Raw genomic sequence first — 57,671 nt, forward strand, 5'->3', positions numbered from 1 at the left:
AATTAAATCTCTTCTCACTTGATTATAGATTTCTTTCCGTCTATACTTCGGGGTGAACACAATATGGTATTTGCACATCCATTTTGTGTGAGCTAGGCTGTAGCTCTTGGTTGCCATTGATGACCATTCCTCTCTTTTGAGCCTGAACATCTCAATTTTATTGGAATGGTCATGGTGGTCAAACCCTCAATCCCTCCACCCGCATAGCGGGTGGTTTTTTGTTTCGCGCGCTTCACGCACTCAACTGGCTAAAGCCATAAAAAAAGCCCACACCTGGTATCCCAGGAATGGGCCTGCTGTACATATTCGATTATAGCAGCGGATGCTCGTGCTTAGCCTTCAGAATATCCCATCTGCGCTCGACTTCTCGTTCGAATTCATCCAGAATTCCCTTGTTTTCTTCCTTGAGAAGGTGCTTGGTTTTGCCCATATACTTGAGCCATTCTGTGAGAGGCACCTTTTTGTTACGAGCTTCCGGGTTGTACGTAATCGTCGTCTGCCCGCGTTCTACCTCGTACAATGGGAAGAAGCAGGAATTTACTGCCGCTCCAACAATACTTTCTCCATCACGATCATTGGACTTCCAATTCAGTGGGCAGGCGATGAGCAGCTTGCCGTAGGCCATACCTTCATGCGTTGCATACCATTGGGCCTTCGCTGCTTTCTTGACCAGATCCTGTCCAAAGGCCTCGGTACCTGTGAACACATACGGAATATGGGTAGCCGCCATGATCTGTGCTGTATCCTTATGATGGTAGGGCTTGCCCTGCTGAGCTTTACCCACACCGGACGTGCTCGTCATATGACCTAATGGAGTGGAATAGGACAGCTGGGCCCCCGTATTCATGTAGCCTTCGTTATCATACTCCAGAATGATCATACGGTGGTTACGCAATGCGGTCCCGATCGCTGACCCCATACCAATGTCCATACCGCCGTCTCCTGTCACCATCACGAACGTGAAGTCATCAGGAACGTCAATCTCACCCCGCCGTTTTTTCTCCCAAAAAGCCTCCAGCGTACCAGACAAGGTAGCCGCACCGTTCTGGAACAGATTGTGAATGAAGCTCTGCTTGTGAGAGTTATAAGGGTAGCCTGTTGTTGTAATATAAGCACAACCTGTCTGGAATAGTGTAACGATATTGCCTTCAATACCCTTGAAGAACAGCTCTAGACCAGGGAAAATACCACAGCCCGGACACGCTCCATGACCGGCGGCAATTCGCTTAGGCTTGCCAGTGAGAGACCGAAGGGGTGGGACGCGTACTGACAGCTTGGAGGTCTCTTCATCAACCTTGACTGTGATCAATCCTGAGTTGTAAGCATCTGCTCCCGGCAGCTCTACGGACGATTGCAGCCGATCCTTTTCCAAACCTGGCGTATGCCCGTAATAATCAAAAGGCTTGTCTGCATATCCTTGTGCTGCTGCCTCTATTGCAAGCTCATAGAATGCCTCTGCATCCTCTGCATAGAAGTCCTTGCCTCCAAGGCCGAAGATACGGGACAGCACAATCGGCTGCTCGTCACGCAGGTCCTGTAAGGCTGATTTGACCTCATGCGTCAGGTTACCGCCTTTAGCCCCGTAGGAGTCCGCCCGCTCGCCTACCAGTAGCGCCTTGACACCCGATAGTGCCTTCCGTATAGCCTCTGCCGGGAATGGCCGAATAACATTCGGACTAATGACCCCAGCCTTGATGCCGCGACTGCGCAACTGATCTGCCACATCCTTGGCAGATTCGGCAGCAGAATTAAGCAGGAACAAGGCTACCTCTGCATCCTCCATCTTGTACAAATCAAGCGTCTCATACGTTCTGCCTGACAATGCAGCATACTCTTGTGCTACCTCTTCGAATACACGCCCGGCATGCTCCATCGCAACAGATTGCTGGTAATGGTTATTCATTAGATCATCACCATTCATGTAAGCACCCACTACAATAGGATGCTCTGCATCCAGTACATGGGGTGCCTCAGGAGCTTCACCGACGAATGCTCTCACCACATCGCGTTCTTCGAATATTTGAACTCTGCGCTTCTGATGTGAAGTGAAGAACCCGTCATACGCCACGATGACTGGCAATCGAACATCACTATGCTCTGCGACACGCAGCGCTATGATATTCATATCGTATACCGCCTGTGGAGAACGAGCCGTCAGGATGACCCATCCGGTATTCAGTCCGTAATACAGGTCCGAGTGATCCCCGCGAATATCCAGCGGTCCGCTTACAGCACGTGTGACCAGATTCATGACCATTGGGAAGCGTGTTCCCGCCTGCACAGGAAGCTGCTCGATCATATAGAGGAATCCGTTCGCGCTCGTCGCATTGAAGACGCGTGCTCCAGCTGCCGCTGCTCCATAGCAGATACCAGCGGAGCCATGCTCTCCATCGGCCGGGATCAGCTTGATATCATGCTCACCGCGGGTCCTCATCACATCGAGATATTGGGCAATCTCAGTCGATGGAGTAATAGGGAAGTATCCCATAATATGATAGTTAATCTGAGCTGCAGCCATCGCAGCCATCTCATTGCCGGATTCAAATACAGTAGTCTGGACAGGCATTTCTGTCCGCTCAGCTGTCTCGGTATGGGTAATCATTGCACGGTCTCCTCCTTCATACGAAATGCAGTACGCTGTGGCACTCGGTGTTGATCAGCAAAGCCGGCATCGTCCAAACGCTCTGTGAGTGCTGCACTTGGGCATACCTCTACGCATTTCAGGCAGCCTTTACAGTATTGATAGTCAATGCCCTGCAGGAACATTTGCAGATTCCCCCGCTTGTCAGACTGACGATCCCATACGAAGCAAAAGTCAGGACATGCCGTGTCACAAGCTGCGCAGTTGATGCACAGATCCTTATGGAATTCTGGCAGCACGCCTTGTCTTGACCCGCTAAGATCCTTCGTTATGCTATTCGCTATAACATTCAAAATACCGCCAGGCTCTTGCGTCTTATAGCCCAACAATGGCTCAGGGCGAGTATACTCTGCCGTCTCATGCTCTGCTGACCCGATCGTCACGAAGCTGACCTCCTCATAGCCTCGATCGAAAGTACGCAAGTTGGGCTCGACCAGATGTGGCAGCTTCTTCTCGAACGTACGCGTGATAACCGCTCGCATGTCATCCGGATTCAGGAAGCTGCAGATCCGGAACAGTGCACCCAGCATCGCTGTATTGACCTTGGTCCGCTCCTGCATCGCAATGCTGAGTGCATCTACTATAGCCAGCGTACCATGTGCCATCTTCAGATCACGAGCCACCTCTGCTGAGTCACGTGCAGAATTGACCAATACGACACCACCTGGACGCAGTCCATTCGTCACATCGACTGTCTTGTACAATGCTTCGTGAAAGATACCTACGACATTAGGCCGTTCAATAGGGCTATGATCTCTGATCTCTACCTCAGGTGCGCAAAAGCGTACAAAGCTTTTGACTGGAGAACCTTTCTTCTCGGAGCCATAGCTGGAAAAGTTAGAGCCGTTCAGACCTGCTCCGTTCACCCCGGCTTCCGCTAGCATTTTACCAGCCAGATTTGCCCCCAATCCCCCGATGGATTCCAGTCGGATTTCATAAAATCCAAGCTCGTTCGTCTGCGGTAACATTGTCACTACGCGTTCCTCCTGTTCTGTTCTAGTTCCATCCATCTCTTGTGTCAAAGTGTATCACACCCACAATAGAATAATGTGATTGCGGTCACATAACTGAAATGCATATAAGAGCCCCAATCCTCGCCTAAGGAATTGGAGCTCCGACCATGGTATGAGTGACACTGTAAGTGCCTGAAACATTGCAATTCTCGCTTACGTTACTACCCGGTTGATAGATCAAGCAAGGAATTCCTCACTGTCTGTTTATGCAAAATATGGATTAGGGCTTGTCCTCGTTACTCATCTATATCATCTCAATATCATTTGTATGACAAATATATGAGCAAATACTAAGGCATATACGTCGTCAAGCTAGGGCCGCTGCAATACAAAAGCTCGCACTGGTCTAACACCGTACGTACTTAATACTTCTAGAAGACCGATATTAGAAGGCTGGCATCAGCCCCCAATATAGGACATCCCGATCTTGCTACGAGCAGACGTAATCTCTGAGCGTAGATCGGAATAACGATCTGTTCGTTGCTGCCAGACAGCAGCTATGGTATCGCTTAATTGCTCGTCTGTAGCTCCATTCCGCAGCATAGTCTTCACATCAAAGCCAGCCGAAGCGAACAGACAGGTATAGAGCTGTCCATCAGACGACAAACGTGCCCGGGTACAAGAGGAGCAGAAGGAAGCTGACACTGACGGGATAAAGCCGATCTCTCCTTCACCATCAGCATACCTGTAGCGATTGGCTACCTCTCCAAAATACGCTGGCTCAACCGGAACGAGGTCATAGACAGCGCTGAGCTGGTCCAGCATTTGCTGCTTGGTAACCACACTGTCCATACTCCAGCCGTTATCATTGCCGACATCCATGAACTCTATCAGCCGCAAGGGGACTCCCAAGGCTTTGAAATAGGCGGCCATTGGTAGTATCTGAGCGTCATTTACACCCTTTTGCACGACCATGTTCACCTTAATCTCAAAGCCGATAGCTCTTGCAATTTCGATATTTCGCAGAATAACAGCAGGTTCGATTCCACGTCCGTTAATCCGACCGAACAAGACAGGGTCCAGCGCATCGAGACTAACGTTCAGGCGCCGCAGGCCTGCATCATAGAGTGGCTCTGCCAGTCTGCCCAGCAGAACACCATTAGTCGTCAAGCCCATATCCTCGACTCCTGAAATAGACAACAGATCTGCCACAAGCTCGGGAAGTCCCCCTCGCAGCAGTGGCTCTCCGCCTGTAAGTCGAATCTTGCTCACGCCCAGCGCTACGAACAGCCTGGCTAACCGTACCAGCTCATCGTTGCTCAGCTGCTGCTCTGGCGGGAGAAAGCTGTGCTTAAGACCATATTTCTCTATAGGCATACAATACGTGCAACGAAAATTGCAGCGGTCCGTCACCGAAATACGCAAATCATGTAAAGGACGCTGCAGACCGTCCCGAAGCCGATGCCTGTCCATGTCCGCTCCCCCTTGATGTCAGCGGCTGGTTGCCGCCTTTAATGTAATATCACTGAATGTACCAACGTAACGTACATCCTGCCCAGCTTCGTCCTTGACAGAGCTGATCGTCAGCCACTGGAGGTATTCCTCACCATTTTTACGACGATTCCAAATCTCCCCGTGCCAGGTACCGTGACTACGGATTTCGTTCCACATGCTGCCATAGAATTCGGCATTCTGCCTGCCAGACTTCAGAATACTAGGCTTGGAGCCCAGCACCTCAGACTCGCTATAGCCCGTCAGCTGCACAAATGCAGGGTTAACGGCAACGATCTTGCCATCTGCATCTGTGACCAGCATCCCTTGCCCCGTCGAATTGAACACCTCGGATGCCACGTGCAGTCGATCCTGATAATGCAACCACAAGACCAGCAGCAGACTGACTAGCGCTACCTGGGAGAGCAGCATAAAGCCAATAGAATATTGTCCTGTGATCCCGTGAATCGCAGCAAGCATAATCGGTGGGAAGAAGCCGCCTAGACCACCCATCATGGACACGATCCCGTTCACGATGCCTGCCTGCTTATCGAAGACCATAGGTACTAGCTTGAAGATGACACCATTGCCTGTGCCTGCACAGACAGCGATTATGATGCAGCCCACCGAATATAGCAGCAGTGAGGGTGAGAATGCCAGCACAAGCGCGGCAATAGTATAGATAGCAAAGGTGCCCATTAACAGGAACAACGGACGATATCGGTCAGCCAGCCAGCCGCCAATAGGACGGAACACGGTCGCTACCGCAATGAAGCCTGCGGTGCGCATACCGGCATCTACCTTTCCAAGTTCAAAATTATTCACCAGAAAGCTTGGAAGATAGACCGTAAAAGCAACAAAAGAACCAAATGTAATAAAGTAAAAGAGCGAGAACATCCACAGCTTCTCATTTTTGTATACGCCACGAATCTGTTCCATAATCGGTGTCTTGATCTTCTTCTCTTGACGATCACCAAAGAAGAAATTCAGCAAAATGAACACGAGCAATAACCCAAGGTAGAGCTTGACTGTGAGTGACCAGCCGACCTGGGAAGCAATGAGGGGCGCAGCGAAGGTACTGATGGCTGTACCCATGTTACCCACACCGTAGATACCGTTCACCAGACCCAGCTTCTCACGCGGATAGTACTTGGGCAATGAGGTGACACCGACTGAGAAGACGGCTCCGCCTATACCAAGGAACAGACCACCAATGATTAGATCCGTTACTGTGGTAGCCTCACTTAGATAGTAGACAGGGAATAACAGCAAAATAAAGCTGATTAGAAAGACTAGCCGAGCTCCGATGAGATTGGCATAATAGCCAAGCGGAATGCGAAGCACCGACCCAAGAATGACAGGAATAGCCGTAATCATGGACAGCTGTCCGGCAGGAATGGTAATGTCCTCTGCAATATAAGGCATCAATGAGGAGATAATCACCCATACCATAAAGCCTGTAACCAGATTCATCGTTTGTAGGGGCAGTTGAATTTTTCTGATCAATTCATTCACCTTTTCTTATGTTTAAGTTTGGATTTGTGGTACTGCTGCCCCTATTGTATGCTCTGCGCCCTTCCCCCATATATAGGGGAGTCCCCTCTCTATCCCAAGGGAATACCCGAAAAAAGAAGCCTCTATCTATATGGAACTACGGGTCAGCGCTGCAGCTCTTCAAGTCTCATTTAAGGCGCTGGCACGTTTGTATACATTGTATTTTCATAGGTTTGTCATGAAAAATCTTAAAAATAATAGTTACCCTATATATTTTGGAAATATTTTGAACTAGTATAAGGAATATTCAGGATCAAGAAACGAAGGAACACTGATTGATTCTAATTCATCTTATGTGAGTGAGAATTATACCAAAATCCCTTTCTAAATTGATAATTCACAAACATATTTTATTAGTCAAAAACAGCTCGTCCAATCGGAAGGACAAAGAACTACTACTTCTCAGTCTCAATAACCTGAGTAAACAAAAAGAAGACATCTACTCTCCATATGAGAGAGCGGAAATCTTCTTTTTCGGATCATTTTCACATATCTAAGCGAATAATTTGAATCCGCTAACTTCAGTATTCGCTTGAACCCAAGGCAAATATAGCCACTGCGCCTGCGCTTCCATATCAAGTAGAAACGAGGATGTAGCCACATCCTACCCGTGTCTGTTCGGTTTGCGCCAACGCCTTACTTGCATTGCTGAACTTTGCGAATCGCAAGGTGACCCGTCAAACATACGTACATACCAATATCTTTGCTGAACAAAAATTCGACCTTTTTTACGCGCTCCCTGCGTAATGAGTGGATTGGGCTTTGCAATCAGTTTCATCTTATTTTTCTTTTTACGAGATGTTGTCTTTTTCGGAGTAGGCCTTATCACTAATGAGATTTTAATCATCATTTCCATTGTTTTACTTTTTCGATAAGCGTCTGCAATTGTTTACCATCGTCAATGGCCTTCCCAATCGGTAACTATTTTTGGAATTATGTAAAATTAAATTAGTTAACATATTTGAAACATTTTAACAGAAATCAAGCATTTACTCATGGTTATTTATGGTATAATAGTAAATGTTATAGATATTAACTATATTTATAGAAAAGGATGATGGACTTTGACTATCAAGAAAAAAGTTATTGGATTAGCATCTTTGACTCTAGTTTTAGCTCTACCGTTGAGTGCATCCGCATTTAACAATGGTCAAACAACTTCTCTAAATGATAAGATTTCCACACCAGCTATTGGGACACCAGCAACAGAAACGCCTGAAGAAGGCGGAGGCTATTCCCTCCAAGTAAGACATGATGATACATTCGATACCGTACTTAGCGGGTCTTCTAAGAAACTAAACTTTAACGTAGAGCCTGGGTACGGGTATGTGAAAGTATCTGTTAAAAACACAGGTAACAAGCCCTTGAGATTTACTGTACAACATTATGTTAAAGGTATTATCGGTAAAGAGGTTACTGTTCCAGCTAATAGTTCAGTAGACTGGCTCAGCACTAACGTGAGTGACTACGCCAACAAAGGAGTTCCAGGTGGTAACTACACCGTGCAGTTCGTTCCGACATCAGGGTATTACTTGAGTGGCCAAGCTTGGGCTATCACTGCAACACAAAAGACAGATCTTTAATCTGGTAATCTTACAAAAGCGCGCTAGGGTGATGCCTAGTGCGTTTTGTTTTTTATAAATTTTCTCACAAACCACATATATATTCTCAATAGCGTTGTATAGAATTCTAATGCATAAAAAAACAGTTTCGTTCCAGAACATCCTTAAGATGAATGTTCACTCAACAAAAAAATATCCATGGGCGGTATTTAAGATCGCTTTTGCTCCTTGAATACTACAATGAAAAATATGAACTATATTTCACACCGTTCAAATATAGTGGAACTACACAAGCATCTTCTCTACAAGGGCGACACGATTACGGAACCTAGATGGCCCTATATTCAAAATTACGACATATCGTAAGAAGCGCCGAGGATGAAAAAGCCTTTGATCGTAAATTAATCCGAACTGGAGTCAGGACATAAAACTCCAGAGCATGAGTCGCTATACAAGAAATAATTTGAGGTGAAGAGGATTCTTAAACGCGGAATTCTTGTTATCATAAAAATGGAAAAAACAGCGATTGTCCATCGTGGTACAAACGCTGCTATATCCAGTAATGCCAAGGTGTGACTCTATATTCAAAAATACTATCGGCTTATATGCCATCAGAATTGCGCGTGGGGTAATTCTATATCTAATCTGATTGTATTTCTGCTTCTATCATGTAAAAGCTCAGAATTCCAGCAGCTTCTTCTTCAGAACATACTCCAGTAGCTCAGGCCGACTCTTCACATTCAACTTCTCCATGATTCGTGCCTTGTGCGCTTCCACTGTCTTGACGGAGATAAATACCTTCTCGGCAATCTCCTTATTGCCATAGCCCTTGGCAATCAAGGGCAATAGCTCGAGCTCGCGATTTGAGAGCAGATCGAACGGGTCCTCTGGTCCAGCAGGTGACTTATCCTTATTGAAGAACTCCCTTACAAGGGAAGTAGCCATTTTCGGATGAATGTAGGTACCACCTTTGTGAATCGTACGGATTGCCAGCAGCAGCTCTTCATCCGGGGCATTCTTCAGGACGTAGCCTGACGCACCGTTCTTTAATACATGGAAAAGATAATCCTCATCATCATGCATGGTCAGAATAAGGATCTTCGTCTCAGGAAAATCCTCCTTGATCTTCCCCGTAGCAATGAGTCCGCTCTCCCCTGGAGGCATGCTGAGGTCCATAATCAGAATGTCCGGCTTGAACTTGGCGGTGATCTGATAAGCCTCCAGGCCATCTGCCGCCGTTCCGATGACCTCCATGTCCTCCTGGAAGTTCAGTATCATGGAGAAGCCACTACGCACAATAGCGTGATCATCGGCAATGACAATACGAATCATGCTTCACTCTCCTCATGTCGCTCTCGGGTGGGAATACTTAACAGTACCCTTGTGCCCAATCCTTCTCTCGACTGTAGGCTAAAGCTCCCACCAGCCAGTTCGGCACGCTCCTGCATACCATACAGTCCCATTCCTGTGCCGAGTGGATCAGCAGTTGGATTGAACCCAACTCCGCGGTCCTCCACAATAAGCTGAAGCAGCTCTCCAGAATCCGTAAGCGTAACTTCAACGTTATCCACTTGAGCATACTTCAAGGCATTGAGCAAAGCCTCCTGGCCTACTCGATATATGACCGTCTCGACCTCACTGCGATACCGCTTCTGGGAGATATCCGATGTAAATTGCACCAATAGTCCGTAGCTCTGCTCCAGACGCTTGATATGCGAGCGAAAGGCTGCCTCCAGCCCCAGATCATCCAGCGCAGGAGGACGCAATTCCACCGACAGGTTCCGGATATCATCCAGCAATCGAGTCATCGAGGCTTCCGTCTGCTTCACCTTCTTGAGCAGCTGGTCATCCTCCGTCATATATTTCAGCACTCGCAGATCAACTACAGCGCTCATCAGCTCCTGAGCCACGCTGTCGTGTAGCTCCCTAGATATGCGCCTGCGCTCGTTCTCCTGTGCTTCAATGACATGCTTCATCATCTTGTTCTGATACAGCTTCTCTTGCGTCTGGTACTGGGTCGCTAGGTCACGAAGCATGAACACCCGAATACCTGCTTCAGAATCTATGGTATGAAAAGATGCAGCGTAGGGGACGACTCCTCTACCGCGGGTCTCCAGATAGACCTGGAATGATGGTAGCTCCTCAGACTCTGGCACTTGAAAATAACAATCCAGACAGGTCCGGAATTCCGTATCGCTCATGTACCCCCGACATGTAGAACATAGCGCACGATGCTGACCCTCATACAGACGCTCCTGGACATCGTCGCCCACAATCGCTTCAGCAGCCGGATTCATGGCGAGTGTTCTGCCACTACGATCGAAGAGCAGAATGGCTTCGGTTGTATTTTCGAACAGCTTGGTAATGATTGGGGTGAGGTCTGCTAATTGGGTCGGTGTCGTCACGGGGATACCTCCTCTATGCCATGGATGTTCTGAAATCCGTGCTGAGCCTGTCTTGTCAACTGCTGTAGCATTATTTCTGTCACGCATCTGTCGTCTCTGAATGCTCCCAAGAGCACACCTTCAACGCGTCCTTCTCTCCATAAAGGAACAGCCACTACACTCCTTAGCTGTTCGGATTGTACAATAGGATAATTGAACAGACTGTCTGCTTCGGCATATTGCTCCATCGACGGAATTAGAAGAGGCTTCCCCGTCTTGAAGACGATTCCGGCGATGCCTTTACCCGACCGCAAGACAATTCTGCGATACCGTTCATTCCGGTTACCGGATACATAGACCCACCGGATTACATAATGATATTCCGCTGGCTGAACCATCGCAAGCCCCATGAAATCATAGCCACACTGGGCTCGCGCCTCATCAAGCTCCAACTGGAATGCGGACTTGTTATTCATCGCTCATCTCCTGTGAAAACGGGAAAAGAAGGCTGTGCCTTCTCCCTAGCTTGATTTATGTCTCCTATACAGGATATAACTTCTGCCTACATAATTCAACGGTACGCTCCATACATGCACAAGGCGTGTAAACGGCCAGAATGCCAGAATACCGAAGCCCATGAGCACGTGCAACTTAAAGGATAAAGGTACATCCGTCATCAAGGATGCATCTGGCTGCAAGTAGAATAGCCCACGGAACCAGATCGAGATCGTCTCCCGATAGTCAAATTCAGGCTGTACTGCGTTCGTAACAAGCGTAGCGAACATTCCCATACATACAATCGTCAGTAGCATAACATTTACAGCCATATCAGAAGCTGAGCTCAGGCGCCGAACATTACGTACAGTGAAGCGTCGAGCAGTTAGCAGCAGCATTCCCAGCAGCGTGATCGCACCGAACAATCCCCCAATATATACGGCTCCGATATGATACATATGGTCATTGACACCCAGTGCGTGCATCCAAGATTTTGGAATACCAAGACCGGATACGTGACCAAAAAATACTGGAATGATTCCGATGTGGAACAGCATGCTGCCCGCTCTTAGATGCTTTTTCTCAATAAATTCGCTGGATTTAGCCGTCCAATTGAACTGATCCTGCCGATAACGATAGATGTGACCAATTACAAACACGGCCAGACAGAGATAGGGGAAAATTACCCATAGTAACTGATTCAACATGGTCATTGTGCAGAAGCCTCCTGTCGAGTACACGCCTTGAGCGTCTCACGCAGCCCCTTGATCAAGGAAGCATATGGGCTATCTTGTTTCACCAGCTCCTGATGCATGGTATACGTCCCATCCTCTATAATGGCTAGCGGCATACGGAAATTGTCCGCTGCATTCGCATCTCCTCGCCAATCGGCCGCATAAAAGAATTCACACATGAGCGGCAGGAAATCCGGCAGCTCTTCATCAGGCATTTCTAGTCCGAACATTTCGTATAGCATCTTGAGCTTAGCCAGCATCTGCCCGCGCTCTTTGCCGTCCTCATAATGAGAATAGGTCATGTACAATGTGCATTTCTTATCAAAATCAAAGGTCTCTGAGTAGTGCTCCCTTACTTCATCCAGACTCAATTGACGTATGCGCGCTGCATAGGCCTTAATGTGGTCAGCAGCGGGGTGATCCGCTGCTACCGCCTCCTCCGGCAGGTCACCGAGAAAGTCTTGTGCCTCCGGGTACATCAGTTGTCTGGAGAAAAAAGCGAGCACAGGCTTGTATTGATACAACAAATCAAGATCAATCACGCCAAATCCCTCCAAAGAAGTTCTCGTCGAATACGCCTTTCTCCGGCTCCTTCGGCGCTGTCTGTGTCTGGAACAGGCCTGCCGTACCGATGCTGCAGCCTGTGCATCCGCCACAGTCCGTACTACTGGAAGCTGTGCCCCCCATAACGGAATTGAAGCCTGTAGACCCCTGATCACGATAAGGGTCCTCCACATACTGCTCACGGTGAGAAGTAGGAATCACGAAGCGATCCTCGTACTTGGCAATCGCCAGCAAGCGATACATCCGTTCAGTCTGACCAGCGGTCAGGCCGACACGAGTCAGACGCTCCACATCGTAATCAGCACCCGTGTTCAATGCTCTCATATAAGATCGCATCATCGCCATCCGTTGCAATGCCCCCTTCACCGGCTCGACATCCCCAGCGGTCAGCATGTTAGCCAGGTACTGGATCGGTGTCCGCATCTCGTCAATCGCCGGGAAGATGAGGTCTGGATTCGCGATCGAATCCTTACCCTCGAAATAGTTCATGATCGGGCTCAGCGGCGGTACATACCAGACCATAGGCATGGTGCGGTACTCTGGATGAAGCGGGAAGGCCAGTCGATGCTCAATCGCTAGCTGATAGACTGGCGAGTTCTGCGCTGCTTCAATCCAGTCCTCGGAGATGCCGTCTTTACGAGCCTGAGCGATAACTTCAGGATCATTCGGGTTCAAGAACAGATCACATTGTGCTTCATACAGGTCTTTCTCGTCTTCCATGGAGGCAGCTTCCAGTACACGGTCAGCATCGTAGAGCAGTACACCCAGATAACGAATCCGTCCAGTACATGTCTCGGAGCAGACCGTTGGCAGTCCAGCTTCAATTCTTGGGAAGCAGAATGTACATTTTTCGGCTTTATTTGTCTTCCAGTTGAAGTACACTTTCTTGTATGGGCACCCTGTCATGCAATAGCGCCAGCCGCGGCATGCTTCCTGATCCACCAGAACAATGCCGTCCTCATCCCGTTTATACATCGCTCCTGAAGGGCAGGAGGCTACACAACTCGGATTCAGGCAGTGCTCACACAGTCGAGGCAGATACATCATGAAAGATTGCTCAAAGTTCATTCGAATCTCTTCTTCAATCTTTTGGATGTTCGGGTCCAGCGGGCCCGTCACATGGGCACCAGCCAGATCATCCTCCCAGTTCGGTCCCCACTCCAGGTTCATCTTGTCGCCTGATACGGCAGAATGCGGTCTTGCTGTAGGAAAATGCTTTTGTTCCTTCGCATTGGTCAAGTGCTCATAATTGTATGTCCATGGCTCATAGTAGTCTTTCATCTCAGGCATATCCGGATTGTGGAAGATTTTACCGAGGGCGATCTTAGACAGCTTACTGCCCGACTTGAGCTCCAGCTTGCCTTTGCGCAGCTGCCAGCCCCCTTTATAGACCTCCTGATCCTCCCAGCGCTTCGGATAGCCGATACCAGGCTTGGTTTCTACATTGTTGAACCAGATGTATTCCGCGCCTTCACGGTTCGTCCAGGTCGTCTTGCAGGTAACACTGCACGTATGGCAGCCGATGCATTTATCCAGATTCAGGACCATGCCGATTTGTGCTTTAATCTTCAAGCCAGTTGACCTCCTTCATTTTGCGGACCGCTACATATACATCCCGTTGGTTACCGATCGGGCCGTAATAGTTGAATCCATAGCTGAGTTGTGCGTATCCACCTACCATTTGTGTAGGCTTGAGATGAATCCGGGTCGGTGCATTGTGGCTACCACCGCGTGTTTCTGTAATCTCGGAGCCCGGCACATTGATGTGCTTATCCTGGGCATGGTACATGAACATCGTACCGCGCGGCATCCGTGGACTGACTACCGCACGAGCCGTTACTACCCCGTTACGGTTATATACTTCGAGCCAATCATTGTCTGCAATCTGATGCTCTGCGGCATCCTCATCGCTGATCCAGACGGTTGGACCTCCACGGAACAGCGTAAGCATATGCTGGTTATCCTGATAGGTGGAGTGAATATTCCATTTCCCGTGTGGTGTCAGATAACGAAGCACCAGCGTATCCTGTCCACCTTTGACCTCGCGATCTCGTGTACCGAATACCATTGGCGGCAATGTTGGCTTGAACACCGGCAACGACTCACCATATTGCAAGAAAATCTCATGATCTATATAGAAGTGCTGTCTTCCCGTCAATGTTCGGAAAGGAACGAGCCGTTCAATGTTGGTCGTGAATGGCGAATACCGACGTCCCGACTTGTTGGAGCCTGTGAACACAGGCGTTGGTATAACCTCTCGCGGCTGAGCCGTGATTCCTTGGAACGTAATCTTCTCCGCAGCCCGATCAGCCGAAATATCGCGCAGCGGCACACCATGTTCCTTCTCGGCTTCAATATAAGCCTTCTGCGATACTCGACCATTCGTTGCTGAAGACAGATGCAGGATAGCATCAGCTACTTGACGAGCGTTACGGATACGAGGAAGTCCGTTCTTGATGGAGTCATCTGAATATACTCCGTTAAGCTGCTTCAATTCCTCGTACTCATCAGCCACCGAGAAGCTTACTCCGTGTGCCCCAGCCTTGCCCGTCGTCAGCTTCGGACCGAGGGATATGAATTTGTCATAGACCCGGGTGTAGTCGCGCTCTACAATGCTGAAATTCGGCATTGTGCGTCCTACTACCGCTTCAGTCTCACCTTTGGCCCAATCTTTCACAAGCCCCATTGGCTGCGAAATTTCACTAATCGAATCATGACCCAGCGGTGTTGTGACAACATCTTTGTACACACCTGGCAGAGAGGTCTTCGCCATCTCCGAGAATACCTCAGCCAGACGACGATAGATATCCCAGTCCGACTTCGATTCCCACAGGGGATTAATCGCCGGGTTAAATGGATGCACGAATGGATGCATATCCGTCGAGGACAGATCCGTCTTCTCATACCATGTAGCTGCTGGCAGGACGATGTCGGCGTACAATGGAGTTGCTGTCATCCGGAAGTCAAGGGCTACCATTAGATCGAGCTTTCCTTCCACATCCTCACGCCACACAATCTCTTCTGGCTTCTCTTCTTCATTCGGGCGTGCCAGCAGAGCATCAGATGCGCCAAGCAGATGCTTCAGGAAGTATTCCTGTCCCTTGGCGGAGCTGGAGATCAGATTAGAACGCCACACGAAGAGTGAGCGCGGGAAGTTCTCTGGCGCACCAGGGTCTTCCACTGCAAAGCGAGTTCGACGTGAGCGCACTTCCTCTGCTGCATAATCCACAATGTCCTGATCGGTTTTGGCACCTTGCTTCGCAGCTTCCTCAGCGAACAGCAGACTGTTCTTATTGAATTGAGGGTAGGAAGGCAACCAGCCAAGTCGCGCCGCAAGCACGTTGTAATCAGCAGGGTGATTATATGTGAGCTCGCCTCCAGTAGGCGATTTCAATGAATCCGTTCCACTTTCCTCATATCGCCATTGCTCTGTAGCAAAATAGTAGAAGGAGGTTGCGTTCTGCAAGCGTGGCGGAGCCTGCCAATCTCTCGCAAAGGCAATCGTAGACCATCCTTCAATCGGACGTAATTTCTCCTGACCGACATAATGCGCCCAGCCGCCGCCGTTCACACCCTGCGAGGCAGTCAGTACCACCAGGTTCAGTACGGAACGATAAATGGTATCGCTGTTGAACCAGTGATTAATACCAGCTCCCATGATGATCATGGAACGACCTGAGGTATCCAGAGAATTTTGAGCGAATTCACGAGCAATCTGAACAACTACAGATGCCTTCACACTGGTGATTTTTTCTTGCCAAGCCGGTGTGTAATGACTCGTAGCATCATCATAGCCCTTCGCATTCGTCTCATGAGGAATACGTTCTACACCATATTGGCTCATCATCAGGTCATAGACTGTAGCTACATAACGCTCGCTTCCATCCGCTAGTTGGATACGGCGTGCAGGAATGACTCTTCTGAACGTGCCATTACCCTGATTATCAAAATACGGGAATACGATATCCTCCCAGGTCTCACCGTGTCCGGCTACTGTCAGTGCTGGCTTCACAGGAGTGCCATCCTCACGCTCCAGAATGAGATTCCACGCCTTCCCTGGTTCCCAGCGCTGTCCCATAGTTCCATTAGGGACCATGACTTCTCCGATATGCTCGTCATAAATGACTGGCTTCCAATCCGCATGAGGAGACGTTTCTCCCAGATCACTTGCCCGTAAGAAGCGGCCACCTTTCCATGCATCCTCGTGGGTATCTAGCAAGATCAGGAACGGCATATCTGTGAATTGTTTGGCGTAATCAAGGAAGAAGGGTTCCTGGCGTTCCTTGTAAAATTCATTCAAAATAACATGTGTCATCGCTTGGGCCACGGCTGCGTCCGTACCTGGATGCGGTGCCAGCCAGTTATCTGCGAACTTCACGTTCTCAGCTTGGTCAGGCGCGATGGATACGACCTTCGTCCCCTTGTACCGTACCTCAGTCATGAAGTGGGCATCTGGCGTACGAGTCAGAGGTACGTTGGAGCCCCACATAATCAGGTAACCGGCATTGTACCAGTCCGAGGACTCCGGTACATCCGTCTGCTCGCCCCAGATTTGCGGAGAGGCAGGTGGTAGATCCGCATACCAGTCATAGAAGCTAAGCATTTCTCCACCCAGAAGCGAGATAAAACGTGCACCGGAAGCATAGCTGATCATGGACATGGCTGGAATAGGTGTGAAGCCTGCAATACGGTCAGGTCCATAGGTTCGAATGGTATAAATTAATTGTGCCGCAATAAGCTGCAGGGCGTCGTCCCATTGGACCCGAATGTGCCCGCCTTTACCTCTCGCCTTTTTATATATTTGAGCTTGCTCAGGATTCTCTACAATGCTCGCCCATGCCTCTACAGGATTACTATGCTTGGAGAGCGCATTTTGCCATAGACGCCACAACTTCCCACGCATATAAGGGAATTTCACCCGTAGCGGACTATATTCATACCAGGAGAATGAGGCTCCGCGTGGGCATCCACGAGGCTCAAATTCTGGCATATCCGGTCCACAGGAGGGATAATCAATCTGTTGATTCTCCCAAGTAATGATTCCGTTCTTGACGAATACCTTCCAGCTACAGGAGCCGGTACAGTTGACTCCATGTGTGGTGCGGACGACCTTATCATGAGACCAGCGCTGACGATAGACGTTCTCCCACGCTCTGTCTTTCTCTTCAAGAATGGACCAGTTGTCGGAATAACCTTCGATCGGTCTGAAGAAGTTCAGTTTTCCTTTTCTTTTCATCGGGAAGGACGCTCCTTTGGGCAAAAATGATGAAGTAATATAAGATAGAAGCAATAAATAGAAGCAAAACAACGCACTTTCAACTGCAAGCCATATCTTGCAGCAGGTGAATACCTTCATTATGCGTGAGCGTAGCCTCTGTTCCCATTAGGGAATATCCTATTGCCAGCAGGGAATTCCCCCATTGTGATCAAAATCTGTTGAATATGCTCGACAAATGACACCGATTCACCCATATGGCAGTATCAATGCTATGATGGAGAGAACATCTTATGGATTAATTTTGGAGTTGAAGGTAGGGTGGCTGCCACGGCAGATATAAAGGAGGATTCTGTTGTACATAATCGCATTTATTATCATGGGGATTACTGGCATAATATCTTTGATTCATATTGTATTTGGCCTCAGGCAACATGGCGAAGGAATGAATTGGCTGCTACAAATCTCGGAGCTTCTATTCTTCGCATCACTCCTATTTATTGTTGTTCGGCGTCCTGACAAGAAAAGTAAATAATATTATGAATTACAAAAAGACTCCGCTCCTTATGCTGCAGGTGCGAAGTCTTATTATTTTCACTGTATAGGATAATCCAAACTGTCGTCACACCGGGTAGAACAACACTACGGCGGCAAGCATCATCAGAGTGAAGCACAGTTCTGTAACTCCCGTCATCTTGACGGACAGGCCACGTTTAGGGAACACAGCAGCCCTAATGAGCAGCAGTAGCGCTGGAATGGCCAGCAATGGCGTAATCCAGGCCACACCTAGTATGAACAAGGCATGATACAGCAGTGATACTTTATAGTAGCTAGTGTTATTTTTCTCACGGATCATTGTCTTAACATAGATCGCGGTACCTACGAAATAACCTGCAGAGAGAAGGAATAATTCATTCGCCGTATGCCACTCCATGATTCCGCCCAGATAAGCAACTGGATAAATGAAGGAGCAGAACATCAGAATGGCAATGATATCGTTCAGCAGCGCTCGCTCATTCTTCGTCTTGGCAAAATAAATATTGGGTATAAAAAACAGCATTAGCAACGCGCCGTAGCCGATCAATCTCCATTCATGCCATAGCAATATGGCGGCTAGCGGTAGTATGGCCAAGCTGTAGACTAAGACAGGGCCTGCATAGCGTTGGCGCTTGCCCGTCTTCACCCATTGCAGTACTGGATAGCTGCACAGATAGACGATAACCCAGCATATCAGCAAGGGAATATGTACAAGTCTCACATCGGAGACGTACAGCCCCAGCAGAAAAGGCAGAAATAGCATCGCCCACGCTCCGTGCTGCTTGGGAAGATAACGATTCATCGGTATCCCCTTTCGTGTCGTTAATTATATATTTTGTGCATATTTAGGGCTTGGGATATGGCTTAGTACTACATACAGGCTAGCAGGCTTGTCCCCAGTATTGCGGAACAGAAAATTCTCCTCCCCTGATAGCTGCAGTGCGTCTCCTTTACTGACTTCAACAGCTACATCATCAGCTACAACCTGCCCTTCACCTTCCAGAACGAGAATGCTGACCTCCGCCCCAGGATGTCGATGAGCAGGAAGCTCCTGTCCAGGCAAGAAGTTCAGCACGAAGACAAGTTGATCCCCTTGATGCAATACTCTTTTGGTAAAACGGTCCTCCCGATACTCTAATACATCAGCAAGTGCTGTTTTGTTCATCACGATAACCTCCAAGTCATAGGATTGTACAAACCGAGTATATCGAGAGAAGGTACTGATTTTTGTGATTTCAATCACATTTGACAATGCAATAAGTCGGCTAGTCGAAAAAACTATTCTATGTATTCCAGTGGTTACAATCTGTCCAAATAAATCATGAACAAAGAACGAAGCGGCCCAGATCAAGCAGGCCGCTTCGTGAAGAGATGATGCTATTTAGATCCGATGATGCATGCTGGCTCCCGTTAAGGTCAGTTCTTATTTCTTAGTCCAGTGCATCATTTCACGCAATTGTCCGCCTACTACTTCAAGCGGGTGGTTCGCTTCGTTACGGCGAGTAGCTGTCAGGAAAGCACGACCGGATTGATTTTCAAGGATGAAGTCACGTGCAAATTTACCCTGTTGGATATCGGAGAGCACTTCTTTCATCGCTTTCTTCGTATCTTCAGTTACTACGCGAGGACCAGTTACATAGTCACCGTACTCTGCTGTATTACTGATGGAATCACGCATTCCAGCCAGACCACCTTCATACATCAGGTCTACAATCAGCTTCAGCTCATGCAGACACTCGAAGTATGCCATTTCTGGAGCGTAGCCAGCTTCAGTCAGCGTTTCGAATCCGGCTTTAACCAGAGCACTCACGCCACCGCACAGTACAGCTTGCTCACCGAACAGATCCGTCTCTGTTTCTTCACGGAAGGAAGTCTCGATAACCCCTGCACGTGTACAGCCGATACCTTTAGCATAAGCAAGACCAAGCTCTTTGGCAGTGCCTGTAGCATCCTGCTCAATTGCGATCAGACCTGGTACGCCGAAGCCTTCAACATAAGTACGACGAACCATATGACCTGGGGATTTAGGAGCAACGAGCAACACGTCGCTGTCTTTAGGTGCTACGATTTGACCAAAGTGTATGTTGAAGCCGTGGGAGAACATGAGCGCAGCGCCTTTTTTCAGGTTAGGCTCAATTTCGTTTTTGTACACGGACGCTTGAGTCTCATCCGGCATCAGGATTTGTACTACATCTGCTTTGCTAGTAGCGTCTGCAACAGACAATACTTCAAAGCCATCGTTCTTCGCTGCTTCAAAGGACTTCCCTTCACGCAGGCCGATGACAACGTTCAGACCGCTGTCTCGCAGATTTTGCGCCTGTGCATGGCCTTGGCTACCGTAACCGATGACGGCAATTGTTTTTCCTTTAAGTACGCTAAGCTCTGCATCTTTTTCATAATACGTTGTCACTGGCATGATTTAATTCCTCCTTATATTTGGGAACCCTTCATAATGAGCGGGTGCTCTGGAAGCTCAGCTGAATGACATTAGAATCACGTTCAGCTTCCCGAGCCCCCGCTCATTACGGGGTCAATCTTACTTGTTTAATCTTTGACTTTTTAGTCATTTAGCTATTTAATACTGCACTGCTCTTTAAGCGTTGATTCGCTAAAGCTGCACTGTCCCAAATGGCTACAGATTGCCGCGAACCATCGCGGTGACACCTGTTCTGGACAGCTCGCGAATTCCGTAAGGCTTCACCAGTTCAATCATAGCATCAATCTTGCTGGTATCTCCAACTACCTGAACCGTCAGACTTGAGCTTCCAATATCAACAACTGATGCTCTAAAGGTGTCGACGACACCCATAATCTCAGGACGCTGCGGCGGTTCTGCCTTTACCTTGATCAGGGCCAGCTCTCTGGCCACCATTGGCTTGGAGCTAAGATCAATAACCTTGATGACATCAATCAACTTGTACAGCTGCTTCTCAATCTGCTCCAGTGTATGCTCATCCCCTGGTGTGACGATGACCATTCTGGAAAGACCCGCTTCCTCCGACTGACCTACCGTAATACTCTCAATGTTAAACCCGCGGCGTCCGAACAATCCCGCGACACGCTGCAGAACACCGGGCTGGTCGTTCACCAGCACTGCAATCGTATGCTTCATCATGTTACTCTTCCCCCATCAGCATTTGATCAATCGCCGACCCTTGCGTCACCATTGGATATACGTTTTCTTCCTTGCTAACGACGAAATCAATCAGAACCGGGCCTGGTGTATTCATAGCCTCTTGCCATGCTTGCTCTGCTTCGGCCTTCGTCGTCGCACGCAATCCTTTCACGCCATAAGCTTCAGCCAGCTTCACAAAATCCGGACTGCCTGCCAGGTCGATATGACTATAGCGATTATCATAGATCAATTCCTGCCATTGCCTTACCATGCCGAGCACCTGATTGTTAATAACGACAATCTTGACCGGAATGTTGTTGATCGCACAGATCGCAAGTTCCTGAGAACACATCTGCATCCCACCATCACCGTTAATGGAAATGACGAGTCTGTCTGGATGTGCCATCTGAGCACCGATCGCTGACGGGAAGCCGAAGCCCATCGTTCCGAGTCCACCTGAGGTCACCCATGAACGTGGCTGATTGAATTTGTAGTACTGGGCAGCCCACATCTGATGTTGACCTACGTCAGTAGTGACGATGGCTTCGCCCTTCGTTGTATCGTTCAGCAGTTCGATGACCCATTGCGGCTTGAGGACCTCATCAGAATCCTTGTATGCAAATGGCTTCGCCTGCTTCCATTCCTGAATTTGCTTACGCCATGCGTCTGCCTTGTCCGCCCGCTTCACTTCCTCGTTCGCTTGCGCCAATACAGTCTTCACATCTCCCACAATCGGGATGTCTGTTGGTACATTCTTACCGATCTCTGCCGGATCAATGTCGATATGAACAATCTTGGCATGTGGTGCGAATTCTGATAGCTTACCTGTCACACGGTCATCGAAGCGTGCACCGATGTTAATGAGCAAATCCGCCTTCTGAATCGCATTGTTCGAAGTGTAAGTACCATGCATACCAGGCATGCCTGTCCACAGCTCATGTCCACTTGGGAATCCGCCCAAGCCAAGCAATGTCGTGGTAATCGGAATTTGTGTCTTATTCACGAATTCGTAGAGTTCCTCATGTGCACCCGAGTAGACTACTCCACCACCTGCAAGGATGAATGGGCGTTCTGCTTCGCCGATTGCCTGAACCAGTTTATCCAATTGCAGCTTATTAGGCGTAACCTTCGGATTGTAGCCTCTCATGGCTACTGGCTCAGTCTGTGGTACGAAGAGTGTCTTCGCTGCGGATACATCCTTCGGAATGTCTATTAGCACCGGTCCCTTACGTCCGGAATTCGCAATATGGAAAGCCTCGTGAATGACTTTGGACAGGTCAGCCACATCACGAACCAAGTAGCTGTGCTTCGTAATTGGCATCGTAATGCCCGTAATGTCTGCTTCCTGGAAGGCATCTGTTCCGATCAGGGATGACATGACATTACCTGTAATGACCACCATTGGAACAGAATCCATATACGCAGTGGCAATCCCTGTCACCAGATTCGTGGCTCCTGGCCCTGAGGTTGCAATACATACCCCGACCTTGCCGCTTGCACGTGCATAGCCGTCAGCCGCATGAATGGCTCCTTGCTCGTGCCGTGTAAGTACATGCTTGAAGTCCTCGAATCCGTACATTGCATCATAAATGTAAAGCACCGCGCCTCCGGGATAACCGAATACGCAATCTACACCCTCCAGCAGCAAGCTCCGCAGCAGGATTTCTGAGCCAGTAATGACTTCAGGCCGCATCCATTTCTCACGTAATTCTTCAGTTGACCGCACTTCAGGGATTTGAGCGCTCATGGGTCATCCTCCTTCACAAAGATTACATACATCTTACATACAACAGCAACAAAGAAAACAAAAAAACCTTCCATCCCAGAAAGCAGATTATTCCGCTTTACGAGGGACGAAAGGTTGTTCTTCCGTGGTACCACCCATATTTGTTCGCTACCTCACAGTATCGAACCTTGGCAGGTATAAAAAATCATCGACGATAAATAGGCTAGGCCTTTTTTATACACTGTCGTCTGTAACGTAGACTGTACGATTCCCCCTAATAAGTACAGCTCTCGCTGAATACCTTTCAGGAAAATAGCTCCGAGGTGAGCTCGTATATAAGGGGTATTGGCGGAACTTGCAGCAACATCATTCCACTCTCTGGACAACAGGGCCCTTAAAACTTCGTCCTCATCATTGCTGATTGCATCTGTAGTTCAATCAAATGTTTAGACACATTATATGACCCCTATGTAGGGATAGTCAATACCTTTCACGTAACAAAAAAATGTTTATTTCGATGTTTTGTGTTCCATTGCCTTTCCTGCCTCGGTGTAAACGTTCTCGAAAAGCCAACCTAGCACTAGTATCCCATTCGTGCATATGATACAGCAAAGCCAAGATTCCAGAGTTGATCTTTCCTTCTCAGGTATCGAGGTATCGGCTCTCGACTCGCACGTACAGGAGGATGCTCACATGATCCGACACCGCAAATCTGCCCAAGATGACGCAGCCATTCGGTGGCTGATTGATCAGGAGCTAGTACCATTATCTCACTTGTCTCCTCAGGATATTCAACAAGTTAAGAAGGATCTGCCCCGGAGACTTCGCCGGGGCGTCACCTTTGTTAGCTGTGAGGATCATGATGCTCAGGCGGTTGGTTTTGTTCACCTTTTCGTGTACGGTGCTCTCTTGAACATTGATATGCTGGCCATAGATACCTCCAAGCAAAGAAAGGGGCATGGAAGTAGCTTGCTTCGTGCTGCTGAGCAATATGGCCGTCTCAAGCAATGTAGTAAGGCTAAGCTGCTAGTCGATGAGGGTAATCAGCGGGCCATACGCTTTTATTTAAGACATGGGTACCACATTGCTCGCTATATCTCTGCAAGTCGTTGCTATGAGCTGGATAGGCTACTTTAATTTAGAAGAATCCTCCACCATAGGGTCCGTACGGGCCAGGACCATACGAATACGGCACAGGTTTGGGCGTATCGCAGCCATCTCCACACCCTGGATACCCACCACCTGGGTAACCCCCGCCTGGATAGCCACCATAGACATAAGGTGCCGTTCCAATTGCCAAGAGATCGAATAATACCAGCGGGATGATTGCTTTCGTGTGCACTTTTTTACCTTTGTTTCTCTGCAGGATCAGCTTGTTCCCGGAGATACGCAGTAGCTTGCCTGTTACACGCGAGCCGTCTTTTTTCATAGCAACAATCTGCTTACCTACCAGTTGCTTCGCTTGTGTTCTGGTCACAGATGATTTCAATGCTAGAACCTCCTTCCCCATGCAGGGACAATGTTGCGATTGGTTGTACCAACCTGCATAACTCACATTATTCAACGGTGGAACTATCGGATTGTTCGTATGTCCCATGCAGCAGAAGTTAGGTGAACGAAGAGCATCCCAGCAACAAAAAAAACAGCAACCCTCCACTATGGAGAATTGCTGTTCGCCTGTATATTTGTTTTTTTTACCGTTTGCCCGGATCATAAGGCTGTCCAAGTGCCGCAGGGGCATGTGAGCGTCCTACAGCGGCTACCAGCACAATAATCGTGAGCAAATAAGGCATCATATAGATAATTTCCTGGGGAATACTCTTGGACCAATCGAACAAGGTAACATAGTTACGAATGGCCTGGGAGAACCCGAAGAACACTGCGGCCCAGAATGCTCCGACAGGGTTCCATTTCCCGAAGATCATGGCAGCAATTGCGATAAAGCCCTGACCTGAAATCGTATTGTGAGAGAACGTATTGGTCGTCGTCAATGTAATCGTAGCCCCACCGATCCCAGCGAGCGCACCACTGATCATTACACCCAGGTAGCGCAAACGATTAACCTTGACCCCAACCGTATCCGCTGCACTTGGATGCTCACCGACAGCGCGTAGACGAAGACCAAAAGGCGTCTTGTTCAGCACATAGTAGCTTGCGAATACCAGAATTACGGCCAAATAGGTTGTCGGATAAGCGTTGAAGAAGACACTTCCGATGAATGGAATGTTCGTCAACCCATCAATATTCAGCTTGGCGAAGCCTTGCACCAAGTCCGTCTCACCTGAGCCGTTAAAGAGCAGCTTCACAAGATATAGTGTGCTTCCTGCTGCCAGGAAGTTAATGACGATACCACTGATAATCTGATCCGCCTTGAAGGTGATGGACGCAACAGCGTGAATCAGGGATACGATAATCCCGAAGACAGCAGCTGCCAGTACTCCTACGCAGGCGGCAGCAAAGCCACTCAGTCCAGCAGACTCCGCATAGTAAGCCCCAATGCCCGCAGCAAAGGCGCCGAATACCATTAGACCCTCGATCCCCAGATTGGTGACACCAGAACGTTCTGAGAAGATGCCGCCGAGTGAGGCGAATATGAGCGCTGTAGCAAACACAAGCGTCGTATTGATGAGCTGACCCAAGGTTACTAAATCCATATTACAACACCTTCTCTTTCTTGCGCTTCATGTAGAACGGCTTCAGGACCCAACGTACGATCCCTTGTGCCGCAATGAAGAAGATAATGGACCCGATTACGATACGTGTAATCTCTGGCGGCACATCTGCTGTAAAGCTCATCCCTGCAGAGCCATAAGTCAGTGTACCGAAGAGCACCGAGCCCAGCAAAATACCAAATGGATTATTCATTCCAATCAGAGCGACGGCGATGCCGTCAAAGCCTGTTCCTGGTGAACCAGCCATAACAGATTGATAATGGAACACGCCGAGCACCTCGAAGGCACCAGCAAGTCCAGCAAAGGTTCCACTGATGAACATCGCCTTCACCACATTGCGATTCACATTCATCCCTGCGTAGCGTGATGCATCCTGATTGAAGCCTACTGCACGTAGCTCAAAGCCTTGCTTTGTCTTCCAGAGGAAAATGTAGAAGAAGATCGCTGCCAATACAGCTATCAATGTTCCCCAGTGAACACGAGCATTGTCCATCATTTGAGCCAGCCAATCAATGGAGATCGAAGCGGTCGGCTCAATATCGAGCGATCTGTTCTGTCCTTCCAGCAGCATGGTCCGATTTACCACAAGGTTCGCAGTAAATAATCCGATCCAGTTCAACATGATACAGGTGATAACCTCGTTGACGCCCCGTGTTGATTTAAGGATACCCGCTATGGAAGCCCACAGGCCACCAAATACGGCACCAGCGATGATAGCCAGAGGTGCATGAATGAATGCTGGCAAGCCCTTAAACTGGATCGCGACTACAGAAGCTGCCGTCATGCCGATCAGGAATTGTCCCTCACCACCGATATTGAACAAGCCTGCACGCGCAGCAAAAGCGAACGCCAGACCCGTCATAATAAGCGGAGTCATCTCACGAATGGCTTCCCCGAAGTTGTAAGCATTTCCGTATACACGCGTGAACAGTGCCCCATAGGCCGTAATTGGATTATAACCACCGACCATCATAACAAGAGCTCCCAATATAAAGCCCATAATAATGGCAACTATAACGAGGATGAAGGAATCCTTCGTAAAAAATTTAAGAATGTTAGCCATGCTCCGCACCTCTCTTCGCCGTGCTGCCTGCCATCATCATACCAAGCTCTTGGTCATTGGTATGCTCCGGAAGCACTTCACCTACAATATGACCTTCATAAATGACTGCGATGCGGTCCGACACATTCATAATTTCATCCAGTTCAAAAGAAATCAAAAGAACAGCCTTACCCTGATCTCGCTGTGCAATAAGCTGCTGCTGCACGAACTCGATGGCCCCTACGTCAAGTCCGCGTGTAGGCTGGGCAGCAATCAGTACATCAGGATTCTTGTCAATCTCCCGCGCAATGATGGCTTTCTGCTGGTTACCTCCGGACAGGGAGCGTGCTTTGGTACTAATACTTGGTGTACGCACGTCAAACCGCTCAATCAGCCGCTTCGCTTGGGCATAGATCGCCTCGAAATTCAAGAAGCCCTTATTGTTGTATGGCTTCTGGTAATACGTCTCCAGAACCATGTTCTCGCTCATATCAAAATCGAGCACCAGACCATGCTTGTGACGATCCTCAGGGATGTGAGCAACCCCTGCCTCAGAGATGTGACGCGGGGACTGATTCGTGATTTCCTTGCCCAGAAGCATTACATTCCCGCTATCCACCTTCCGCAGTCCTGTCAAAGCCTCAATCAGTTCACTCTGCCCGTTGCCATCGACGCCAGCAATCCCTAGAATTTCACCAGCCTTCACCTGCAGGCTAAGCTTGTCCAGCACAGAGATGCCATCTTTATTCTTGGAGACCAAATCCTTGATGTCCATAACGACTTGACCCGGCTCGGCCGCTTTCTTGTCTACCTTGAAGGAGACACGACGTCCCACCATTTTTTCGGCAAGCTCATTCGGAGAGGTCTCCGAAGTGGTAACTGTATCAATAACCTTCCCGCGGCGAATAATCGTTACCGTATCGGAAATGTGCATAATTTCCTTCAGTTTGTGCGTGATTAGGATGATGGACTTGCCTTCAGCTACGAGGCGCTTCATAATGTCCATCAGCTCGCTGATTTCTTGGGGTGTCAGAACGGCTGTAGGCTCATCAAATATGAGAATGTCCGCTCCGCGGTACAATGTCTTGATAATTTCTACCCGCTGTTGCATACCTACTGAAATATCCTGAATCTTGGCATTCGGGTCCACACTAAGTCCATATTGCTCAGACAATCTGCGCACCTCGGCAGCAGCTTGCTTGTAGTCAATATTAACCCCCTTGCGCGGCTCCGAGCCAAGAATTATATTCTCGGTTACAGTGAATGGCTGTACAAGCTTGAAATGCTGGTGCACCATACCAATGCCCAATTCAATAGCCTTATTGGGTGTATCAATGGTTACCGTTTTGCCATTCATTTCGATGGTGCCTTCTTCCGGCTGATACAAGCCGAATAGAATGTTCATCAGCGTAGACTTACCCGCTCCATTCTCTCCAAGCAGTGCATGAATCTCACCTTTAAACAGCTTCAAGCTAATGGAGTCGTTGGCAACGATGCCGGGGAATCGCTTTGTAATTTGCTTTAACTCAACGACTGGAGTCGCTGCATCCATGAGATCACCCTTACATTAAGATTGTTGGCTTGAATATTTACATGCTGTAGACGTAAGAACAAGGCTAGTCTTGGGAACCAGCCTTGTCATTTTACAATCCTGTTGTACCTTTTCCTTGTTCTGATCGAACTCAGTTATTATTCAGCAGGAACCGTAATTTCACCATTTACGATCTTTTGTTTGTACTCCTCAACTTTATCCAGTACATCCTGGCTGAGGTTCTTGTTAGTCTCAGGAAGACCTACACCGTTCTCCTTCAGCGTCAGTGTCTCGATGCCGCCTTTGAACGTACCATCAACAACTTCTTGAGATACTCTCTTCACCGCTTCATCTACACGCTTGATCATGGAAGTCAGTGTAACTTCGTCACCGAATTCAAGAGACTGGTCTTTATCAACACCAATAACCCATACTTGTTGACCTGCTTTCACACGGGACAGAGCTTCATTGAACACCCCGTTACCTGTAGCGCCAGCTGCGTGGAAGATAATATCTGCGCCATCATTGTACAATGTTGCAGCAGCAGCTTTACCTTGGTCAGGCTTGTCAAAAGCACCTGTGTAGTTCGAGATCAGCTTAGCATCTGGATTAGCAGCCTCGATACCCGCTTTGAAGCCAATTTCAAAACGCTTGATCAGTGGGCTGTCTTGTCCACCTACGAAACCAATTTTGTTTGTTTTTGTTGTCAGACCAGCAACAACACCTACGAGGAAGGAACCTTCATTCTCAGCAAAAGTCACCGATTTAACATTAGGAAGATCTACAACGCTATCGATGATACCCAAGTTACTGTCCGGGTTCTCTTTAGCAGCTTTCTCGATGGCGTTAGCCAGGTTGAAGCCGATACCCCAAGTCAGAGCGTAACCATCCTTAATGAACTGGTTCAGGTTCGGATCATAGTCTTGGTCGTTTTTACTTTGCAAGTATTTAACGGTTGCACCGCCTTCTGCTTGAACAGCCTCAAGAGCTTCCCATGCAGATTGGTTAAAGGATTTGTCGTTTACCCCACCAACGTCAGTTACCATACCGATCTTCAATTCGGATTTCGGAGCTTCGCCGCCGGAAGCGTTGCCGCCACCTTCATTGCTTGCGCCTTGACCGTTGTTACCGCAACCAGCCAGAATTACGGAGATAGCCAGAAGCATTACCAAAGACATACTGAATAGTTTCTTCATTCTGAATATGTTCCCCCTTAATGTTAAATCCTTAACTGCCTGACTCACTTTGACATATCCTGTCTATATCTGTTGAGAAAGCTGTTATGGACGCTTACTGTAGAGATTATACAATTAAGCCCGTACAAAATCCAGTTGAAACGTGACCTTTGGTCAATTTTTTTTAAGCACTGCACAATGAAAGCGTTATAATTTGGCGAAAAACAAACAATATTACACGTAATGGAATATTCATTCGTGTTTCAATGATATTTTAACAATTTCCCCGTGTATATTTGTAGTTTTCACTTGAACTTCATTTAACATACCTAAGAACCTTTTTGCTCCATATGTATATTATTGGAATTAATATAGTGGGCACAAGAAAGCCCCCATCATGAACTCCAAAAACGGTCACGTTATAGAGGCATTTGTTCTTAAGATTAGTAGTCATAGAAAAACCGCCGGAGACCGGCGGCTTATTCGATTGCATGACTTATGCGTTGATTTTTTCTTTTGCTACACCAGCCAGCGAGTTGAACGCGTTGATATCGTTCACTGCCAGGTCAGCCAGCATTTTGCGGTTCATGTCGATACCAGCCAGCTTCAGACCATGGATCAGCTTGCTGTAGGACAGACCGTTCATACGAGCAGCTGCATTGATACGTACGATCCACAGCTTACGGAAGTTACGCTTAGTTTGACGACGGTCACGGTAAGCGTATACCAGGGATTTCATTACCTGCTCATTAGCAGTTTTGAAAATGCGGTGTTTGGAACCAAAATAACCTTTAGCAAGCTTCAATACTTTTTTATGACGACGACGAACAACGAATCCGCCTTTTACTCTAGCCATATTCAAAGACCTCCCAAATAATGTTTATGCTTGTTGTACTTCCAAATAATCCGTCCGATACTATTTCAGGTTAGCCAATCCTTGCTTCAGGCGTCTTACATCACCTGGAGCCATAACAGGATTAGTGCCCAATACGCGCTTAGCACGCTTCGATTTGTGGGAAAGCAAGTGGTTCTTGTAAGCTTTGTAACGAGTCACTTTACCGGATCCGGTAATTTTGAAGCGGCCTTTGAGGCTGCTGTGAGTTTTCATTTTAGGCATTGTTACTTCCTCCTCAATTTTCCTTAAGCTTTGGAGCCAATATCATAATCATGCTGCGCCCTTCCAGCTTAGGCTGGCGCTCCACGGTGCAAATGTCTGCAACTTCAACCTTTACACGTTCCAGAATTCGCTGGCCGACATTGGCATGTGCAATCTCACGACCGCGGAAGCGGACAGAGCATTTCACCTTGTCGCCGGCTTTCAGGAATTTCACAACATTGCGGAATTTGGTCTGATAGTCATTTTCCTCAATGTTGGAACGGAACCATACTTCTTTCACATCAACGATTTTCTGGTTTTTACGGGCTTCCTTGTCTTTCTTCTGCTGCTCGTAACGGAATTTGCCGTAATCCATAATGCGACATACCGGCGGCTTCGCCTGAGGTGCCACATTTACCAGATCCAAGTTCAGATCAATCGCCATCTGCAGTGCCTCTCGGGTCGGCTTGATGCCGATTTGTTCCCCATTGGCACCAACCAAACGAACTTCACGTACCCGAATCTCGTCATTGATCATATGTTCCTTACTAATAACCTTCCACCTCCAGAAACTGAATGGATATAATCAAAAAAAGGGATGCAGGCTCGACAGCCGACATCCCTTCTAAATCACAATTCTTCATGAAGATAAAGCATCTCATAAATGATTGGATGAAGACCAGCCGATAGGATTATCGGTCAGGTGAGAAGTCGACCTTCTACTTGATCAATCCATGCTCAATAGCATACTCGATTATTATATATCATGATCTTGTACAGAGTCAAGTCTTTTCACAAGAAAAAAAATTGAAGCCATGCGAGCAATTATCCTCAGCATGACTTCGAGCCTTGCACTAATCGCACTAGAAAATGGGACACACTACATCAGCGCGCCAAGTGCTTACCTAGCGATGATTAGCCTTGCTTGCTTTGAACCTCTTCCAGTCGTACTACACGGGTATGCTGTGTATGGCTCCATTGCTTGTTGTTCTGCGTGAAGAACGCATAGAACGTAATCGGATACCAAGAGATCAGATACACCGGGAATAGGAGCAGATACAGATACACTTTTTTGTAGGTCACCTTTTCCAGTGCCATGGCTGTCAGGAAGGTAACGATATTCAAGCCAATAGCAACTACACCGATCCATAACGGGAAGTGCTGATAGATATTTGCGATATTTGGTCCTTTGAAAAACACGTTATCCACCCACATTGCTGCGGTCATGAGGAAGGTGAACAAGACGATATACACATTCAGCCCGTAGAGAGCCATATCGAACTTGGTCAGACTCCGTTCTTTAAGCGCCTGCCAGAACAATGGGAAGAAATAACGACGGGCCACCGTAAAGTGTCCCTGCATCCAGCGCAGTCTTTGTCTCGATGAAGCCTTGAATGTCAGCGGCTTCTCGTCATATACCTTGGCTTCGTAGTTGAATCTCGGATATACGTTACGCTGCGTACAACGCATTGTGAACTCAAGATCCTCTACCAGACTGGTCGCGCCCCAGCCCATTTCCTTCAGCAGGTTGGTCTCAAAGCACATTCCTGTACCACCAAGGAAATTCGCCATTTTCAAATTACTACGGGACAACTGCCACAGGCGATTGATATACCAGTAGGAAATGCCGTAGGCAGCTGTAATCCAGGAATCCTCAGGATTCTTCGTATCAATGTATCCCTGAATGACACGTGCACCGTCGCACAGGTCATTATTCATTTCCTTCAGGAAGTCAGGATGGGCAAGATTATCAGCATCGAACATAACGATGGCGTCATATTGACGCGGCATCTTCCACAGCTCCTTGAGCATCCATTCAATAGCGTAGCCTTTACCTCTCAGATTCGGGTTCGTACGTACACATGCATTCATGCCATGACTACGGACAATGTCCGGAGTGCGATCCGTGCAGTTGTCGCAGATGACGAACACATCGTACAGCTCTTTCGGGTAATTCAATTGCTTGAGATTCTCCATGAGAGCCCCGACTACCTGTTCTTCATTGTGTGCCGCTACCAGTACGGCAAAAGTTTTGACTGGCTCCGCATGCTTCTTTTTCTTCTTGCGATACAAGCCAAATAGTGAGAAACCAAACTGATAGACTGCGATTAGCGCAAGCAGAAGCTGCACCGTAATAAATATTGCGTCCAGCATGTTCTCCTAGAACCCCCTTTTTATACCCTTCCAATCATCATGGAACTGTCTGTCTGTTTCTTTCTCTTGTTTCTGTTTCTTTTTTATCTTTGTGTTCAAGCTTTCATGACAGGTTCCCCTGCCAAAGACCCCTGTGTTTCATTTTACTGGATGTTGAAGAATGCTGCTGAACCTCCCATCGGAATGCCATCTCGATTTTCCTTGGTTTTCATTCTTTTGTCAAAACCTTTAATTTGCTTCTTATGGCAGAAAAACCGTCTGGAATCTCCGATTATGGGGATGTTAAGCCTTCACTCTTTCAATCGTGCCTGTTATTGCTTATTCTCATCCATTTGCTTACTTTTTATTTCTTTGGTCCCTCCCTTCGACAAACTACAGTAGACCTGATGCCTATCTGAAGGAAGATTGGACAAAGTTGGTGCGTGAACAGTTATTTCCGATTTCATTAGTTTATATAACTTAATTCACCTATCTTGAATCACTCGCTGCATGAGTCCCAGGTATGATTCTTGTCTTATTCAAGACGAAGTGATCGAGGAATTTGTTGCCATTCATTATGATTTTGCACGGTTTTAACATTTACCTGCCATTATGTTTCTTGAAAAAGTGCACAATAGAAAATATGATGAATGAGTACCTAATCTCTCCCTATAAAAGGATACGGCACAGCAAAAAGAGCACAGCGAATTTTGTTGAATCAGTGTACTTCATAGGGAATTTTCCCTTCGTAGCTTAGAAGCGTGTATAATATGTATTCTTGGTATATATTCCACAAGTCCACGACTGACTGGCTAACTTGTACGAGTTGCAAACCAATTCATTGGCTAAAAATGATCTGTGACGCAGCACCAGAAATCATAGTATGTAAATGTTGGAGAAAGGGCCCGATAAGCTGGCCATAATTATAAGCTTAAATAAACTACCGCGTCGCCAAGCGAAGCGGTTGCCGGAGGAACGCCATGAATCGCTTAGTTATCAAATTGCTCCAATGGGAGCATGGAGTATTCAAGTTCATAAACGGAAGGCTGCACAACCGTTTCCTGAACTTCTGGCTGTACTATCTCACCCACCTGGGAGGGGCTACGTTTACGATTTCTTGTTCCTTATTATTATGGTTCGCAGCACCAGCTCCTTGGGGAAATGTAGCTTTCAAGTCGCTTGTAGCACTGGCCGTCAGCCATATTCCTGTAGCGATTGCCAAAAAGCTGTATCCTAGAGTCAGACCTTACATCAAGCTGCCTGGTACTAACACCTTTCGCAATCCTTTGACCGATCATTCTTTTCCGTCAGGGCATACTACAGCTATCTTTTCAGTAACCGTGCCATTCATGGCACAGGCCCCGATTCTCATGGTCGTGCTTCTGCCCATTGCCATGATCGTAGGGGTTTCCCGAATCTATCTCGGATTGCATTATCCATCTGATGTACTGGCAGGCGCCACACTCGGCTCCTCGGCTGCGCTGGGTACAGTTGCATTCTGGCCATAAACCTTATATGTTAAGACTGAGTAAATCCTGCAGGAACAGGTGAACAGATGTGACAAAAAAACGTGTCTTGTTGTTATCAGAGGGCTTCGGGGCTGGGCACACGCAGGCTGCCCATGCACTCTCAAGTAGTCTGCGCAGGCTGTCACCACATGTCCAGACCAAGGTAATGGAGCTGGGCACCTTTCTAAATCCCAGGATGGCTCCATGGATCATTACAGCCTATAAGAAAACACTTACCTCTCAGCCTCGTCTGGTCGGCATGGTGTATCGTCATCAGTATAAGAAGTCACTTAATCGGTTAACAACCATGGCTCTTCATCGATTGTTCTATACCCATACAAGAAGCATCATTCGCCAGCTTAGACCGGATATGATTGTATGTACCCATCCCATCCCTAGTGCAGTAATCTCAAGACTGAAGCGGCTGGGATTAAACGTGCCGCTCTGTACAGTCATCACCGACTATGATGCACACGGTACCTGGATCACACCGGAGGTAGACAAATATTTTGTCTCGACGCCAGAGGTCATGCGCAAGCTTCGCACCAGAGGAGTTCCGTTCATGAAGATACAGGTGACCGGAATCCCCGTACACCCGGACTTCTGGGAGCATCCCAGTCACGAGGAGATTCGGGAACAGTTCGGACTTAAGGCCATCCCTACGGTGCTTGTGATGGGAGGCGGCTGGGGGATGCTGAATGATACGCAGCTTCATGAGTTCATTTCCCGTTGGAAGAAGGATATCCAGATTATCTTTTGCCTTGGTAACAATCATAAAATGCTACAGAAGCTACAGCAGGACAGCCGCTACAAGCATCCTCATATCCACCTGCTCGGCTTCACCCGCGAGATTGATAAGCTGATGGAAGTGTCGGACCTTCTGATTACCAAGCCTGGGGGAATGACTTGCTCTGAAGGTCTGGCCAAAGGAATTCCGATGCTGTTCCATAACCCATTGCCAGGACAAGAGGAAGAGAACAGCCAATATTTCACTGCGTTAGGCTTGGGGGAGACGATCTCATCCACAGATGTCATCGTCAAATGGATGAATCGGATGGTTCACCATTATCCAGAGGTGCAGCAAAAGCGTAAGGCTCAAGCCGCCCGCATCGCCATGTATCACCCACTGCAAAGCGCACAAAGCATTATCGACATGCTGGAGCGTAGCCAGCAAGGAGTCATACAATAGAACATTTCTGACAGTCGGCTCACGCAGAGCCACGATCATCAGGACTTATAACTAACATACCGCCTCCGAAGTGTAAGAAGAGTCTTCCACTTCGGAGGCGGTTTTCTTTATCCGATATTATTGACGGAGCTCTCTACACGCACAGCTCACATCAAAAAGGTGCCGATGACGATGGACACACCAAGAATGATTGAGCGCAGCAGCTGTGCTACTGCCATATTGCCCTGAGCAATCTGGTCACATACACGCATCTTAGGAGTCAGGAAGTCAAACACAATATAGACCAGACATAATACCGCGATGCCCACGACGGACCACAGCAGCATTTCCAGCCACGAATGGCTTGAGAAGGACACCATCCCCACGATAATGCACAACCCAAGCATTTTACTACCCATATACATCCCTGCAGCCTCATTGCCCTTGGCTATCTCTTCACTATCGTTATAGCGGGTCAATTTGCTGAACACAAAGTAGCTACACACAAGCACAACCAGCAGAATGCCTAAGCCTGTCAAGACATTAAGCAGGTTCACTCCCAAATTATTCATTTGTTCTCCTCCTGTTCTCTATCCATCACCGATGCTGCACAATAATAAGCCATATCTCCAGTAACCTTTTCCCCAATACGAGGCAAAACGCCAGCAAAGCGGCCTCCGATCACGAATACACCTGTCAGCAAATAACCGCAGTATGGGCCTTCCTCTGTCTCGATCCGAACCTCCTGCATGGGGGCCAGCTCCTGATAAATCTTAGGTTGCTGATGATAATAGGCCATAAGCTCTTCATCTTCATCTTCATCCTTATCCTCTGTAGGCAGCAGTTCCCTATTCCCCTCAAACAACTCCGTGCCCCGACCTTCTCGTCCCCAATAGCTCTTCGCAACGTAAGGTATGGATTGCAGCTCAAACGGACCAGCTTCGAAATACGTAGGCAGCAAATATCGTGAAATCAACTCAAGCTCGTTATCCTGGAACAAACGGAAGCCGCAATACTCCGGGGTCTGCTCATTACGCTCATAAAGGGACCAGATCGTGGCCATGAAGCCTTTACTCTGCATCAGGACATGCTGTCCGGGATTCATCAGACCAAGCCGACCTTCCTTCACCAGTTCCAGCAACGCAACACCAATATCTACACCTGTCTTCTCATCTCGATCATCCACCAGGTATTCCAATGGATAGAGGCGGTATAAAAGATTGATCTTATGTCCCGCATGATATAGCGCATCGCCCGGAATGATCTCCAGCTCTTCGAGCGGCGCATAGCGAACGTCGAATCCAGCCTCACGACAGCGTTGCATCAGGTACTCCGTATTCGTGCGGTCCTCCAGGTGCTCACCGAACGAAGTGAACGTAACAGTCCCTTGCAAGCCCTGCTGTGCATAAGCTTCCAGCCACATGCGAAAGCAGGCACGAATGCATTCGTCCATAGCTACAGACGGCGACGATAACCCTGCTCCTGCAGCTAGTTCGATAAGAGTGGATTCCAGCGCTGCTGCCTCGGGAATACCTGTAGGTGTATCCGTGTTGTTCTCGATACATTTAAGTCCGGTCTCTCCGATGATCCAATCCTGACGCGTAATGCCTCCTGTCACCATCTCCTGACGTACAACGGGTAATAGAGCAGGATGAAGACCAAGCTGCTGAATCAAAAAGCTGTCAGGTAGATAACGCTGGACGAAACGCATGACCTTGCAATAGATATCATCAATAGCCTCTGCGGCAGAACACAGCTCCTGCATTTCGATCTTTGTATACACGGTCAAGGCCGGGACACAATACTGCTTGCCGTACATTCGGTGATAAGGGACATGTCGCCCTGCCTTCCCCTCGAACACCTCTTCATGGCTAAGGGGCAAAGTATGTACTGCTCTCACACTCTTCAACCTCCCGAGCCACTGAAGAAGCTTCCAAAGCCGCTTGACTTAGAGCTGGACGAGCCTGAGGAGCTGTAGGAGCTTTTATCCTTACTTCCGTTATAAAAGGAGCTCCCTCCGCGGTAAGAGCTGTGACTGGAGCTACGTTCGCAGGAATTGTCATCATATTTTGGGTCACAATCGTCATTCGTGGTCGTACCACAGCCAGACAAGACTGCCGGGACGGCCAGCATTAGAGAGAAGGCAGCCAGCTTCGCACGCGAGCCGGGACTAGATTTGCTTTTGCGCTCTTCTTCAGACATTTACAAATTCACCTCTTTCATGAACAGCAGCACCTTCTTGGCCTCCGTATCCAAGACGGAGTATACGAATTCGTAGGTAGCCCCATTATGAACCATATAATGGTCCAGCAAGCGTTCAGCGAGTTCCATCGTATATGCGTTGATACCTGCCAGCTCCTTATCCTCGAATGATCTGCCATTCCATAGTCTATACTCCGCCATGAACATCAGAGATACCGAGCGTGGTGACTTTACAGCATCGATAATAGCTGAGCCATACTCAGCTGGCAGTTGGCGCTGCATGTCTGTCACATACACTGCATGATCCCGCCCATCACTCTCATTGGATAGATGGAGCCATAGCTTGCCTGTTATCACAGTGGCGTCTACCAGCTTGCGCATGAACAGTTCATCACGGGGAACAGACATCTCGTCAAGTATCCCCGTTTCGGACTGACGCTCATCTGACCAGCTTCGATAAGTCATGAAGTAATAAATAACGATTCCCTTCCTTTCCTTCCTCTGCAGAAGCTGCATATATTGAATATTGAAACTGCATAACAAACGTATATAACGCACGACAAGGAAAAAAGTTACATATACATTTTCATATAATGACTCTTCATCCTAATTCTACGAGAAAAAGACACAAGCTCCAGACTATTGCAGCCTGAGCTTGCGCCCTCTTGTGGACCTTCTTGTCCACTACCGAACCAAGTTGCCGAGCGCACGTACGCCATAACATGGATCGCAATTAGTACTTGTCCAGCCTGATCTTGTTATATTCTGCGTAAATTTTCTCGCCAATGACAACCTCCACCCGGTGGATGTTCATCCCTTTACCCATGAATTTCTGCTCGTATTCTGTCATGACATGCTCCTCATTAATCCCGTCTCTATGCAGGTTCAATGAGATATTAGTCATTTGCAGACCACTATCAGCGAACGAATTCAGAGAGAATTCGAATAATGTCTCGGAATCCGTCTTAAAATGAATCTGACCGTCGCTATTCAGAATATGGCGGTATTTCGTAAGGAACCGAGGATGAGTCAAGCGACGGCGTGCATGCTTTGACTTGGGCCAAGGATCACTAAAGTTCAGATAGACCCGCTCAACCTCTCCTTCTTCGAAGACATTTTCGATGGTCTCAATGTTAGCCAGTGCCAGCTTCAGGTTGGGCGGTGTATCCACCTCGCGTTCACTCCAGGCATTTCTTGCCTTGTCGCTTGCTCTGCGGACCAGCTCATCATACATGTCGAAGCCTATATAATTGATGTCGGGGTTGCGGAAGCTCATCTGACTGATGAATTGTCCCTTCCCCATACCGAATTCCACATGAATCGGGCGGTCGTTACCGAACAGTTTTGCCCATTTCCCCTTATGCTCTCCTGGCTCCAGCACGACCAGCTCAGGCTGCTGCTCCAGATTTTCACGTATTCCTTTTCTACCGCGTAGACGCATCTTATTCCTCCATTAAATAAGTTCCTGTGTATTGCTTGCTCCCTGCAATATTGTGCCGAACTTCAGCTTAAAAGTAAACGGCTATTTTAGACAAAATACGGATTTTTCATATTTCTTGTGTATTAAGCTTGTACTTTCATCCCAAATTACTTACGCAGTTCAGGTCAATGAGACTCGTTACGCATACTGTATTGCTAATCCTGGTCACTGCTGAAAAAGGAAAAAGGAATCCACATGACCTTCCGAAATGGATGATCAAGGAATTCCTTCTTCAATATATTTGGATTGGGGTCCAACTAAGTCAGTAGTTCATAGTCTACCTTATCTGTAGGGGGTAAATCAAATGTCTTTTCGCAGGCTGCCCGAATTTTTTGTCTTGCTGTCGTGCCGACCTGCTGATTTTGAGGAAAACGAACTCCCGTCAAAGCAAGCGCCTCATCAAATGTCAGTTCCACAAACACTTTATCTGGACGCAGCTGAGAAGCTTTTTCCATAACAAGATCACCTCAAGTTTTATTAGGAACCGGATATGCGATATTGCATATTACAACTGTGGGGTGGCTTATAAGAGATTATCTGGTACCGCTATCAATATAACATATTGTGTTAACTTTTTCAAGCTCATCCCCTTGATTTCCGCAAGAATACACCTTTCGTTCAATTCCCCTTTTGCTATCAATAGTGATACAATAAATACGATTCAGGACTGCTTGTGCGGCATGACGCTATGCGCCAAGCATTCACATGATAAAAATACAGATCAGGGTCCAACTAAGCTGGTTCCAATCCGATAAGGAGCTTCTTCATGAATTCAAATCTGATCACTCCTCCCCGCTTGTGGAGAGAAAAGAGATTCCATACCTGGAATTATGAGATGCATGAGCAATTTCAGGATAAAGTATTCAAGGTCATGCTCGATGCCGGGTTCACGTGCCCGAATCGCGACGGGTCCATAGCCAAGGGTGGCTGTACCTTCTGCAGTGCAAGAGGCTCAGGAGATTTCGCTGGACGGAGACGCGATGACCTGGTTACACAATTCAACACCATCCGTGACAGACAGCACTTGAAATGGCCTAACGCAAAATATATCGGTTACTTCCAAGCCTACACGAACACCTATGCCCCGGTAGAGGAATTGCGGGAATACTATGAGGTCATTTTGCAGCAGCCTGGGGTCGTAGGTCTTTCTATAGCTACCCGTCCAGATTGCCTGCCAGACGATGTTCTCGACTATTTGGAAGAGCTGAATGAGCGTACATATCTGTGGCTTGAGATGGGACTGCAGACGGTTCATGAGTCTACCTCCGAATTGATTAATCGTGCCCATGACACTGAATGCTATCTAGAAGCCGTCGAGAAGCTGCGCAAGCGTAATATCAGGGTATGTGCCCATATTATTTATGGACTGCCCCAGGAAAGTCATGAGATGATGCTGGAGACTGGCAGAGCTGTCTCCCAAATGGATGTTCAGGGCATCAAGATCCACCTGCTGCACCTGATGCGCAAGACACCTATGGTGAAGCAGTATGAGGCAGGATTGCTTCGCTTCCTTGAGCAGGATGAGTATGTGAAGCTGATCGTCGATACGCTGGAGTTCCTGCCACCGGAGATGATCGTTCATCGCCTGACGGGAGATGCTCCGCGGGATCTGCTGATCGGTCCAACCTGGTCACTTAACAAGTGGGAAGTGCTGAATGCTATCGATGCGGAGCTGAAGAATCGTGATACGTGGCAGGGTAAATTCTGGAGGAAGCTCTGATGGGCTTCCTGTCGGTACTCAGCTATGCCCATCAGCTCATATCGGCCCGCATACAGCCAGGTGACTGTGCCATTGATGCTACGGCTGGAACTGGAGCTGATACGTTGTTACTGGCTCAGGCTGCGGGGAGACGGGGGCACGTCTTCAGCTTCGATATTCAGGAGCAAGCACTTGCCCTGACCAGAGAACGGCTGACACGTGCTGAGGGCGCCATAGCACAGGTGACATTGCTGCAGCATAGTCATGATGAAATGCTACTGCATATTCCGGCAGAGCTCCATGGCAAAGTAGCAGCAGTAATGTTCAATCTCGGCTATTTGCCAACGGATGGGGCTGATCATGCGATTATCACTCATACCCCTTCCACTCTGCGTGCGCTGGAGGCTGCTTTACAGCTGCTTCGACCACGTGGGATTATCACCACGGTCCTGTATCCAGGCCATGCGGGTGGAGACGAAGAAGCACAAGCCGTGCTGGATTGGGCATCAGCTCTCCCTGTGTCCGAGGGGCAAAGCATCATTTACCGCCAGCTACAACGGCCTGCTTCTCCTTTCGTAGTAGCGATCGAGAGAAAATAAAAGGTTCCTGTTGTTACACAGTCGCGTTGTTACACAGTCACTGTTATTACAGAATGACTATTGTCCCACAGTGCGTGTCGTCAATGAAGTCTATGGTATTCCATTCCTAATTATAACTGCTTTGATTTGTGTTCTGGAGGAGGAGCAAGAATGGCTGTTGTCAAAATGGAGCATGTAGGTATTATGGTATCCTCGATCGAAAGGTCGATCGAGTTCTATGTCAAAGTGGTCGGCCTTCGTCACTTGGAGACCGTTCAGCATCTGAACCCCGAGATCCGCCTCGCCTTTCTGGCCTTTCCTGGTCAAGAATCCGTAGAGTTGGAGCTAATTCAGGGGTATTCCGATACATTACCGAGTGAAGGACGTGTTCACCATGTAGCCTTCTCCGTCGATCATATCGACGTGGAATTCCATCGTATACGCACACTGGGCGTACATGGACTGGATACAGAGATCACCACTCTGCCCAATGGAAGTCAGTACTTCTTCTTCGACGGGCCGGATGGTGAACGTCTGGAGTTCTTCCAATCTACACGTAGTTCCATCTAATATTACATATATAAAATCAATTTTATAATACCTTTAGCTGCTTCAATCAGGACTAGATATAGATCAAAACGGTTCAATTTGTCTATGTCTAGTTACAAAAATCAATCTTAATTAAATTATGAAATTGATTATTACACAAATGGAGGAGAGACACCGCTATGCTAACACCTTATCCGCTGCAATTCCAACCTGAATTCAAAGAAAGAGTGTGGGGAGGCCGTGCCCTTGAATCATTCGGGCTGACCCCTCCGCCAGGACACATTGGTGAAGGCTGGATGATTGCCGATCATCCGAACGGGACCACAACTGTACTGAACGGTCCACTCGCTGGTCAAGGGCTCGATGCGATCCGTGAACAGCTTGGCAAGGATTGGCTCGGCAGCAAGGGCGTATCCGAACAGGGAGGGCGTTTTCCGCTCCTGATCAAGCTATTGGATTGCAATGATGATTTGTCCGTACAGGTACACCCAACAGATAGCTACGAAGGACTTCCTCCAGGGGAGCTTGGCAAGACCGAGATGTGGTACGTGCTGGATGCCAAGCCTGATGCGAAGATCATCTACGGTCTGCGGGAAGGTGTGACCCGGGACAGCATGCGAGAGGCGCTTGAGTCAGGCACCATTATGGAGGATCTGAACCAGGTATCAGTTAAGGCAGGAGATACGTTCTTCATCCCCGCAGGAACTGTACACGCACTCTGTGCTGGAGTCGTGGTGGCCGAGATCCAGCAAAACTCCGATACGACTTACCGCTTATATGATTACAATCGCCCTGGGCTGGATGGTCAGCCTCGTGAATTGCATATCGAGGATTCGCTGAATGTGACTTCCTATGATAGCGCAGGGGCTACGATGATGGAGACTTCAGAAGCTGTGGCAGGTCAATGGCTCACTCTTGCTTCCTGTGATTATTTTGTAGTGGAGAAGGGTATTGTAAAAGAGAACTGGGCATTGACTACACATGCTGACAGCTTCACAATCCTCGTGGTCTGTGACGGAGAAGGTACCCTGACCTGGGATAATGGAGCAGGCTCCTTACCTTACAAAGCCGGAGATTGCTTCTTGCTGCCAGCAAATCTGGGGTCCTACGAGCTGAACGGCTCCAATACCGTGCTCAGATCCTATCTGCCTTAAATTTTACCGCCCAAGAGGGAGAAATACATGCGAGCATGGCTGTATACAGCAATCGCTTCTCTGATGAGACTATAGCTGGGTACAAGGACGTGAATGACTGATGCAAAATGATACATTTGTAATGTACGATCATGAAGGAATTGATATTTTCGTATATCGGTGGATGCCAGATGGAGATGTTCCACTGCGGGGGATTGTGCAGATTGCCCACGGAATGTGCGAGACTGCGCTTCGCTACAAGGGGTTGGCTGAACAGCTGACCGCACATGGCTATGGCGTGTACGCGAATGATCATATTGGTCATGGCCGTACGGCCAAGGATGCGAATGCGCTCGGTAATCCTGGGCCTGATGCTTTTAACCGTATGGCACACAACATGATTGAGCTGGGACAGGTGGCTGCCAAGGAGCATCCCGGACAGGAAATATTTTTGTTGGGTCACAGCATGGGCTCCTTCCTCACCCAAAAGGTCATGTACGAACGGCATGAGAGCTACAAGGGCTTTATATTATCGGGGACCAACGGCAAACGCAGTCTTGTGAGACTAGGTGAACAGCTTGCTCTCATGCAAGGAAAGCTTCAAGGAGCCAACCACCGTAGCATGCTGCTCAATGCCATTGTCTTTGGCGGCTTTAACCGTAGCTTCCGTCCGGTGCGGACTGCCTTTGATTGGCTATCAAGAGATTCTGCTGAGGTGGACTCCTTCATCAATGACCCGCTGTGTGGAGCGATCTGTACTACAGACTTCTTCCAGTCGTTCTTTCACCTATTGCAGGAAATCCATCTACCTGAGAATACAAGACGGATTGACCGCACAAAGCCTGTCTACATCTTTGGCGGGCAGCGAGACCCCGTCGGACTATTCGGCAAAGGGATCATGAATCTGGTCAATATGTACACAGCGTTAGGGATGGAGCAGGTCGATTATAAGCTTTATCCCGAGGGGCGCCATGAGATGCTTCATGAGATCAACCGCAACGAGGTCTACCATGATATTCTACACTGGCTGGAGCATCACGGCTCTCCGCAGTATGCCCTTTCATCTCGTATTGATGACAATGAGACAGGAATCTCTATGTAGACTTCGGGGTGGTACCCCAAATTAAAACGTAAATTAACACAGGTATGATTGAAGCTTGAATCCTAACGGATTCAAGCTTTTTTGGGCCTGACAAGAGTAAGAAAGACATCAGGTAAAATACGATTACAAACAGGTATATCACCAATTCATTCGCTCACGCAATGAGGTAATATGAGCCGTATGATGTCTGCTATGCCAGGAGTACAGGTACAGGTTCTCCTCTAACCTCAGGGTCTCGCCAGAGGCCGGGTGAATGAACGTCTTAGCGAACTGTTCCTCATTTAGAGAACGCAGTAGTGTCACCCAGCGATCATGTACTCCCTCCAGAATGTGAAAGGACGGCTCCAGACGAGTAACACGTGCATCCGGCAGCTCCGCCCAGCGTCCCTCATCATATGGCTTAATTACTGGAACCTCCTCTGTTAGCGCCAGCCGAAAGCGAACGTAGCTGTTCAGATGACTATCCGCCAAATGATGCACAACCTGGCACACCGTCCAGCCTCCATGACGATACGGCGTGCTTAGCTGCTCGTCAGTCAAGCTCTGAACCGCAGTACGCAGACGACGAGGCAGCTCTTCTATGTCCTGAATCCATGCCTGACGTAGCTCCTCTGTCACTTCATGCGGCATATTGGCCTTTCCAATCGGGTACCTCAAATCCTGTTCCATGCTCATACTCCTCCCACATCTATAATCTCGAATCCTGTACATCCTCTCCTATAGCACAAAGAATAGTACAAAGAACAGCAAAGCTACTATTGTTCTGTCATCCTGATTCTGCTCTGCTGGCGTTGAGCTATGCTACAAAGCAAGGCAGACCGCAATATCGGCCTGCCTTGGTGTCATTCGTTCTATATTCAAGATTATCCTTCGAGCAGCAGGGATTCCGGATCTTCCAGAAGCTCCTTGACAGCCACGAGGAAGCGTACAGCTTCGCTTCCATCAATGATACGGTGATCATAGGACAACGCGATATACATCATTGGACGGTTCTCCATCCGCTCTTCATCAATGGCGACAGGGCGAATTTGAATTTTATGCATACCCAGGATACCTACCTGTGGCGCATTCAGAATCGGCGTCGAGAGCAGGGAGCCGAACACGCCTCCGTTCGTAATTGTGAACGTTCCTCCCTGTAGATCGGACAGTGCCAACGAATTGTTGCGTGCCTTGGCAGCGAGCTCGGCAATATTCTTCTCGATCTCTGCGAAGCCCAGACGGTCTGCATCACGTACAACCGGAACCACAAGACCTTCTTTGGCAGATACGGCAATCCCGATATCGTAGAATTTCTTCACGACTACATCATCGCCATCAATCTCGGCATTGACCATCGGGTATTGCTTCAAGGCACCTACGACTGCCTTCGTAAAGAAGGACATGAATCCGAGGCCTACATCATGCTTCTCTTTAAATTTGTCCTTGCGACGCTTACGCACATCAAGAATCGCTGTCATATCCACTTCATTGAAGGTAGTCAGCATGGCAGCTGTCTGCTGTGCTTCAACCAGTCTCTTCGCAATCGTTGCTCTGCGGCGGCTCATGCGCTGGCGTTCCACTGGCTTGGAGAAGCCTCCCTCAGTTGCCGGCGCAGATGCAGCTGGCTTGCTAGCAGGTGCAGAGGATGCTGGCGTTGCTGCTCCCTGCTTCGCTGGAGCATGCCCCTTTACGTCATCCTGATAAATGCGGCCCATAGGGTCCTTACCCTGCACCTGATCCAGTTCGATCCCGCGTTCACGAGCAAGCTTGCGTGCAGCAGGCGAAGCCGTATGTTGTCCATTCTCTGGTGCTGGTGGCGTTACAGCTACTGCTGCTGGCTTGCTCTCGCTACTAGCTGGAGCCGCAGCTTCAGCTGGCGGAGCTTGAGGTGCAGGAGCTTCAGCAGCAGCAGCTCCTGCTGCTGACCCGGAGCCAGCACCAATCGTACCAAGTGCCTCGCCGATCTCTACAGTATCTCCCTCCTGCCGCAAAATTTTCTCAATAACGCCTGCTTCTTCAGCACTGATCTCCAGATTAACCTTGTCTGTCTCCAGCTCAAGCAGCACGTCTCCCTGAGATACGCTATCTCCTTCTTTGACATGCCATTTGGATATTGTTCCTTCAGTAATGGATTCCCCCATAGCAGGGACTAAAATCTCGCTCACAGCTGTCTACCTCCCCAACGGAATATTGTTCGTGGTATTTAGTGGCTTCAACGCATTCTGAATAATTTGCTGTTGCTCTATGCTGTGTACATGTTGATATCCGCTGGCCGGGCTTGAACGCTCCGGTCTGCCTGTATAGCGTACCTCAACCTGCTGAGGAGCGACAGCACGTAGACGAGACTCCATAAACGTCCAGGCCCCCATATTCTTAGGCTCTTCCTGTACCCATACCAATTCCTTCAAATGGGACATTCCCTCAAGCGCCTTGCGAATCTCGGCTTCCGGGAACGGATAGAGCTGCTCAACACGGATAATGTGAACCCAATCCCGATCTTCTCCAGCTTCCTTGTCCAGCGCCTCCTCCAGATCCACTGCGATCTTGCCACTGCACAGAATGACGCGTTCCACACGCTCTGGACGGGCACCAAGACCCTCCTGTTGCAGGATCGGATGGAACTCACCCTCACTCAGCTCGGTGGCTGGAGAAGCTACACGATTGTTCCGGATGAGGCTCTTCGGTGACATCATAATCAGCGGACGAGCCTGATCTGTGTTACCGAGTGCCGCTTGGTTACGCAGCAGGTGGAAGTATTGAGCTGCACTCGTCACATTTGCTACGACCCAGTTATCATTAGCTGCCAATTGCAGGAATCGTTCCAGACGCGCACTGGTATGCTCAGGCCCCTGTCCTTCGGCACCATGTGGAAGCAGCATAACCAGATTCGATTTCTGCTTCCACTTCGCTCTTCCAGCCGAGATGAACTGGTCGAAAATCACCTGTGCACAGTTGGCAAAATCACCGAACTGAGCTTCCCAAATAACCATGGTCTCAGGCGAATATACATTATATCCATACTCGAATCCAAGTACGCCTGCCTCGGACAATGGACTGTTGTAGACAGCGAATGATGCTTTGGCCTGTGGCAGATGATGCAATGGGCAGAAAGTCTTGCCATTCTCTACATCATGCAGCACCAGGTTACGATGTGCAAATGTGGCTCGTTCGGCATCCTGTCCAGTCAGTCGAATCGGGCGGCCATCTGCCAGTATGCTCGCAAATGCCAGTGTCTCCGCAAGGCTCCAATCAATCTTCTCGCCTTCCTTGAAGGCATTCTGACGACGCTGCAGAATTCTGGCCAGCTTCGGATAGGCCTTGAATTCCTCTGGCCACTTGAGCAAGCTTTCATTCAGCTTCTTCAGCTTGTTCAGCGGTACTGCCGTCTTCTGCTTGAGCTTATCCTGTTCAGCCGCTCGCAGCTCTACTACAGGCTTCTCCTGAGGCTGTGTCTTGGCCTCCTCATAGGCTTGCTTCAGCCGATTCTGAACTTCCTCAATGCGTTGCTCGCTATATTCCTCGCTGATAACTCCCTCAGCAGCCAGCTTCGTGCTGTATAGCTTGCGGGAGGTTGGATGGCTACGAACCTTCCGATATACCAGCGGTTGCGTTGTCTCCGGATCATCAGATTCATTGTGACCATAGCGACGGTAGCCGATCAGATCAATCAGGAAATCCTTCTTAAAGAGATTCCGGTACTCGCTAGCAATTCTCGCCGCAGCCAGACAAGCTTCCGGGTGATCTGCATTGACATGAATAATCGGAATCTCATATCCCTTGGCCAGATCGCTGGCATAGTGGGTCGAGCGTGAATCACTACTGTCTGTTGTGAAGCCAAGTCGGTTGTTCACAATGATGTGTAATGTGCCTCCGTTACTGAAGCCAGTCAGATTCTTGAAATTCAGTGTCTCCGCAACAATCCCCTCACCAGGGAATGCAGCATCACCATGCATAAGAATGGTAGCCGCGCGGTTCACATCCTGCTTCGGATAGCCAGGCTCACTGCGATCCTCCTGTGCTGCGCGTGCAAAGCCCTGTACCACTGGATTGACATATTCCAGATGGCTTGGATTGTTAGCTAGTGTAATCTTGGCCTGAACAGATTCCCCAGCCTTGACGAAACGATCAGCACCGAGATGGTACTTCACATCCCCCGTCCAGCCAAAGTTGATCCCCATCGAGCCCTCCGAAGGAATCAGATCCTTGTTCGGGGAATGATGGAATTCAGCAAAAATTTTGCTATATGGTTTGCCGAGTACATGAGCCAGCACATTCAAACGGCCACGGTGTGCCATCCCAATTAGAATGTCACTGGCCCCGCCACGGGTCATTTGACTAACGATCTCATCAAGAATCGGCACAAGCGCATCATTGCCTTCAATGGAGAAACGCTTCTGCCCCACGAAGGTCTTATGCAAGAACTCCTCGAACTGCTCTACTTCAACAAGTCGATTCAGGAGCTCTTTACGCTCTTCGTTCGTCAATGAGGTAGATGACCAGCCCTCTTCAGCCTTGCGGTTCAGCCACTCGCGTTCCTTCTCGTTATGGACGTGTGAAAACTCAAAGGCCAGAGGCCCTGTATAGGCTGTGCGTAGCCGTTCAATTGCTTCCCAGCCGTTCAGGGTATCCGAGGATGCCCCATCCCAGATCAGAGAAGCAGGGAATTCCATCAAATCTTCCTTGGTCAAGCCATAATATTCCGGCTCCAGCAGGCCTTTATCTGCCTCTGGGCTCAGTCCAAGCGGATCAATGTCGGCTGCCAGATGGCCATATGAACGGATGTTGGATACCAGCCGTCCAGCTGTAACCGCTTTCTTCAATAAGTTGGGATTCAGTGCCTGTGAAGTCGCTGGCCCTGGGGCTACAGCCACTGGCCCAATTCCTATTGCTGATTGAGGCGGCTCTCCCCATTGCTCAAAGAGCTGACGGTCTGCCGGATCTACGGATTCCGGGTCCTGCACATACTTGTCATATTGTTCCTGCACATAGCCTAGATTTGGTCCGTAATACGTTTGCCATGGCACCGGTCTGCTACTGTCTGCCATCGTCATCTCGTTCCCTTCGTCATGTTTTGGGATTCATCGCTGGACGGAATCAACTCATATGGCTTGCCAATCAACCTATTCCTATGATAACTCCGACCATTGTGTCATTTTCGAGTATGTTTTCCGCTCACTCACTATTGCCCTATTCATACTTTATATAGTGCGCGTATCGTATCTTATATACGCCTCTTCAGGAAGTAATCTAATGTTTTTATAAGCGCTTTCCTTCCTCACCTTACATTGTATTAATTTTTCACCGCGATAACATTTCCTATTTTTCAACATATTAATGCGAATTTGAGATGAATTCGGCTGTTTCAAATATACAGAGCTCGTAACCCTTGCCCCATATGAAAAAAAGCCGACCTGAGATTATCTCTCAAATCGGCTTGCTGGTGAATCAGGTACCAAATTGGGCGGTATGCAGACGGTGATATACACCACCGGCCTCAATGAGCTCCTGATGACTTCCTTGCTCAGTAATGCCCTGCTCGGTTACGACTATAATACGGTCAGCATTCTTGATCGTGGCAAGACGGTGCGCAATGACCAATGTCGTGCGCCCAACAGACAGTTCCGCAAGTGATTCCTGAATTGCTGCTTCCGTCTCGGTATCCAGTGCCGAGGTCGCCTCGTCCAGGATCAGGATCGGCGGATTCTTCAGGAACATGCGGGCAATAGCCAGCCGCTGCTTCTGTCCACCAGACAGCTTCACGCCGCGCTCACCGATCATCGTCTCCATGCCATCAGGCTGGGAATGGATGAATTCGGTTAGCTGAGCACGTCTGGCCGCCTCCCAGATTTCCTTTTCGCTGGCATCGAGCTTCCCGTAGGCAATGTTATCACGAATCGTACCCGCGAACAGGAATACCTCCTGCTGCACAATCCCAATCTGCCTCCGCAATGAAGATAGGGTCATATCACGGATGTCAGTACCGTCGATGCTAATACTGCCGTCTGTAACATCGTAGAAGCGGGGCAGCAGGCTACAAATCGTCGTCTTGCCCGCACCAGATGGACCTACGAACGCTACCGTCTCTCCTGCGCGAATGTCCAGATCAATCTGGCGAAGTACATTCTCCTTGCCCCCGTAGCCAAAAGAAACTCCACGATAACGAATATCGCCGTGCAGATGATCTACATCTGCAGCTCCAGCACGATCTGCTACCTCCGGGTCTGTATCCATCAGCTCAACATAGCGCTTGAATCCAGCAATCCCCTTGGGATAGCTCTCAATAATTGCGTTAATCTTCTCAATCGGACGGAAGAATACATTGGATAACAGGATAAAACCAATAAATTCACCGTATGTCAGCTCGCCACGAATGACGTAAAATGCACCACTGAGCAAAACGACCAATTGAACCAGGCGTGTTAACATATAGCTTACAGACAAGCCCTTGGACATAATCTTGTAGGCCATCAGCTTGGCTGCCCGGAACCGCCCATTGTCCTTGTCGAAGCGGGATTTCTCATATTCTTCATTGGAGAAGGCTTGAACTACACGAATTCCGCCAATCGTATTTTCAATACGTGAGTTGAAGTCCCCAATGCTGCTGTACAGGCTCTCAAATGCCTTGGTCATCTTCTTGTTGAAATAAATCGACAGCCAGATCAACAGCGGAATCATGATGAAGATAATAATGGCCAGATCCATATGAATGAAGGACATCAGGGTGAACGCCCCGATCAATGTCATCACTGCAATGAACAGATCCTCGGGACCGTGGTGAGCCATCTCTCCGATCTCATTAAGGTCATTCGTGACCCTCGACATCAGACTCCCCGTCTTATTGTTGTCAAAGAATCGAAATGACAGCTTCTGCATATGCTCGAACAGCTTGCGGCGCATATCAGTCTCAATATTAATGCCCAGCATATGTCCCCAATAGTTAATGATGAACTGCAGCGCTGTATTCACGATGTACACAGCCAGCAGCCCGGCACAAGCCAGCAAGATCGGACGCCACTCTCCCAATGGCAGCAGCTTGTCTACCACGTAATTCACCGCCAGCGGGAAGCCAAGCTCCAATAAGGCGACGAAGACTGCACAGGAGAAGTCCAATATGAACAGCGTCTTGTAAGGACGATAAAAATCAAAAAAACGACCTAGCACACACTCACCTTCTTTTTTCAAATAGATATAGTTCGACGACATTCCCAAGTCAAATAACCCGCCAACGCACACCCGTCAGCAGGGTATTCCTGTGATTTCTGTGATCTACTCGATCCATGCGCTGCTTCTGGGCAGAAGCATGCAATACATAAAATAAAGCGAAAATCTACATTGCTATGTAATGACTTAATCTATTTCGATTATAGTAGGTGATTGCAAATGCTGTAAAGAATTAATTGATAATCTTTCTCACTAAAATTTGAAGGGTATCTCGAATCACGATGAGAGCCTTAAGTCTATAGCATCTGTTCCAATATATTCAAAACGTCAGCATCTTTGTCCGAGTCAAATTTCCTTGCAAATAATGCATTTCCTTGCATCATAACTTGGACATCCGCAACGGTTAGATCCATTGCGCCAAAGAAAACATTATCTTGTGAGTAAAACCCTTTAATATAACGTCTATTATCTCTTTCTAGGGTTGGTGCATACTCAGAGTTACCTATCAAGGTTTGAAAAAAACTTTCATCTGGAATGAGTGTATACCGGTAGTAATCTTGCAATGAAAGTGAAAGCTCAGAGCTGAGAACATACTCTATAAATTGTCTACTTAATATCTTCCACTGTGAACCACGATAAGTCTTAATTGACTCATCAAAATAATCCTGAAATTCTGGTCGTGCTCCCAAGATCTCTATTTTCCCCATATCTTCAACATAATACATTTGGCCTGTGAGCTTCGTAATTCTTTGTTCGGTCTCGTAATCTAAAAAATTCAAATAATTTAATCTCGTGTCTATAGCCTCGTACAGATTCTCTTGGCTGACTAGTGGGAAATCTTGTCCACTGAGATTTATGTAGGTCGTCCAAGTTGTATCCGTGATAAGATATCGCATCGCATCAATTTCCGCTTGAACTAGTGACCAACCTCCCCAAGTTGTAGAGCGAGACGGTAAAAAATGAATATTCTTATTCCCCGACAATTGCCTTGCCAAAGTGAACATATTCTTATTGGCCTTGGAGTCAATGTGGATCAAATAAATATTATGTTCTGTATAAATGGCATTAAGCAGTCGAAGTAATTGATTCGGCTTATGATGAGCCATTATAAAATAAGCTACTTTCATGTGGTTACCTTCACTTCCTTGATTAGATGGGTACATAAGGATGTTTAAGTGGATATTCATCGAGCCTATAACCTAAGCCACTCTCGAATATTTCAGTCTTCATTATCATATCGTAGTTTTCGTTAATTGTTCTATGTATTTCTTCAACTTCCCCATAAATTCATCTTTACTGCAAAATCATAATCCTCATCAGATACTCTTGAATACAAAAAAGACCACGCCCTGAAATGTAGTTAATCCATTAGGGAGCAGCCGTCTCTAGCTACAATTGTGTCCCTTGATAGTTACCATGCATCCCATCTTTGAGATGCCTCACATAATGCACAACTACCATGCTGTTAGTTTCATGATCGGAGTAGCGGGATTCGAACCCACGACCTCACCCACCCCAAGGGTGCGCGCTACCTGGCTGCGCTATACCCCGATGTTCAATGCATCTTGCTGGAGTTATTTCTTACGGTTCATTCTCATCAACGAAAATCCAGCACCGGCAAATATGAGACTGCACAACAAATACATGAGTGTGAGCGCACTACTGTTCTGTGCAGCCTGCCGCATCGGCTCCGCTCTGGAGCTTAGATTCTGACCAATTCGTTTATGTTCTACTTGCGGTTCTTCCTCAACTGTTGAACTGGGACCAGTCAACGAGGACTCCAATCCTGAACTAAGCTCAGGCTGTGAATCAAGTCCAAGCTCACTCGCTGCATGCTGTCGCTTCAACTCTCGTGATAGTTCGTGAAACGATGCCACATTCTTCTGCTCCATACTCATAGAGTACGCTTTCAATTTATAATCTAGAACCTGCTCATACAGAACTTCACCTGTTCCAGTCCATAATCCACAGCACAGTAACACACCAATAACTATTGTGCAGCTCACTTGTGCTCCTCCTCCTACAAGACTAATTGTTCAATCTACACAATTCGTGGAGACGATTCTCCAAAAGCAGGTAGCGATCAGCAAGTAAGTCTATCCGAGATCAGGTGGCAAGCTTGAATGCGAGTTGGATACACTTTCCAGTGTAATTAATAAAACGCTTACATGAAGTTACATATATCACATTCCTGCAATATATCTCACTATACCGCACTACATCTAACTTCACCTAACTTCTATATCAAACACTAGTAATACCTAACTCCATCTCTTGGATCTCCATAACCTTCGTTACTACACTGTCAGATGCAGTACACACTCAGGACCATCAAACATCCCTATAATCACCTTACACTGCCCACTGTAGGAAGACGGTTCATCAAATCCAACACGAACTTAAGAACACGAAAAAAAGACCGTCCGAAGACGGTCTCTCTACCCGTGGCGCTAATTATTCATTGATCCGTATCCCGCGCCTCCAGCAAGTCTGTTGATTAGATGATGCTGGACCGGGTAAGGGATACGCTCAACATGTGATTACAAATGTTGACGCACCTCCTTTCCTGATAAGACAACTCTATCACAGCAGCAGGCAAATTACTAGTAGCTAGGCGATAAATTTTTCGCATTTATGTAATAAATTTATATTTTCCTTCCTTTCTCCTTAGAAGTATCAAGCTCATGAGCTGTTTGACTATTTATAGACGTTATTATATATTATCTATATATTAATAAACAATATGTTGAGGTGTTTTTTTATGGAGCATGCCGAACGTTTTTGGAATGCAGATATCGGCGAATTGAAGCAAGGCTATACCAAGCAAGGCGAGCATTATATCTGTCTGCTGTGCGGAAGAACTCATGAGCAGGGAATTATCTACCCTTATGGGGATACGTTACTGGATGCCGAGCGTTATACCCGCCAGCATATCGCAGATGAGCACGGCTCCGTGTTCGAATACTTGATCGGTCTGGATAAGAAGCTCACTGGATTGACAGATCACCAGAATCGACTGCTGGGCTTATTTCATGATGGAAAAAGCGACGCTGAGGTTCAGCAGGAGATGGGGATCGGTAGTGCCTCAACGATTCGTAATCATCGCTTTGCCCTGAAGGAGAAGGAACGACAGGCCAAGGTATTTCTGACCATGATGGAGCTTCTTAAGGAGAAGGATCATCATGCCCCGCGTATGGTATCCATCCCGCCTAAGCCTGGCATGATCGATGATCGTTATAACATTACCGAAGAGGAACGCGCTAATGTACTGGGCAAATACTTTCCAGACGGAACGTCCGGCCGTTTGAAGAAGTTCACCATGCAGGAGAAGCACAAGCTGATCGTACTGCGTGAAATCATCGGACGCTTCGCTCAGGGTCGGCGCTATACAGAGAAGGAAGTCAACACGATACTCAAGGACATCTATGATGACTATGTAACCGTTAGAAGATATTTAATCGAGTATGGCTTCATGCAGCGTGAAGCCGATGGCAGCCAATATTGGCTGACTGAATAGAATTGGGAGTGAGAATAATGAATCGAAGACGAGAATTAATTGAACAATATAAGGAAATTAAGATCGAGGCAGGCGTATACTGCATTCGTAACACTCAGAATGGAAAATGCTTCGTGGGTTCAACACCGAATCTGAAATCCCTCAGTGGCAAGCAATTCTCCCTGAATGCCGGCTCAGATCTAAATCGGAAGCTGCAGCAGGAATGGAAGGAATACGGGGAGGACACCTTCGAGATCGAAGTGCTAGAGCTACTCAAGAAGGAGGATTCACCATACTTCGACGCCAAGGATGCACTCAAGAAACTGGAACAAGTCTGGCTTGAGCGCCTTCAGCCTTTCGGGGATAAGGGCTATAATTAGGCTTCGGACGCCGGCTGTTGATATTATAGCCAAAAGCAGCGAGGCTAGTGTCGTTCACTGACAATAGCCTCGCTGCCTTTTTTTTGACCGCCCATCGTTAATTAAACTCTGCTCTTTATTCACTATGAACGATACCTATTTATATAAACTTCCGAATTGTACTCATAGGTATACCCTATCTACAGTACTTCACAATTTAACTTCATTAGTCCTCACGATAACTTCGTAAATCACAATATGACTTCTATTAGTTCTCAAGATAATTACGTACGCTCATATCTGTTCCCCGAAGACCGAGCCTATCATCTCTACGGCAGCAAGTGCTGTCTTATTCGCCAGATCAAGCGCGGGATTCACCTCTACGAACTCAGCGGAGATGAGCATACCTGATGCCGCCAGCATTTCCATAGCCAAATGACCCTCACGATATGTGATGCCGCCAGGGACAGGCGTCCCGACACCCGGAGATTCGTTGGGGTCAAGGCTATCCATATCATAGCTCAGATGGATACCATCCGTACCAGACAGACGCTCTAATGTCTCCTCCATGATCCGTCCCATCCCTTTGCGGTCCAGATCATGCATCGTAAACACGGTCACCCCCAGCTCACGCAGCAGCAGCCGCTCCCCAGGATCAATTGAGCGTGCTCCTATAATTACGACATTGCCTGGCTGTAGCGTGCGTCCACACTGCCTGATCCCGGTCAAACGTGGATCTCCGTATCCAAGACTGACAGCCAGTGACATACCATGAATATTGCCTGAGGGGGTAGTGTCTGCTGTGTTGGCATCTGCATGTGCATCGAACCAGATGACGCCAGGACGGGGGACGTGCTCCAGCAGTCCCTTGATCGTACCAATCGCAATGCTGTGATCCCCTCCCAGCACCAGAGGCAGCTCTCCTTCACGGATCGTCTGCGATACCAGCGCAGCCAACCGGGTGTTGACTCTACGAATTTCATGCAGATGCTTGAGGCGTTCATCAGTTCTTTCCTCATGCCGAGGCTCACGAACGACCAGATTGCCACGATCCACCACATGATATCCAAGCGACTCCAGCTTCTCCTGTACTCTCGCACAGCGGATGGCACTAGGACCCATATCCACACCACGTCGTCCCGCTCCCAGATCCATAGGTACACCGATGATCGATACAGTTTTTTTGCATACTTCAAGCATGATATCGCCTCGCTCCGAATCACCTGCAGTATACGGTGAAGTATACTCATCCATATGCAGGATATTGTCCAGAAGTTCGGCAACGACGGCTTTATAGAGACAACAACCAGCGCTCCTCCGTCAGCAATCGGCTAGATAAGAGCTGCTCCCGTGTCTCTACCAGTTGAAAGCCACAGGCAGTATACAGCGCCCGTGCTCCGATCAGTTCGGCATTGGTCCACAGGATGACCTTCTCCCACCCTGCCTTCCGGCAAAACTGCAGCGCATGCTCCATCAGAATACGTCCATAGCCGTTACCTCTGGCCTCTGGCTCCACAAGCATCCAGCGCAGCTGAGCGCAGTTGCCCTCGGAAGCTGCCTTGATGATGCCGATACACCCTTGCGGGCGGCCCTCCATCTCCAGCAGCCACATTCCCTCTCGCGCAGGATCATGGTGACGATCAAATTCGGATACCGTCTGCTTGACGAACGCCGTAAAGGTATCATCATAACGGTATTCCTCAGCGTAAATACGTGCGTGTGCTTCGATTACATAATGCAAATCCTCCTCGGACGCATACGCTCTAATCTGCACTTCATGATCTGGAAAATGTCCGTTCTGGACAGACAGATTCACTTGAGCAGGATCATACCCCTTTTGTTCCCTGAGATTCTGCTCCCTTAAATCAATCCAGTATCTGCGCACCAGATTGCCGTTATCCTCTCGGAAATCCGAATCGCGCTGCCCTCCCTGGCCCTCAATGGTATGGAAGGAGGCCGCATTGGTATCATCACAGGTAAGCAAGACCTTCTCCAATCCTAGCTTTGCTCCCTCGATTAACGCCAATCTTAGCATCTCGCTAGCATAGCCCTTGCCACGTGCTGAGGGACAAAGACCATAGCCAATATGGCCACCACGATTCAGCATCCCTGGTCCCAATTCATGTCGAATGTTCACCGCCCCAAGCACATGCTGCTGAGGATTAACAAGCCAGTAGGTGGAGTTACTGACCCGCCCCTCCTGCTCGCCTGCCTGTTCATCTCCGCACAGAAGCGCCAGCATTTCTTCGAAATCTTCTGGATTCCGTGCGATAACCCAAGGTACCATTCGCTCACCACTAGCTACCCAATTCTCGTAAAATCTCAGATACCCTTCCTGCCATTCCAGAGAAGGCCGAACCAACTGCAGCTGCACCCTCTACACCCACTTTCTATATCTGAATCTTCTATTTCGAAATTTCTATTACTTAACTCTCTATCTGAATCGATCAACCAGCTATAACCAAGCTATAGAATCATTCTCCAGCAAAAATATCCTCAGCTTCCCATTCCTGCTCAAATTGCTTGAGAAAACCCTCCATATAAGCATGTCGACGATCTGCAGCCTTGCGAGCGGCCTCAGTGTGCATAAGATTGCGCAGCTTGAGCAGCTTCTCGTCAAAATGCTGAATCGTCGTC

The 57,671-nt window shown here is 48.2% G+C and carries 52 protein-coding genes, 1 tRNA gene and 1 pseudogene (1 of these 54 running past the window's edge); 11 read left to right on the top strand and 43 right to left on the bottom strand.

Features of this window, described 5'->3' with window-relative positions:
* The 6 genes and pseudogenes from D328_RS30745 to D328_RS31590 all read right to left on the bottom strand — a co-directional run.
* A partial coding sequence (locus D328_RS30745) for a transposase (RefSeq protein ID WP_205622135.1) occupies positions 1-117 on the bottom strand: 117 nt, incomplete at its 3' end.
* 193 nt (positions 118-310) lie between these two features.
* Positions 311-2,602 (bottom strand): thiamine pyrophosphate-dependent enzyme, encoded by a 2,292-nt coding sequence (locus tag D328_RS0117980; RefSeq protein WP_018886425.1) that lies wholly within the window; start codon positions 2,600-2,602, stop codon positions 311-313.
* On the bottom strand, positions 2,599-3,615 hold the full coding sequence (locus tag D328_RS0117985; RefSeq protein ID WP_018886426.1) for a 2-oxoacid:acceptor oxidoreductase family protein: 1,017 nt from the start codon (positions 3,613-3,615) through the stop codon (positions 2,599-2,601). The genes D328_RS0117980 and D328_RS0117985 overlap by 4 nt, the downstream gene beginning before the upstream one ends.
* Before the next feature lie 438 nt (positions 3,616-4,053).
* Positions 4,054-5,067 carry a GTP 3',8-cyclase MoaA gene (gene moaA / locus D328_RS0117990; protein WP_018886427.1) on the bottom strand — a complete coding sequence of 338 codons (1,014 nt, stop codon included), beginning with the start codon at positions 5,065-5,067 and terminating at the stop codon, positions 4,054-4,056.
* Between the two features lie 18 nt (positions 5,068-5,085).
* Positions 5,086-6,591, bottom strand: coding sequence for a nitrate/nitrite transporter (locus tag D328_RS0117995; protein ID WP_018886428.1), 1,506 nt, complete (start codon positions 6,589-6,591; stop codon positions 5,086-5,088).
* Between the two features lie 687 nt (positions 6,592-7,278).
* A pseudogene (locus D328_RS31590) lies at positions 7,279-7,536 on the bottom strand (IS5/IS1182 family transposase); the annotation flags it as partial.
* 167 nt (positions 7,537-7,703) lie between these two features.
* Between D328_RS31590 and D328_RS0118000 the strand changes: the two are divergent.
* Entirely contained in the window at positions 7,704-8,222 is a 519-nt protein-coding gene (locus D328_RS0118000) for a hypothetical protein (RefSeq protein WP_018886429.1), read from the top strand.
* A gap of 657 nt (positions 8,223-8,879) precedes the next feature.
* Here D328_RS0118000 and D328_RS0118005 read toward each other — a convergent pair.
* The 12 genes from D328_RS0118005 to ilvB all read right to left on the bottom strand — a co-directional run bounded on the left by D328_RS0118005 (position 8,880) and on the right by ilvB (position 22,992).
* The gene (locus tag D328_RS0118005; protein ID WP_033413230.1) at positions 8,880-9,530 is read right to left on the bottom strand and encodes a response regulator; all 651 of its coding nucleotides are present in this window, start codon (positions 9,528-9,530) and stop codon (positions 8,880-8,882) included.
* Positions 9,530-10,606: a sensor histidine kinase gene (locus D328_RS0118010; RefSeq protein ID WP_018886431.1), complete on the bottom strand. Its 1,077-nt coding sequence runs from the start codon at positions 10,604-10,606 to the stop codon at positions 9,530-9,532. Before D328_RS0118010 ends, D328_RS0118005 begins: the two co-directional genes overlap by 1 nt.
* Positions 10,603-11,061, bottom strand: a complete 459-nt coding sequence (locus tag D328_RS0118015; RefSeq protein ID WP_018886432.1) for a GAF domain-containing protein — start codon at positions 11,059-11,061, stop codon at positions 10,603-10,605. Before D328_RS0118015 ends, D328_RS0118010 begins: the two co-directional genes overlap by 4 nt.
* Before the next feature lie 45 nt (positions 11,062-11,106).
* A complete protein-coding gene (gene narI / locus D328_RS0118020) occupies positions 11,107-11,793 on the bottom strand; it encodes a respiratory nitrate reductase subunit gamma (RefSeq protein ID WP_018886433.1) in 687 nt (228 codons plus the stop codon).
* On the bottom strand, positions 11,790-12,356 hold the full coding sequence (gene narJ / locus D328_RS0118025; RefSeq protein WP_018886434.1) for a nitrate reductase molybdenum cofactor assembly chaperone: 567 nt from the start codon (positions 12,354-12,356) through the stop codon (positions 11,790-11,792). The genes narI and narJ overlap by 4 nt, the downstream gene beginning before the upstream one ends.
* Complete coding sequence (gene narH, locus D328_RS0118030) at positions 12,349-13,950, bottom strand: nitrate reductase subunit beta (protein ID WP_018886435.1); 1,602 nt, start codon at positions 13,948-13,950, stop codon at positions 12,349-12,351. Before narH ends, narJ begins: the two co-directional genes overlap by 8 nt.
* Positions 13,940-17,614, bottom strand: a complete 3,675-nt coding sequence (locus tag D328_RS0118035) for a nitrate reductase subunit alpha (protein WP_018886436.1) — start codon at positions 17,612-17,614, stop codon at positions 13,940-13,942. The genes narH and D328_RS0118035 overlap by 11 nt, the downstream gene beginning before the upstream one ends.
* A 601-nt stretch (positions 17,615-18,215) precedes the next feature.
* The gene (locus tag D328_RS0118045; protein WP_018886438.1) at positions 18,216-18,932 is read right to left on the bottom strand and encodes a YwiC-like family protein; all 717 of its coding nucleotides are present in this window, start codon (positions 18,930-18,932) and stop codon (positions 18,216-18,218) included.
* 24 nt (positions 18,933-18,956) lie between these two features.
* Positions 18,957-19,295, bottom strand: coding sequence for a cupin domain-containing protein (locus D328_RS0118050; protein WP_018886439.1), 339 nt, complete (start codon positions 19,293-19,295; stop codon positions 18,957-18,959).
* A gap of 258 nt (positions 19,296-19,553) precedes the next feature.
* Entirely contained in the window at positions 19,554-20,546 is a 993-nt protein-coding gene (gene ilvC / locus D328_RS0118055; protein ID WP_018886440.1) for a ketol-acid reductoisomerase, read from the bottom strand.
* 216 nt (positions 20,547-20,762) lie between these two features.
* Positions 20,763-21,245, bottom strand: coding sequence for an acetolactate synthase small subunit (gene ilvN, locus D328_RS0118060; RefSeq protein ID WP_018886441.1), 483 nt, complete (start codon positions 21,243-21,245; stop codon positions 20,763-20,765).
* 1 nt (position 21,246) lies between these two features.
* The gene (gene ilvB, locus D328_RS0118065; RefSeq protein WP_018886442.1) at positions 21,247-22,992 is read right to left on the bottom strand and encodes a biosynthetic-type acetolactate synthase large subunit; all 1,746 of its coding nucleotides are present in this window, start codon (positions 22,990-22,992) and stop codon (positions 21,247-21,249) included.
* Positions 22,993-23,664: 672 nt separating this feature from the next.
* Here ilvB and D328_RS0118070 point away from each other — a divergent pair.
* Positions 23,665-24,108: a GNAT family N-acetyltransferase gene (locus D328_RS0118070; protein ID WP_018886443.1), complete on the top strand. Its 444-nt coding sequence runs from the start codon at positions 23,665-23,667 to the stop codon at positions 24,106-24,108.
* A 1-nt stretch (position 24,109) separates the two neighbouring features.
* Here the strand turns inward: D328_RS0118070 and D328_RS0118075 are convergent, their stop codons facing one another.
* From D328_RS0118075 to D328_RS0118115, 9 genes are all read right to left on the bottom strand, one after another.
* Complete coding sequence (locus D328_RS0118075; protein WP_018886444.1) at positions 24,110-24,460, bottom strand: hypothetical protein; 351 nt, start codon at positions 24,458-24,460, stop codon at positions 24,110-24,112.
* A gap of 205 nt (positions 24,461-24,665) precedes the next feature.
* The gene (locus D328_RS0118080; protein WP_018886445.1) at positions 24,666-25,625 is read right to left on the bottom strand and encodes an ABC transporter permease; all 960 of its coding nucleotides are present in this window, start codon (positions 25,623-25,625) and stop codon (positions 24,666-24,668) included.
* Between the two features lies 1 nt (position 25,626).
* Positions 25,627-26,706: an ABC transporter permease gene (locus tag D328_RS0118085; protein WP_018886446.1), complete on the bottom strand. Its 1,080-nt coding sequence runs from the start codon at positions 26,704-26,706 to the stop codon at positions 25,627-25,629.
* A complete protein-coding gene (locus D328_RS0118090; RefSeq protein ID WP_018886447.1) occupies positions 26,699-28,237 on the bottom strand; it encodes an ABC transporter ATP-binding protein in 1,539 nt (512 codons plus the stop codon). Before D328_RS0118090 ends, D328_RS0118085 begins: the two co-directional genes overlap by 8 nt.
* A gap of 137 nt (positions 28,238-28,374) precedes the next feature.
* On the bottom strand, positions 28,375-29,412 hold the full coding sequence (locus tag D328_RS0118095) for a BMP family lipoprotein (RefSeq protein ID WP_018886448.1): 1,038 nt from the start codon (positions 29,410-29,412) through the stop codon (positions 28,375-28,377).
* A gap of 475 nt (positions 29,413-29,887) precedes the next feature.
* Positions 29,888-30,247, bottom strand: coding sequence for a 50S ribosomal protein L20 (gene rplT / locus D328_RS0118100; RefSeq protein WP_018886449.1), 360 nt, complete (start codon positions 30,245-30,247; stop codon positions 29,888-29,890).
* A gap of 60 nt (positions 30,248-30,307) precedes the next feature.
* Positions 30,308-30,508: a 50S ribosomal protein L35 gene (gene rpmI / locus D328_RS0118105; protein WP_018886450.1), complete on the bottom strand. Its 201-nt coding sequence runs from the start codon at positions 30,506-30,508 to the stop codon at positions 30,308-30,310.
* Between the two features lie 13 nt (positions 30,509-30,521).
* Entirely contained in the window at positions 30,522-31,025 is a 504-nt protein-coding gene (gene infC, locus D328_RS0118110) for a translation initiation factor IF-3 (protein WP_018886451.1), read from the bottom strand.
* 377 nt (positions 31,026-31,402) lie between these two features.
* Positions 31,403-32,641: a glycosyltransferase family 2 protein gene (locus D328_RS0118115; RefSeq protein WP_018886452.1), complete on the bottom strand. Its 1,239-nt coding sequence runs from the start codon at positions 32,639-32,641 to the stop codon at positions 31,403-31,405.
* Between the two features lie 959 nt (positions 32,642-33,600).
* On the opposite strand from D328_RS0118115, the gene D328_RS0118120 reads away from it, so the two are divergent.
* Positions 33,601-34,128, top strand: coding sequence for a phosphatase PAP2 family protein (locus D328_RS0118120; RefSeq protein WP_018886453.1), 528 nt, complete (start codon positions 33,601-33,603; stop codon positions 34,126-34,128).
* A 49-nt stretch (positions 34,129-34,177) separates the two neighbouring features.
* The gene (locus D328_RS0118125; protein WP_018886454.1) at positions 34,178-35,317 is read left to right on the top strand and encodes a UDP-N-acetylglucosamine--LPS N-acetylglucosamine transferase; all 1,140 of its coding nucleotides are present in this window, start codon (positions 34,178-34,180) and stop codon (positions 35,315-35,317) included.
* Positions 35,318-35,463: 146 nt separating this feature from the next.
* Here the strand turns inward: D328_RS0118125 and D328_RS0118130 are convergent, their stop codons facing one another.
* The 6 genes from D328_RS0118130 to D328_RS0118155 all read right to left on the bottom strand — a co-directional run bounded on the left by D328_RS0118130 (position 35,464) and on the right by D328_RS0118155 (position 39,433).
* Positions 35,464-35,868: a DUF350 domain-containing protein gene (locus tag D328_RS0118130; RefSeq protein ID WP_018886455.1), complete on the bottom strand. Its 405-nt coding sequence runs from the start codon at positions 35,866-35,868 to the stop codon at positions 35,464-35,466.
* Positions 35,865-37,196, bottom strand: coding sequence for a glutathionylspermidine synthase family protein (locus D328_RS0118135; protein WP_018886456.1), 1,332 nt, complete (start codon positions 37,194-37,196; stop codon positions 35,865-35,867). Before D328_RS0118135 ends, D328_RS0118130 begins: the two co-directional genes overlap by 4 nt.
* A gap of 5 nt (positions 37,197-37,201) precedes the next feature.
* Positions 37,202-37,498, bottom strand: a complete 297-nt coding sequence (locus D328_RS0118140) for a hypothetical protein (protein WP_018886457.1) — start codon at positions 37,496-37,498, stop codon at positions 37,202-37,204.
* Complete coding sequence (locus D328_RS31595) at positions 37,499-37,906, bottom strand: hypothetical protein (RefSeq protein WP_233426219.1); 408 nt, start codon at positions 37,904-37,906, stop codon at positions 37,499-37,501.
* 325 nt (positions 37,907-38,231) lie between these two features.
* Entirely contained in the window at positions 38,232-38,939 is a 708-nt protein-coding gene (gene trmB / locus D328_RS0118150; protein ID WP_018886459.1) for a tRNA (guanosine(46)-N7)-methyltransferase TrmB, read from the bottom strand.
* Positions 38,940-39,235: 296 nt separating this feature from the next.
* A complete protein-coding gene (locus D328_RS0118155) occupies positions 39,236-39,433 on the bottom strand; it encodes a hypothetical protein (RefSeq protein WP_018886460.1) in 198 nt (65 codons plus the stop codon).
* 311 nt (positions 39,434-39,744) lie between these two features.
* Here D328_RS0118155 and D328_RS0118160 point away from each other — a divergent pair, with 311 nt between their 5' ends.
* From D328_RS0118160 to D328_RS0118180, 5 genes are all read left to right on the top strand, one after another.
* The gene (locus D328_RS0118160) at positions 39,745-40,698 is read left to right on the top strand and encodes a TIGR01212 family radical SAM protein (RefSeq protein WP_018886461.1); all 954 of its coding nucleotides are present in this window, start codon (positions 39,745-39,747) and stop codon (positions 40,696-40,698) included.
* The gene (locus D328_RS0118165; protein WP_018886462.1) at positions 40,698-41,276 is read left to right on the top strand and encodes a class I SAM-dependent methyltransferase; all 579 of its coding nucleotides are present in this window, start codon (positions 40,698-40,700) and stop codon (positions 41,274-41,276) included. Before D328_RS0118160 ends, D328_RS0118165 begins: the two co-directional genes overlap by 1 nt.
* A 150-nt stretch (positions 41,277-41,426) precedes the next feature.
* Positions 41,427-41,825, top strand: coding sequence for a VOC family protein (locus D328_RS0118170; protein WP_018886463.1), 399 nt, complete (start codon positions 41,427-41,429; stop codon positions 41,823-41,825).
* Between the two features lie 158 nt (positions 41,826-41,983).
* Entirely contained in the window at positions 41,984-42,958 is a 975-nt protein-coding gene (locus D328_RS0118175; RefSeq protein ID WP_018886464.1) for a type I phosphomannose isomerase catalytic subunit, read from the top strand.
* A 100-nt stretch (positions 42,959-43,058) separates the two neighbouring features.
* The gene (locus D328_RS0118180) at positions 43,059-44,039 is read left to right on the top strand and encodes an alpha/beta fold hydrolase (RefSeq protein ID WP_018886465.1); all 981 of its coding nucleotides are present in this window, start codon (positions 43,059-43,061) and stop codon (positions 44,037-44,039) included.
* Positions 44,040-44,177: 138 nt separating this feature from the next.
* On the opposite strand, the gene D328_RS0118185 is transcribed toward D328_RS0118180, so the two are convergent.
* The 7 genes from D328_RS0118185 to D328_RS0118215 all read right to left on the bottom strand — a co-directional run bounded on the left by D328_RS0118185 (position 44,178) and on the right by D328_RS0118215 (position 53,185).
* Positions 44,178-44,708, bottom strand: a complete 531-nt coding sequence (locus D328_RS0118185; RefSeq protein WP_018886466.1) for a YfiT family bacillithiol transferase — start codon at positions 44,706-44,708, stop codon at positions 44,178-44,180.
* A gap of 194 nt (positions 44,709-44,902) precedes the next feature.
* Complete coding sequence (gene odhB, locus D328_RS0118190) at positions 44,903-46,183, bottom strand: 2-oxoglutarate dehydrogenase complex dihydrolipoyllysine-residue succinyltransferase (RefSeq protein ID WP_018886467.1); 1,281 nt, start codon at positions 46,181-46,183, stop codon at positions 44,903-44,905.
* A 6-nt stretch (positions 46,184-46,189) separates the two neighbouring features.
* A complete protein-coding gene (locus D328_RS0118195) occupies positions 46,190-49,069 on the bottom strand; it encodes a 2-oxoglutarate dehydrogenase E1 component (protein ID WP_018886468.1) in 2,880 nt (959 codons plus the stop codon).
* Between the two features lie 394 nt (positions 49,070-49,463).
* On the bottom strand, positions 49,464-51,179 hold the full coding sequence (locus D328_RS0118200) for an ABC transporter ATP-binding protein (RefSeq protein WP_018886469.1): 1,716 nt from the start codon (positions 51,177-51,179) through the stop codon (positions 49,464-49,466).
* A 296-nt stretch (positions 51,180-51,475) separates the two neighbouring features.
* Positions 51,476-52,306 carry a beta-1,6-N-acetylglucosaminyltransferase gene (locus tag D328_RS0118205; RefSeq protein WP_018886470.1) on the bottom strand — a complete coding sequence of 277 codons (831 nt, stop codon included), beginning with the start codon at positions 52,304-52,306 and terminating at the stop codon, positions 51,476-51,478.
* A gap of 350 nt (positions 52,307-52,656) precedes the next feature.
* Positions 52,657-52,730, bottom strand: a tRNA-Pro gene (locus D328_RS0118210).
* A gap of 23 nt (positions 52,731-52,753) precedes the next feature.
* Positions 52,754-53,185: a hypothetical protein gene (locus tag D328_RS0118215; RefSeq protein WP_018886471.1), complete on the bottom strand. Its 432-nt coding sequence runs from the start codon at positions 53,183-53,185 to the stop codon at positions 52,754-52,756.
* Between the two features lie 755 nt (positions 53,186-53,940).
* Between D328_RS0118215 and D328_RS0118220 the strand changes: the two genes are divergently transcribed.
* Both D328_RS0118220 and D328_RS0118225 read left to right on the top strand, forming a co-directional pair.
* The gene (locus D328_RS0118220; RefSeq protein WP_018886472.1) at positions 53,941-54,696 is read left to right on the top strand and encodes a DUF2087 domain-containing protein; all 756 of its coding nucleotides are present in this window, start codon (positions 53,941-53,943) and stop codon (positions 54,694-54,696) included.
* Between the two features lie 17 nt (positions 54,697-54,713).
* Positions 54,714-55,055, top strand: coding sequence for a GIY-YIG nuclease family protein (locus tag D328_RS0118225; protein WP_018886473.1), 342 nt, complete (start codon positions 54,714-54,716; stop codon positions 55,053-55,055).
* Positions 55,056-55,328: 273 nt separating this feature from the next.
* Here the strand turns inward: D328_RS0118225 and rocF are convergent, their stop codons facing one another.
* From rocF to D328_RS0118240, 3 genes are all read right to left on the bottom strand, one after another.
* A complete protein-coding gene (rocF, locus tag D328_RS0118230; protein ID WP_033413235.1) occupies positions 55,329-56,234 on the bottom strand; it encodes an arginase in 906 nt (301 codons plus the stop codon).
* A 91-nt stretch (positions 56,235-56,325) separates the two neighbouring features.
* Positions 56,326-57,408, bottom strand: coding sequence for a GNAT family N-acetyltransferase (locus D328_RS31825; RefSeq protein WP_018886475.1), 1,083 nt, complete (start codon positions 57,406-57,408; stop codon positions 56,326-56,328).
* A gap of 100 nt (positions 57,409-57,508) precedes the next feature.
* Positions 57,509-57,671: the 3' end of an HD domain-containing protein gene (locus D328_RS0118240; RefSeq protein ID WP_018886476.1), read on the bottom strand. 518 nt of this gene lie beyond the right edge of the window; 163 of the gene's 681 nt are visible here — the last part of the coding sequence; the start codon falls outside the window, past its right edge — the gene reads right to left on this strand; it ends in the stop codon at positions 57,509-57,511.

The organism is Paenibacillus massiliensis 2301065 = DSM 16942 (assembly GCF_000377505.1).
Lineage (GTDB): Bacteria > Bacillota > Bacilli > Paenibacillales > Paenibacillaceae > Paenibacillus > Paenibacillus massiliensis.

What these genes read in the sequence shown, in the direction of transcription:
- D328_RS0118085 (WP_018886446.1), bottom strand. Translation starts at nt 26,706, where the DNA reads ATGGCTAACATTCTTAAATTTTTTACGAAGGATTCCTTCATCCTCGTT.
- D328_RS0118120 (WP_018886453.1), top strand. Translation starts at nt 33,601, where the DNA reads ATGAATCGCTTAGTTATCAAATTGCTCCAATGGGAGCATGGAGTATTC.
- ilvB (WP_018886442.1), bottom strand. Translation starts at nt 22,992, where the DNA reads ATGAGCGCTCAAATCCCTGAAGTGCGGTCAACTGAAGAATTACGTGAG.
- ilvN (WP_018886441.1), bottom strand. Translation starts at nt 21,245, where the DNA reads ATGATGAAGCATACGATTGCAGTGCTGGTGAACGACCAGCCCGGTGTT.
- D328_RS0118070 (WP_018886443.1), top strand. Translation starts at nt 23,665, where the DNA reads ATGATCCGACACCGCAAATCTGCCCAAGATGACGCAGCCATTCGGTGG.
- D328_RS0118050 (WP_018886439.1), bottom strand. Translation starts at nt 19,295, where the DNA reads ATGAACAAAACAGCACTTGCTGATGTATTAGAGTATCGGGAGGACCGT.
- D328_RS0118045 (WP_018886438.1), bottom strand. Translation starts at nt 18,932, where the DNA reads ATGAATCGTTATCTTCCCAAGCAGCACGGAGCGTGGGCGATGCTATTT.
- D328_RS0118220 (WP_018886472.1), top strand. Translation starts at nt 53,941, where the DNA reads ATGGAGCATGCCGAACGTTTTTGGAATGCAGATATCGGCGAATTGAAG.
- D328_RS31595 (WP_233426219.1), bottom strand. Translation starts at nt 37,906, where the DNA reads ATGTCTGTTCCCCGTGATGAACTGTTCATGCGCAAGCTGGTAGACGCC.
- D328_RS0118090 (WP_018886447.1), bottom strand. Translation starts at nt 28,237, where the DNA reads ATGGATGCAGCGACTCCAGTCGTTGAGTTAAAGCAAATTACAAAGCGA.
- D328_RS0118185 (WP_018886466.1), bottom strand. Translation starts at nt 44,708, where the DNA reads ATGGAACAGGATTTGAGGTACCCGATTGGAAAGGCCAATATGCCGCAT.
- D328_RS0118115 (WP_018886452.1), bottom strand. Translation starts at nt 32,641, where the DNA reads ATGCTGGACGCAATATTTATTACGGTGCAGCTTCTGCTTGCGCTAATC.
- trmB (WP_018886459.1), bottom strand. Translation starts at nt 38,939, where the DNA reads ATGCGTCTACGCGGTAGAAAAGGAATACGTGAAAATCTGGAGCAGCAG.
- D328_RS0118140 (WP_018886457.1), bottom strand. Translation starts at nt 37,498, where the DNA reads ATGTCTGAAGAAGAGCGCAAAAGCAAATCTAGTCCCGGCTCGCGTGCG.
- ilvC (WP_018886440.1), bottom strand. Translation starts at nt 20,546, where the DNA reads ATGCCAGTGACAACGTATTATGAAAAAGATGCAGAGCTTAGCGTACTT.
- D328_RS0118225 (WP_018886473.1), top strand. Translation starts at nt 54,714, where the DNA reads ATGAATCGAAGACGAGAATTAATTGAACAATATAAGGAAATTAAGATC.
- D328_RS0118175 (WP_018886464.1), top strand. Translation starts at nt 41,984, where the DNA reads ATGCTAACACCTTATCCGCTGCAATTCCAACCTGAATTCAAAGAAAGA.
- D328_RS0118180 (WP_018886465.1), top strand. Translation starts at nt 43,059, where the DNA reads ATGCAAAATGATACATTTGTAATGTACGATCATGAAGGAATTGATATT.
- D328_RS0118130 (WP_018886455.1), bottom strand. Translation starts at nt 35,868, where the DNA reads ATGAATAATTTGGGAGTGAACCTGCTTAATGTCTTGACAGGCTTAGGC.
- narI (WP_018886433.1), bottom strand. Translation starts at nt 11,793, where the DNA reads ATGACCATGTTGAATCAGTTACTATGGGTAATTTTCCCCTATCTCTGT.
- rplT (WP_018886449.1), bottom strand. Translation starts at nt 30,247, where the DNA reads ATGGCTAGAGTAAAAGGCGGATTCGTTGTTCGTCGTCGTCATAAAAAA.
- D328_RS0118155 (WP_018886460.1), bottom strand. Translation starts at nt 39,433, where the DNA reads ATGGAAAAAGCTTCTCAGCTGCGTCCAGATAAAGTGTTTGTGGAACTG.
- D328_RS0118095 (WP_018886448.1), bottom strand. Translation starts at nt 29,412, where the DNA reads ATGAAGAAACTATTCAGTATGTCTTTGGTAATGCTTCTGGCTATCTCC.
- rocF (WP_033413235.1), bottom strand. Translation starts at nt 56,234, where the DNA reads ATGCTTGAAGTATGCAAAAAAACTGTATCGATCATCGGTGTACCTATG.
- D328_RS0118080 (WP_018886445.1), bottom strand. Translation starts at nt 25,625, where the DNA reads ATGGATTTAGTAACCTTGGGTCAGCTCATCAATACGACGCTTGTGTTT.
- D328_RS0118170 (WP_018886463.1), top strand. Translation starts at nt 41,427, where the DNA reads ATGGCTGTTGTCAAAATGGAGCATGTAGGTATTATGGTATCCTCGATC.
- D328_RS0118015 (WP_018886432.1), bottom strand. Translation starts at nt 11,061, where the DNA reads ATGAATAACAAGTCCGCATTCCAGTTGGAGCTTGATGAGGCGCGAGCC.
- D328_RS0118160 (WP_018886461.1), top strand. Translation starts at nt 39,745, where the DNA reads ATGAATTCAAATCTGATCACTCCTCCCCGCTTGTGGAGAGAAAAGAGA.
- D328_RS0117980 (WP_018886425.1), bottom strand. Translation starts at nt 2,602, where the DNA reads ATGATTACCCATACCGAGACAGCTGAGCGGACAGAAATGCCTGTCCAG.
- D328_RS0118035 (WP_018886436.1), bottom strand. Translation starts at nt 17,614, where the DNA reads ATGAAAAGAAAAGGAAAACTGAACTTCTTCAGACCGATCGAAGGTTAT.
- D328_RS0118195 (WP_018886468.1), bottom strand. Translation starts at nt 49,069, where the DNA reads ATGACGATGGCAGACAGTAGCAGACCGGTGCCATGGCAAACGTATTAC.
- D328_RS0118205 (WP_018886470.1), bottom strand. Translation starts at nt 52,306, where the DNA reads ATGAAAGTAGCTTATTTTATAATGGCTCATCATAAGCCGAATCAATTA.
- infC (WP_018886451.1), bottom strand. Translation starts at nt 31,025, where the DNA reads ATGATCAATGACGAGATTCGGGTACGTGAAGTTCGTTTGGTTGGTGCC.
- rpmI (WP_018886450.1), bottom strand. Translation starts at nt 30,508, where the DNA reads ATGCCTAAAATGAAAACTCACAGCAGCCTCAAAGGCCGCTTCAAAATT.
- D328_RS0118165 (WP_018886462.1), top strand. Translation starts at nt 40,698, where the DNA reads ATGGGCTTCCTGTCGGTACTCAGCTATGCCCATCAGCTCATATCGGCC.
- moaA (WP_018886427.1), bottom strand. Translation starts at nt 5,067, where the DNA reads ATGGACAGGCATCGGCTTCGGGACGGTCTGCAGCGTCCTTTACATGAT.